The 57,671-nt window shown below is 43.6% G+C and carries 45 protein-coding genes and 1 riboswitch (2 of these 46 cut by a window edge); of the genes, 26 read left to right on the forward strand and 19 right to left on the reverse strand.

Going from position 1 to position 57,671, the window contains the following annotated elements:
• The 4 genes from ACFSUO_RS09230 to ACFSUO_RS09245 form a co-directional block, all read left to right on the forward strand.
• Positions 1–1,372, forward strand: partial view of an AbgT family transporter gene (locus ACFSUO_RS09230; RefSeq protein WP_382393328.1) — the 3' portion only. 152 nt of this gene lie to the left of the window's left edge; 1,372 of the gene's 1,524 nt are visible here — the last part of the coding sequence; its start codon lies off the left edge, out of view; its stop codon occupies positions 1,370–1,372.
• Positions 1,373–1,615: 243 nt separating this feature from the next.
• Entirely contained in the window at positions 1,616–3,091 is a 1,476-nt protein-coding gene (locus ACFSUO_RS09235; RefSeq protein WP_382393330.1) for a Na+/H+ antiporter NhaC family protein, read from the forward strand.
• Between the two features lie 97 nt (positions 3,092–3,188).
• Positions 3,189–3,500, forward strand: a complete 312-nt coding sequence (locus tag ACFSUO_RS09240) for a CHY zinc finger protein (protein WP_382393332.1) — start codon at positions 3,189–3,191, stop codon at positions 3,498–3,500.
• Between the two features lie 73 nt (positions 3,501–3,573).
• Complete coding sequence (locus ACFSUO_RS09245) at positions 3,574–3,813, forward strand: DUF362 domain-containing protein (RefSeq protein WP_382393334.1); 240 nt, start codon at positions 3,574–3,576, stop codon at positions 3,811–3,813.
• A gap of 108 nt (positions 3,814–3,921) precedes the next feature.
• On the opposite strand, the gene ACFSUO_RS09250 is transcribed toward ACFSUO_RS09245, so the two are convergent.
• From ACFSUO_RS09250 to ACFSUO_RS09260, 3 genes are all read right to left on the reverse strand, one after another.
• Positions 3,922–4,074 carry a hypothetical protein gene (locus ACFSUO_RS09250; protein ID WP_382393336.1) on the reverse strand — a complete coding sequence of 51 codons (153 nt, stop codon included), beginning with the start codon at positions 4,072–4,074 and terminating at the stop codon, positions 3,922–3,924.
• Entirely contained in the window at positions 4,067–4,399 is a 333-nt protein-coding gene (locus ACFSUO_RS09255) for a hypothetical protein (protein WP_382393338.1), read from the reverse strand. Before ACFSUO_RS09255 ends, ACFSUO_RS09250 begins: the two co-directional genes overlap by 8 nt.
• A 146-nt stretch (positions 4,400–4,545) precedes the next feature.
• A complete protein-coding gene (locus ACFSUO_RS09260; protein WP_382393340.1) occupies positions 4,546–6,600 on the reverse strand; it encodes a thioredoxin domain-containing protein in 2,055 nt (684 codons plus the stop codon).
• Between the two features lie 150 nt (positions 6,601–6,750).
• Positions 6,751–6,851: riboswitch (purine riboswitch) on the forward strand.
• Positions 6,852–7,198: 347 nt separating this feature from the next.
• Here ACFSUO_RS09260 and ACFSUO_RS09265 point away from each other — a divergent pair.
• Positions 7,199–8,494, forward strand: coding sequence for an NCS2 family permease (locus ACFSUO_RS09265; RefSeq protein WP_382393342.1), 1,296 nt, complete (start codon positions 7,199–7,201; stop codon positions 8,492–8,494).
• A 2-nt stretch (positions 8,495–8,496) separates the two neighbouring features.
• Here ACFSUO_RS09265 and ACFSUO_RS09270 read toward each other — a convergent pair whose 3' ends face one another.
• Entirely contained in the window at positions 8,497–9,489 is a 993-nt protein-coding gene (locus ACFSUO_RS09270; RefSeq protein WP_382393344.1) for a DNA-methyltransferase, read from the reverse strand.
• Positions 9,490–9,821: 332 nt separating this feature from the next.
• Between ACFSUO_RS09270 and ACFSUO_RS09275 the strand changes: the two genes are divergently transcribed.
• The 5 genes from ACFSUO_RS09275 (at position 9,822) to ACFSUO_RS09295 (ending at position 16,025) form a co-directional block, all read left to right on the forward strand.
• Positions 9,822–10,364: a helix-turn-helix domain-containing protein gene (locus tag ACFSUO_RS09275; protein ID WP_382393346.1), complete on the forward strand. Its 543-nt coding sequence runs from the start codon at positions 9,822–9,824 to the stop codon at positions 10,362–10,364.
• A gap of 31 nt (positions 10,365–10,395) precedes the next feature.
• Entirely contained in the window at positions 10,396–12,441 is a 2,046-nt protein-coding gene (locus ACFSUO_RS09280; protein ID WP_382393348.1) for a hydantoinase/oxoprolinase family protein, read from the forward strand.
• A complete protein-coding gene (locus ACFSUO_RS09285) occupies positions 12,442–14,175 on the forward strand; it encodes a hydantoinase B/oxoprolinase family protein (RefSeq protein ID WP_382393351.1) in 1,734 nt (577 codons plus the stop codon).
• 19 nt (positions 14,176–14,194) lie between these two features.
• A complete protein-coding gene (locus ACFSUO_RS09290; protein ID WP_382393353.1) occupies positions 14,195–14,512 on the forward strand; it encodes a cupin domain-containing protein in 318 nt (105 codons plus the stop codon).
• Positions 14,513–14,684: 172 nt separating this feature from the next.
• Positions 14,685–16,025 (forward strand): purine-cytosine permease family protein, encoded by a 1,341-nt coding sequence (locus ACFSUO_RS09295; protein ID WP_382393355.1) that lies wholly within the window; start codon positions 14,685–14,687, stop codon positions 16,023–16,025.
• Positions 16,026–16,307: 282 nt separating this feature from the next.
• On the opposite strand, the gene ACFSUO_RS09300 is transcribed toward ACFSUO_RS09295, so the two are convergent.
• Positions 16,308–17,417: a M24 family metallopeptidase gene (locus ACFSUO_RS09300; protein WP_382393357.1), complete on the reverse strand. Its 1,110-nt coding sequence runs from the start codon at positions 17,415–17,417 to the stop codon at positions 16,308–16,310.
• A 131-nt stretch (positions 17,418–17,548) separates the two neighbouring features.
• Here ACFSUO_RS09300 and ACFSUO_RS09305 point away from each other — a divergent pair, with 131 nt between their 5' ends.
• The 4 genes from ACFSUO_RS09305 (at position 17,549) to ACFSUO_RS09320 (ending at position 22,863) form a co-directional block, all read left to right on the forward strand.
• Positions 17,549–18,550: a proline racemase family protein gene (locus ACFSUO_RS09305; protein ID WP_382393561.1), complete on the forward strand. Its 1,002-nt coding sequence runs from the start codon at positions 17,549–17,551 to the stop codon at positions 18,548–18,550.
• 270 nt (positions 18,551–18,820) lie between these two features.
• Complete coding sequence (locus ACFSUO_RS09310) at positions 18,821–19,996, forward strand: metal-dependent hydrolase family protein (RefSeq protein ID WP_382393359.1); 1,176 nt, start codon at positions 18,821–18,823, stop codon at positions 19,994–19,996.
• A gap of 229 nt (positions 19,997–20,225) precedes the next feature.
• The gene (locus tag ACFSUO_RS09315; protein WP_382393361.1) at positions 20,226–21,596 is read left to right on the forward strand and encodes a sodium:solute symporter family protein; all 1,371 of its coding nucleotides are present in this window, start codon (positions 20,226–20,228) and stop codon (positions 21,594–21,596) included.
• Between the two features lie 130 nt (positions 21,597–21,726).
• The gene (locus tag ACFSUO_RS09320) at positions 21,727–22,863 is read left to right on the forward strand and encodes a M24 family metallopeptidase (protein ID WP_382393363.1); all 1,137 of its coding nucleotides are present in this window, start codon (positions 21,727–21,729) and stop codon (positions 22,861–22,863) included.
• Positions 22,864–23,146: 283 nt separating this feature from the next.
• On the opposite strand, the gene ACFSUO_RS09325 is transcribed toward ACFSUO_RS09320, so the two are convergent.
• The 4 genes from ACFSUO_RS09325 to ACFSUO_RS09340 all read right to left on the reverse strand — a co-directional run bounded on the left by ACFSUO_RS09325 (position 23,147) and on the right by ACFSUO_RS09340 (position 26,801).
• Positions 23,147–24,373: an NAD(P)/FAD-dependent oxidoreductase gene (locus ACFSUO_RS09325; protein WP_382393365.1), complete on the reverse strand. Its 1,227-nt coding sequence runs from the start codon at positions 24,371–24,373 to the stop codon at positions 23,147–23,149.
• Positions 24,366–24,704, reverse strand: a complete 339-nt coding sequence (locus tag ACFSUO_RS09330; protein ID WP_382393367.1) for a (2Fe-2S)-binding protein — start codon at positions 24,702–24,704, stop codon at positions 24,366–24,368. The genes ACFSUO_RS09325 and ACFSUO_RS09330 overlap by 8 nt, the downstream gene beginning before the upstream one ends.
• The gene (locus ACFSUO_RS09335) at positions 24,697–24,972 is read right to left on the reverse strand and encodes a (2Fe-2S)-binding protein (RefSeq protein ID WP_382393563.1); all 276 of its coding nucleotides are present in this window, start codon (positions 24,970–24,972) and stop codon (positions 24,697–24,699) included. The genes ACFSUO_RS09330 and ACFSUO_RS09335 overlap by 8 nt, the downstream gene beginning before the upstream one ends.
• A 116-nt stretch (positions 24,973–25,088) precedes the next feature.
• The gene (locus ACFSUO_RS09340; protein WP_449280320.1) at positions 25,089–26,801 is read right to left on the reverse strand and encodes a sigma-54 interaction domain-containing protein; all 1,713 of its coding nucleotides are present in this window, start codon (positions 26,799–26,801) and stop codon (positions 25,089–25,091) included.
• A gap of 162 nt (positions 26,802–26,963) precedes the next feature.
• Here ACFSUO_RS09340 and ACFSUO_RS09345 point away from each other — a divergent pair, with 162 nt between their 5' ends.
• The 6 genes from ACFSUO_RS09345 to ACFSUO_RS09370 all read left to right on the forward strand — a co-directional run bounded on the left by ACFSUO_RS09345 (position 26,964) and on the right by ACFSUO_RS09370 (position 34,150).
• Positions 26,964–28,145: an NAD(P)/FAD-dependent oxidoreductase gene (locus ACFSUO_RS09345; protein ID WP_382393567.1), complete on the forward strand. Its 1,182-nt coding sequence runs from the start codon at positions 26,964–26,966 to the stop codon at positions 28,143–28,145.
• Entirely contained in the window at positions 28,146–29,168 is a 1,023-nt protein-coding gene (locus ACFSUO_RS09350; RefSeq protein WP_382393369.1) for a proline racemase family protein, read from the forward strand.
• Positions 29,169–29,183: 15 nt separating this feature from the next.
• Positions 29,184–30,092: a proline racemase family protein gene (locus ACFSUO_RS09355; RefSeq protein ID WP_382393371.1), complete on the forward strand. Its 909-nt coding sequence runs from the start codon at positions 29,184–29,186 to the stop codon at positions 30,090–30,092.
• A gap of 73 nt (positions 30,093–30,165) precedes the next feature.
• Entirely contained in the window at positions 30,166–31,593 is a 1,428-nt protein-coding gene (gene nhaC, locus ACFSUO_RS09360; RefSeq protein WP_382393373.1) for a Na+/H+ antiporter NhaC, read from the forward strand.
• 37 nt (positions 31,594–31,630) lie between these two features.
• Entirely contained in the window at positions 31,631–32,542 is a 912-nt protein-coding gene (dapA, locus tag ACFSUO_RS09365) for a 4-hydroxy-tetrahydrodipicolinate synthase (protein WP_382393375.1), read from the forward strand.
• Between the two features lie 123 nt (positions 32,543–32,665).
• Positions 32,666–34,150 (forward strand): aldehyde dehydrogenase family protein, encoded by a 1,485-nt coding sequence (locus ACFSUO_RS09370; protein ID WP_382393377.1) that lies wholly within the window; start codon positions 32,666–32,668, stop codon positions 34,148–34,150.
• Positions 34,151–34,261: 111 nt separating this feature from the next.
• On the opposite strand, the gene rpoN is transcribed toward ACFSUO_RS09370, so the two are convergent.
• From rpoN to ACFSUO_RS09385, 3 genes are all read right to left on the reverse strand, one after another.
• The gene (rpoN, locus tag ACFSUO_RS09375; protein WP_382393379.1) at positions 34,262–35,590 is read right to left on the reverse strand and encodes an RNA polymerase factor sigma-54; all 1,329 of its coding nucleotides are present in this window, start codon (positions 35,588–35,590) and stop codon (positions 34,262–34,264) included.
• A 176-nt stretch (positions 35,591–35,766) separates the two neighbouring features.
• Positions 35,767–36,345, reverse strand: coding sequence for a Uma2 family endonuclease (locus tag ACFSUO_RS09380; RefSeq protein ID WP_382393381.1), 579 nt, complete (start codon positions 36,343–36,345; stop codon positions 35,767–35,769).
• 87 nt (positions 36,346–36,432) lie between these two features.
• The gene (locus tag ACFSUO_RS09385; RefSeq protein ID WP_382393383.1) at positions 36,433–36,849 is read right to left on the reverse strand and encodes a YmaF family protein; all 417 of its coding nucleotides are present in this window, start codon (positions 36,847–36,849) and stop codon (positions 36,433–36,435) included.
• Between the two features lie 219 nt (positions 36,850–37,068).
• Here ACFSUO_RS09385 and ACFSUO_RS09390 point away from each other — a divergent pair, with 219 nt between their 5' ends.
• Both ACFSUO_RS09390 and ACFSUO_RS09395 read left to right on the forward strand, forming a co-directional pair.
• Positions 37,069–37,947: a DUF7309 domain-containing protein gene (locus ACFSUO_RS09390; protein ID WP_382393385.1), complete on the forward strand. Its 879-nt coding sequence runs from the start codon at positions 37,069–37,071 to the stop codon at positions 37,945–37,947.
• A 152-nt stretch (positions 37,948–38,099) separates the two neighbouring features.
• The gene (locus ACFSUO_RS09395; protein WP_382393387.1) at positions 38,100–38,567 is read left to right on the forward strand and encodes a flavodoxin; all 468 of its coding nucleotides are present in this window, start codon (positions 38,100–38,102) and stop codon (positions 38,565–38,567) included.
• A 270-nt stretch (positions 38,568–38,837) separates the two neighbouring features.
• Here the strand turns inward: ACFSUO_RS09395 and ACFSUO_RS09400 are convergent, their stop codons facing one another.
• The 6 genes from ACFSUO_RS09400 to ACFSUO_RS09425 all read right to left on the reverse strand — a co-directional run bounded on the left by ACFSUO_RS09400 (position 38,838) and on the right by ACFSUO_RS09425 (position 48,203).
• Complete coding sequence (locus tag ACFSUO_RS09400; protein WP_382393389.1) at positions 38,838–40,790, reverse strand: glucose PTS transporter subunit IIA; 1,953 nt, start codon at positions 40,788–40,790, stop codon at positions 38,838–38,840.
• Between the two features lies 1 nt (position 40,791).
• Positions 40,792–41,700 carry an N-acetylmuramic acid 6-phosphate etherase gene (murQ, locus tag ACFSUO_RS09405; RefSeq protein WP_382393391.1) on the reverse strand — a complete coding sequence of 303 codons (909 nt, stop codon included), beginning with the start codon at positions 41,698–41,700 and terminating at the stop codon, positions 40,792–40,794.
• The gene (locus ACFSUO_RS09410; RefSeq protein WP_382393569.1) at positions 41,678–42,559 is read right to left on the reverse strand and encodes a MurR/RpiR family transcriptional regulator; all 882 of its coding nucleotides are present in this window, start codon (positions 42,557–42,559) and stop codon (positions 41,678–41,680) included. Before ACFSUO_RS09410 ends, murQ begins: the two co-directional genes overlap by 23 nt.
• A gap of 345 nt (positions 42,560–42,904) precedes the next feature.
• Positions 42,905–44,185, reverse strand: a complete 1,281-nt coding sequence (locus ACFSUO_RS09415; protein ID WP_382393393.1) for an exo-beta-N-acetylmuramidase NamZ family protein — start codon at positions 44,183–44,185, stop codon at positions 42,905–42,907.
• Positions 44,186–44,393: 208 nt separating this feature from the next.
• The gene (locus ACFSUO_RS09420; RefSeq protein ID WP_382393571.1) at positions 44,394–46,451 is read right to left on the reverse strand and encodes a glycoside hydrolase family 3 protein; all 2,058 of its coding nucleotides are present in this window, start codon (positions 46,449–46,451) and stop codon (positions 44,394–44,396) included.
• Positions 46,452–46,514: 63 nt separating this feature from the next.
• Positions 46,515–48,203: a serine hydrolase gene (locus ACFSUO_RS09425; RefSeq protein WP_382393395.1), complete on the reverse strand. Its 1,689-nt coding sequence runs from the start codon at positions 48,201–48,203 to the stop codon at positions 46,515–46,517.
• Between the two features lie 206 nt (positions 48,204–48,409).
• Here ACFSUO_RS09425 and ACFSUO_RS09430 point away from each other — a divergent pair, with 206 nt between their 5' ends.
• On the forward strand, positions 48,410–49,321 hold the full coding sequence (locus ACFSUO_RS09430; protein ID WP_382393397.1) for a DMT family transporter: 912 nt from the start codon (positions 48,410–48,412) through the stop codon (positions 49,319–49,321).
• 333 nt (positions 49,322–49,654) lie between these two features.
• Here ACFSUO_RS09430 and ACFSUO_RS09435 read toward each other — a convergent pair whose 3' ends face one another.
• Complete coding sequence (locus ACFSUO_RS09435) at positions 49,655–50,983, reverse strand: short-chain fatty acid transporter (RefSeq protein ID WP_382393399.1); 1,329 nt, start codon at positions 50,981–50,983, stop codon at positions 49,655–49,657.
• Between the two features lie 208 nt (positions 50,984–51,191).
• Here ACFSUO_RS09435 and ACFSUO_RS09440 point away from each other — a divergent pair, with 208 nt between their 5' ends.
• The 3 genes in view from ACFSUO_RS09440 to ACFSUO_RS09450 are tightly spaced (each overlapping or abutting the next) and all read left to right on the forward strand, a layout consistent with a single transcriptional unit that may run on beyond the window.
• The gene (locus tag ACFSUO_RS09440; protein ID WP_382393573.1) at positions 51,192–52,688 is read left to right on the forward strand and encodes a TIGR02677 family protein; all 1,497 of its coding nucleotides are present in this window, start codon (positions 51,192–51,194) and stop codon (positions 52,686–52,688) included.
• Positions 52,689–53,861, forward strand: coding sequence for a TIGR02678 family protein (locus tag ACFSUO_RS09445; protein WP_382393401.1), 1,173 nt, complete (start codon positions 52,689–52,691; stop codon positions 53,859–53,861).
• A protein-coding gene (locus ACFSUO_RS09450) for a TIGR02680 family protein (protein ID WP_382393403.1) crosses the window boundary here: on the forward strand, positions 53,845–57,671 show its 5' portion. 322 nt of this gene lie beyond the right edge of the window; only the first 3,827 of its 4,149 coding nucleotides appear in the window; the start codon lies at positions 53,845–53,847; the stop codon falls past the right edge of the window. Before ACFSUO_RS09445 ends, ACFSUO_RS09450 begins: the two co-directional genes overlap by 17 nt.

The raw sequence follows: 57,671 nt of genomic DNA on the forward strand, positions 1-57,671 counted from the left end.
TGATGTGACATTTTCACAGCCAGGAAGCGACGAACAAATGGCTATTAAAAACCTGCTGTCCGGCGAAGGGCTGCAGTTTATGATAACATCGGTTATTGATAATTTTGTCGGGTTCAAGCCACTTGGCATTGTTTTGACCATGATGCTTGGAGTTGGTCTTGCCGATAAAGTAGGACTGTTAGAGACGTTTATTAAAAACACGATTCTCCGGGCGCCGAAAGCTCTTATTACCTATGCCGTTATCTTTACTGGTATTCTTGGAAATCTTGCGGCCGATGCTGCTTTTGTGATTGTACCCCCGCTTGCGGCAATGGTGTTTTATAATGTGGGTCGGCATCCGCTGGCAGGGCTGGCTGCAGGTTTTGCCGGTGTCGGGGCTGGATTCACAGCGAACATCATTGTAGCCAATACGGATGCGGTTTTATCCGGCATATCTGCTGAAGTAATGGGAACGATCGAGGGAGCAGCAACGGTAACACCGGTTGATAACTGGTACTTTATGCTTGTATCAACGCTCTTGCTAACCGCTGCAGGAGGGCTGGTTACGGAACGGATTGTGGAACCGCGGCTTGGCGTTTATGACGGAGAGATGAAGCAAGGGTTTGACGAAACAACCCTTCTGGAGAAAAAAGGACTCCGCAATGCCACCATTGCTGCAGTCGTGTACGTTGGTCTGCTGCTGGTTGCAATCCTTTGGCCCGAATCACCGCTCCGCAATGATGAGGGCGGCATGATTCCGTCGCCATTCATTTCCGGCATTGTACCAGTCATCATGCTATTTTTCATTACCATTGGGGTCACATACGGGGTAACGTTGAAGAAAATCGAAAACTCCAGGTCCATCGCCAAATATATGGGTGAAGCAATGAAGGATTTGTCCGGCTTTATCGTTCTCATCTTTGCCGTATCACAGTTCATTGCCTATTTCAACTGGACAAACATCGGCACATGGCTGGCAGTGACTGGGGCAGAGTTTCTGGAATCCATGAACATGACAGGCATCATTGTCGTTGTCGCTTTTGTCTTTTTGACTGCGCTGCTGAATTTGCTCGTATTTAGCGGGGCGGCACAGTGGGGATTGGAAGCTCCGGTATTTCTGAAAATGTTCTACTTCCTTGATTACCACCCGGCATTTATTCAAGCCGCGTACCGTGTCGCGGACTCATCAACCAACATCGTTACACCTATGAACCCGTATTTTGTCATCGTTCTGGCGTTCATGAAGGAATACGATAAGAAGGCAGGCCTTGGAACATTAATGGCTCTTATGCTCCCGTATAGTCTGATTTTCTTGGTCATCTGGACGATTCTGCTGCTTGGCTTCGCCTTTTTAGGTATTCCATTCGGCCCGGGAATTGGGGTCCATGTATAAAGAATTGGTTTGTAAAAACGCTTGGAGGAAATAGGGATCCAAGCGTTTTTTTTCACCAAGGTATCCAATTTTAGTATACTAGTCATTTAGTATGATGGTTCAGTGGTTCGCATTTTCTCCGCCTGATGAAATATTTTTAAAAATAATGAATTTTTCATCAATTATCATTTTACATTCATACTATTCATAATCTATGATAGACTATACAAAAAGAAAATCCATTCATTTTTGGGAGGGAGAAAAATGTCGAACAATGAAGAATTGGAAAGGGCAACCGGGGACAAAACGATTCAGAGATTAGACTTTCGAACTGGTGCTTTTGGCGCGGCTGTTCCGCTATTATTCTTTGTCGTATGGGCTATTACAATCAGTGTCATGCAGCTGTCATCGGAAGTTGCACTCGTTATGGGGGCGGTTATCGGGCTAACACTTGGTCTGTTGCTGTGCAAAAGTAAATGGGAAGACTATGCCCAAGGGCTGTTTGACGGACTGGCCCAGCCGGTTGGGGTCATTGCGATGGTGGCATGGTTCTATGCCGGTATGTTTGCGCAGGTACTTCAGGTCGGTGGGCTTGTCGAAGGACTCGTCTGGATTGGATCTGTTACAGGTGTGGAAGGCGGTATGTTCGTTGCATTGACATTCTTGCTGGCAGCAGTATTTTCAACAGCTGTCGGTACGGGCTATGGTACGACTGTTGCATTCTGTACGCTTATGTATCCAGCAGGGATCGCTGTAGGAGCAGACCCAACATTTCTGTTTGCTGGCATCCTGGCAGGCGCTGTGTTCGGGGATAACCTTGCACCGGTATCAGATACGACAATCGTTTCTGCGACCACACAAGATGCGGATGTTCCCGGAGTTGTGCGAAGCCGTTTCAAGTATGCCATTATAGCCGCAGTGCCAACCGTTATTTTATTTGCGGTTTTCGGAGGCGGCGAAAGTGGTGCTGCAGTCGATCAAACAGCGGTTAATAATGTGACTGAGTCTGTCAACCCAAGTGGACTTATCATGCTTATTCCTTTTGCATTGGTACTTATTCTTGCTTTAACTGGACAGCACTTGCTCACATCGCTGACATGGGGAATCATTGCTGCGGTACCGCTGATTGTTATGCTGAATCTGGGTACATTTGGCGACATACTTAGCTTTAACCCGGATTCCGATGTGATTGTGGAAGGTGCTTTAGTTGACGGTATTACTGGCTACTTCAATATGGCCATCCTTATTCTGCTGATTGTTGCTGCGGCTCACTTGCTTCGTCTGGGTGGAACGATGGAAGCTATCACCGGAGCATTGGTCAAATGGATTAAAAACTCTGTACGTAAGGCAGAAGTAGCGATTTGGGGAATTGTAGCACTGTTGAACAGTTCAATTACCATCAATACGGCCGCTGAAATTGCTGCAGCCCCGTTTGTTAAAGAGTTGGGAACGAAATATAAAATCCACCGGTACCGGATGGCGAATATGCTTGATGCGATGACCTCAGCATTAGGCTATATTTTCCCTTGGGGTGCACCAGTACTGCTTGGCTGGTCAACGATTAAGACGATGCAGGGCGAGTATTCGTGGCTGCCAGTCGTTGAGCCGAATTCCGTGTTCCCGTTTGTTTTCCAGGGCTGGTTCTTGGTCGTCATCATGCTGATTGCAGCACTTACCGGACTTGGACTCCGTTTTGAAGGGAAAAACGGTGAAGAATTGAAAGAAAGACCAAAAGATTAATGATTAGAGGGGGTTTCCTGAAAAGGCAGGGGACCCCGCTTTTTTGGAGCGACGAATACTAGCAACTGTACAATATGTTTGGAAAGGATGGAACATAATGGAGGTAACAGGTGCAATTGATCACGAAACGCGCTGCCGGCATTACAGCGGCCGCCTCGATCGGATAGCCATTAAATTTTATTGCTGTGGCGCGTACTTTTCCTGTATTCAATGCCATGAAGAATATGGATGTGGCGCCAGAAAAATATGGCCCCGGGAAGCGTTTGGTGAAAAAGCGATCCTATGCGGAAGCTGTCAGACCGAACTGACCATTCATACGTATCTAACGGGGGAAAACAAGTGCCCCATCTGTGGAGAAGCGTTCAATTCAGGCTGCGTTCTGCATCACCACCTTTATTTCGACGTGTGAGGTCATGTTCTGATTTGTTTACTTTTCCTAGTCGTATCATGTATTATAGCAAGTGTGGAAGGAGGTATAACCAATGGCATTTGTAATATTGGATCCCTGCCGTGGCGAAAAATCCGGTGAGTGTGTGACCGTCTGTCCGGTGGATTGCATTGAGGAAGGACCTGAGCAATTTTACATAGATCCCGATGTTTGCATTGATTGCGGTGCGTGCAAGGCTGTGTGCCCGGTTGATGCTATTGTGGAGGAGTATGATATGACTCCCGACCAGGAAAAATACTTGGAAGAAGCCGAAGAATTCTTTGGAACCGGCTGACACATTCATTATAAATTTGGACAACCCCTGTTCGTATGCTCCGGAAGGCGTCGTACGGGGTTTTTTTATTGGCGGACGGCTGTAGCAATCATAAAAAAAGCGGATGAATCAGTTTGTCTGATCATCCGCTTCTTCTGCCTTTTCGGCAAGTTTACTGGCAATCCAGCGCTCAGCCGTCGTCTCGTCCACTTCATAAACTTTGCCTGCCCGGAGCAAATCGCCGTGGTAAGCAGTCTGAACGTTCATTTTCACCTTAAGCATGGGTAGATGCTCCTTTATGGATAATGATGCTATTATACCACACACCCAGGCCGGTGGTCAGCGTTGGGAATGGGGGGGCGGGGTTCGGGCGCTGCGGACCGGTTGATATCTGGCGTAAATCGGTTGATATTCGCACATGACCGGTTGATATCTGGCGCAAACCCGTTGATATTCGCACATGACCGGTTGATATTGGCGTAAATCGGTTGATATTCGCACATGACCGGTTGATATTGGCGTAAATCGGTTGATATTCGCACATGACCGGTTGATATTGGCGTAAATCGGTTGATATTTCCTCATGATCGGTTGATATTTGACACATACCCGTCGATATTCCCCCGCGACCGGTTGATATCCATCCCTAACGGTTGACGATCATCCCCGAATGGGCTGCCATTCACCATGCCCCTTCACGTCACAATATCTTGCCTATACCTAAACCCGTTCAGCCCCGTGCCCTCGTTTCTATCAGCGATCACTCCAAATGAATGTCCACGCTGTTTCCACATCGGTTGTCGGCTGGTGGCAAGTGAAATTTTCGCAGACGTAAATCGTCGTACGGCCGTCCATCTGCCGGTAGCCGGATGTGAACGGTGCTGCTTTGGCCAGCGTTTCAGGGTCATCCCCCGCCAGCAGGGCCACATCAGGCAAAAATGCTTGCTGAAGATCTGCTGTAAATGCATCCTGTTCGCCTATAATGACGACCTCTTTTGACGGGTTTTCCGAAAGTAGCAGACTTTGTATAAAGTGCGTGCTTGCTGCTGTTCCCTGGCGGACATCGTCATAAAACGTCGCATACATTTCTTCAAGCTTATCAAGGTATGCGGTTTCGCCGGTTAAGTGCCCCAGTTTCGCTAGCATGACGGCTGCCACACTGTTTCCGGATGGGAGCGCGCCATCGAATACTTCTTTTTCCTTTGATAGCAGCTGTTCGCTGTCATGGCCGCTGAAGAAAAAGCCACCTTCTTGATCATCCCAGAACAAATCAATCATGCGGTCAGCCAGCCAGCGCGTCTGTTCCAAATACTTCACGGAAAAAGTCGCTTCAAACAGTTCCGCATAGGCCCAGCTTAAATAGGCATAGTCGTCCAAATAGCCGTTATATCGGACGTCACCATCCCGGTAGCGCGCCATTACCCGGCCATCCCGGATGAGCTTCGTTTCCACAAAGGACATTGCTTCCTCGGCTGTTTTAGTATAGTCCGGTTCAGCAAAAACACGGCCAGCTATTGACAGTGCCGCGACCATCATGGCATTCCATGACGTAAGGATTTTATCATCGACGTGCGGATAGACACGTTTTTCACGAGCGGTGAGCAATCGTTTCCGTGCTTCTTCCAGCTTCTGGTGAAGTTCACCTTTAGTGAGGCCGCTCTCCGATGCCACCGCCTCTAAGTCAGTTTGCAACAGGTTCGGAATATTTTTTCCTTCAAAATTGCCTTCAGGGGTGATACCGTAAACGGACGTGTACAGAGTGCCCAGCTGTTCACCGAGAATTTCCATTACTTCATCATAATCCCAGACGTAATACTTGCCTTCAACCCCTTCTGAGTCCGCATCGATGGCCGAATAAAATCCGCCTTCCGAATCGTGCATCTCCCGCAGTACAAAGGTAATAATCTGTTCGCTGATGGTTTTGTACCGCTCATTTTTCGTAATCTGATAGCATTCCGTATATGCCATCAGAAGCAGGGCATTGTCATAGAGCATTTTTTCAAAGTGAGGAACGAGCCATTTTTCATCTGTCGAGTAACGTGAAAAGCCAAACCCGACATGGTCAAAAATACCGCCATTCGCCATCGCATCAAGCGTCTTCTCGACCATTTTCAGTGCCGCCGTTTTACCGGTGAAATAGTAGTACCGCAGCAAATACAACAATTGATGCGGTGCCGGGAATTTTGGCGCACTGCCGAATCCGCCGTTCGTGGCATCAAACCGATTGCCGAGCTGCTTGAACGCTTTGTCGGTCATATCCTTGGTCAGCCGGTGTTCACTTTTGGCCGTTGCCGTTTTAGCAAGTGCATCGGTAACGCTTTCGGTGACTTCTGCAATGTGTTCGGGATCCTGCTTGTATTTTTCATGGAGCTGGGTGATCACTTCCATGAATCCTGGCATGCCATATTTGCTTTCCCGTGGAAAATACGTTCCGGCATAAAAGGGAACTTTGTCCGGGGTCATGAAAATCGATAACGGCCAGCCACCCTGCCCGGTCATCATTTGGCAAACTTTCATGTAGACAGAGTCAATGTCCGGACGTTCTTCCCGGTCGACTTTGATGGAAACATAATGGTCGTTTAGATAGTTAGCCACTCCGTTATCTTCAAATGACTCATGCGCTAAAACATGACACCAATGACAAGTCGAGTATCCGATCGAAAGGAAAATTGGCTTGTTTTCTTGTTTTGCTTTATGAAATGCTTCATCCCCCCAAGGGTACCAGTAAACTGGATTATGTGCATGCTGGAGTAAGTACGGGGATTTTTCGTCAATTAATTTATTAGATGGTTTATGTTCAGACACCATTGATCATTTCCTCCATTCTTTGCATATGTGTGTATCTTATTATGTTACCCATCTTCATTTTAAAATAAATAAGAAAGGGGGTAAAAGCATCTCTCGAATTGCTGAATATTTTCCATTGACGTCTTGATGTAAACTTGTTATTATTCCTCTATTGTAAAAAATAGTATACCTTGTATAAGTTCAAGAATACGGCTTGGACGTTTCTACCAGCTACCCTAAATAGCTTGTCTACAAGGAATGGAAAATAGATGATATTTTTCATTCCTTTTGCAGATGAAACTTTGGCATGCTTGTAGCCAAAGTTTTTTTAAAACATAAGAAAGTAAAATGGGATGGTTGTGGGAACCTAATTACAGAATTATCCATGGTTATTCCTTAACCTATGCAACGAAGTAATAACTGCTATATACCCTCTGAGCAGCCCGTATACATGAAGACTCCTGCGGGAAGTGCGAGATAGGCAAGACCCCACAGGGCTCTGCCCGAGGAGGCTTGCCACTCGCCCGCGGAAAGCGAAGTGTATACGGGCTGCGGGCTAAATAATAACACTCCATGCGAAAAAAGCGATTAACCTAAGAAAACAGGAGCTACAAACATCATGAAAAACTTTTTTCAACTTAAAGAACGGAATACCTCCTATAAACAGGAAACATTAGCGGGACTGACAACTTTCCTATCTGTGGCTTATATTTTAGTCGTAAACCCACTAATTCTTAGCCAAGCGGGGATGGATAGGGGTGCTGTTTTTACCGCAACTGCTCTTACTGCTATCATCGGTACCCTGCTTATTGGCTTACTTGCTAATTATCCAATAGCTATTGCACCGAGTATGGGATTGAATTCATTTTTTACCTTTTCCGTTTGTATCGGGATGGGCATGAAATGGCAAGTAGCTTTAACCGGTGTCTTTATTGCTGGAATCATTTTCACGTTATTAAGTTTAATGAAAATCAGGGAAAAGATTATTGATGTTATTCCACAGGATTTAAAATATGCCATTGCGTCTGGAATAGGATTTTTCATCGCATTTATCGGGTTAAAAAATGCAGGAATTATTGTTTCCAACCAAGATACTTTTGTTACGATTGGGGACCTAACATCTCCCATGACTGCACTAGCTGTTATTGGCCTCATCATAACAGTATTTATGATAGTGAAGGGGATCAATGGGGGAATTTTTTACGGAATAGCGATTACAACTATTATTGGGATGATCGTCGGGTTGATTAACGTTCCTTCATCCATCGTTGGAAAAATACCAAGTATGGAACCAACGTTTGGCGAGGTGTTCTTACATTTTAATGATATTTTCACCCCTGAATTATTAGCAGTCATCTTCACATTTTTATTTGTAGCCTTCTTTGATACAGCTGGAGCATTAATTGCACTGACCAGTCAAGCGGGGATTATGAAAAACAATAAAATTCCAAACATTGGAAGGGCGCTGCTTGCTGACTCATCAGCCGGTGTTGTTGGAGCAATATTGGGGACATCAACCCCTGCCACCAGTGTTGAATCTTCAGCCGGTGTTGCAGTTGGAGGACGAACAGGATTTACGTCTGTCATTATTGCTGTCTGTTTTGCGATTTCTTTATTGTTTTCACCTGTTCTTGCAGTTATTACTGCCGAGGTTACAGCACCTGCATTAATAATTGTAGGGGCGTTAATGGCGATGGAAATAAGTGAAATAAACTGGAGTAAGTTGGAAATTGTGATCCCATCTTTCATGACGATTATCATGATGCCCCTTACCTCTAGTGTAGCAACAGGTATTGCATTTGGCTTTGTTCTTTACCCACTATCTTTACTGGCACAAAAACGTTTTAAAGAAATTCACCCGATTATGTACGTACTTTGCTTGTTATTCATTCTATACTTTGTTTTTGTAGCCTAGAATCAGGTTATGCTGCCGGATGCTTCATTTTCCAGCGGTTCACTTATCTTTTGCCTAGTTTCCTTTACTAGGTTATCCAATTCGCTCAGTTCTTCCTCATCCATTTTATGTGCATATTTTTCTTTGACAGCGGTGATGAAGGTATCGACGGCATCATCGTGATTCGCCAAAAACCATTGAATGTGATTGTTGATATAGGCTTTTCGCACCTCCTGATCATTCAAATCATTCGGTACGCGTGCTAGCCGAACGTCAATGCTGTCGAACCCGTTAAATTCCTGCTTCAGCCGCTCGCGTGTCAAGTCGATATATTGGCTGTTCACGTCAATGCCAATCCCGTTTCTCCCGGTCTGCTGACAAACCCGAATTGTTGTACCGCTGCCGACAAACGGATCAAGTACGGTATCCCCCTGTTTGGAACTTGCCAAAATCATGCGTTCGAACAGTCCCTCCGGCTTTTGGGTGGGATGAGTCTGCCTGTTTTTGTTGCTGTAATGGATGTGACTGAATTCCCACACATTGCCGGGATTGGCCCCGCGCATGTTGTTTCGGCTTCGGTAATATTTTTGCGGGATACGGATATGGTCCAGGTAAAAATTGAATTGTTTGCTTTTTGTAAACATAAGGATATCATCATGCCGCGGACTGAATCCTTTTGTTTTCCCTATTCCCTGTGTGTAATGCCACGTGATCCACGAATTGAACTCCAGCTCCAGTTCCTGTTCCATGATCATATAAATGTAGGATATGTATCGGACCCCCATAAATACATAGATGGTCCCATTATCTTTCAGGATGCGTTTGCACTCACCGATCCACTTTCTGGAAAAGTCTAGGTACGCATCAAAATCAAGATTGTCCATTGTTTCCCCGTAGTTCTTAGCTAAATTATAGGGCGGGTCCGTCACAATCAGATTAACCGAAGCTGATTCTATTTTTTTTAGTTCCTCAAGAACATCACCGCAAATTGCATCCAGCCGCAATTCTTTATCCATTTATATTTTTCCCCTCCCTATGCCGGACGTTGATTGTCTGTTTCGTGGTACGTGTGGGTTCATTATAACAAAAAGAAGAAGGCTGGAGATAACTTTCCAACCGAAATAGATCAAGTTTTAATTGTTTGCCAGACCTGAAAAATATTTTAATGCATCAGACCTTGACCTGTTTTATCTAGGTTTGTTTCTAGACTATAGTATTCGTAACTTTAAAATATATTAAATTTTTCTTTCATTTATATAAATGTTATGTTAAAATTATAAAAAATTAAATGGAGGTGAAAAAATTCCACTCTAATTAAAATTATGAGAGAAAAAGGGATAAAGGATAAATGGAGGATATTAGTAAAAAGATTAAAAGTTTAAGATTAGAAAAGGAAATGACTCTTAAGGATTTAGGCGAGGAGACGGGACTCTCTGTAAGTTTTCTTTCTCAGATTGAGCGGGGAAACTCATCACTTGCTATAACATCTTTGAAGAAGATTTCAGATGCTTTTAACATTAACATCACTTATTTCTTTAGGGAGATTGAAAATTATAATTTTGCAGTTCGTGAATCGGAACAAAAACCTTTCAAACTAGAGGGTTCCAATGTCCAGCACATCCGTTTGGCTGGAAAGTTTCCGGAGCGAAAAATGGAACCTATGCTAGTTACGGTGCCTCCAAACAAACTGTTTGTTGAAAGGTACAGCCATCCGGGAGAAGAATTTTATCATGTCATAAAAGGAACCATTATATTCAGGGTTGAGGAAAAGGAGTACATTTTAAATAAAGGTGATTCCATTCATTTTCCTTCTGAAAAAGTACATGAGTGGAAAAACCCTATGAATGAAGAGGCAGTATTGTTGAGTGTGTTGACACCAATAATTTTTTGAAAAATTAATTTATATAGGAAGGGTGGAGTATATGAGAGTTGCAACAGATATTGGAGGGACATTTACAGACATGGTATATGTTGACGATGGTGGGCAGATTGAGGTTGCCAAAGGTCCTACGACACCACCAAATTTTGAACAAGGTGTTATTGATATATTGGAAAAAAGCAACGTAAATAAAGAAGCCATGTCTACATTTATCCATGGAACCACTGTGATTATTAATGCTTTAACAGAAAGGAAAGGTGCAAAAACTGGATTAATTACGACAGAAGGGTTTAGGGATGTTCTGGAAATTGCCAGGGGAAACCGTCCAGATTTATTTAATATTCGCTATAAAAAACCTGAACCGTTCGTCGAACGAAGTCTGCGAAGGGAAATAAATGAACGGCTTAATTATAAAGGGGAAGTTCTCACCCCCTTGGACAAAGAACAGGTAAAAGATATAGTAGATTATTTCAAACAGCAAGGTGTGGAAGCAATAGCTGTAGCTTACTTGCACTCCTATGCAAATCCGGATCATGAAAAAAAGACGGTTGAATTAATTAAAGAGTTATGGCCAGAGGTTTCCGTATCTGCCTCACATGACGTTACAAAGGAATGGCGTGAGTATGAACGAACAAATACTGTCGCATTGAATTCCTATGTTCAACCAGCAGCAACCTCATATGTGAATAGGTTAGAAAACAAATTGGCAGATTTAAATACTGGAAGTAAGAATTTTATTATGCAATCAAATGGCGGTACAACCACATTTGAAGAGGCTAAAAAAGTTCCGATTAACATGGTAGAGTCTGGGCCTGTTGCGGGAATTTATGGTGCAGCTGTACTTGGGGACCTTATTGGTGAAGAGAACATGATTGCATTTGATATTGGAGGTACCACGGCAAAATGCTCTCTCATTGAAAAAGGTGAAGTGAAGGTTTCTACTGATTATTATATTGAACGAAATGATCGGAATGCAGGCTATCCGATTAAAACACCAGTAGTTGATATTGTGGAAATTGGCAATGGTGGGGGATCAATAGCTTGGCTGGATGAAGCTGGCGCTCTTAAAGTTGGCCCCGAGTCAGCTGGAGCTGTCCCCGGACCCGTATCGTATGGTCAAGGTGGGACGGAGCCTACAACGACAGATGCTAATCTGATAACTGGCCGCCTTTCAGCTGATAATTTTGACTATGATGTTGATTTAAACTTGGTAAGAGAAGTCATTCAGGACAAAATTGCAGCTCACTTTGATATGACTGCTGAGGAAGCGGCACTTGGTATTATCCGTATCGCTAATTCAAATATGTTGAACGCACTTAAACTTATCTCAATCAGAAAAGGGCATAACCCTCAGGATTTCACATTAGTTGCATTCGGTGGTGGCGGATCAATGCATGCTCCTGCCCTTGCTAAAGAATTGGGAGTCAAGAAAGTCGTTATCCCTGTTGCATCACCAGTATTTTCTGCATGGGGAATGTTGATGAGTGATCTTCGTCATGATTATATAAAAACATTTATTAAGCGATTGAATAGTCTTGAACAAAATGAAATTTTTGAGCAGTGGGAACAGATTGACAATGAAGCATATGAGCAATTTAATAATGAAGGTATTGCTAAAGAAGAGGTTGTGTTCAATCGCTATGCAGATATGCGTTACCTTGGTCAAGAACATACAGTGAAAGTACCTGTACCAGATGGTGATTGGTCGGGCGAACATTTGCAAGAAATAGTCGAGACTTTCCATCAGTTACATGAGCAAAACTATACATTTAGACTTGATGATACGGAAACAGAAATTGTTAATTTGCATGTTACAGCCTTTGGCAAAGTTGAAAAGCCTGAATTTAAGAAAAGGGAAACAAGTACAAGCTTGGAAGACGCCAAAATAGAAACTAGAGAAGTTTACTTTGAGAATCCAAAAGGGTGGGTCCATACAGATGTCTATAACCGAGAATTGCTGCCGGCGAACGAAACGATTCAGGGACCTGCAATTGTTGAAGAAAAAGCAGCAGTTACTGTACTTTATCAAGGCCAAACTTTGAAAGTGGATGGTTATGGAAATTTAATAATCGAAACGGGGGCGAGATAAATGATTGCGAATGAGACAAAAGTTGACCCATTTACACTGGAGATTGTAAAAGATTCTTTACTTGCTACTGGAGATGAAATGTTTATAGCCTTGGCAAAAACTTCAATGAGTCCAATTATTTATGAAGTATTGGACTATGCAAGTGGTTTAACGGATTCAAAAGGTCAATTGTTAACTCAAGGTAACGGAGTTACTGGATTTATTGGAATGCTTTCTTACATGGTTAAGCAAACTTTGAAAAAATACGATGATAAAGGTGAGTTAAAACCAGGGGATATCATTATCATTAATGACCCTTATGGTGGGGGAGGTTCCCACTTATCAGATGTTGGATTAGTTATGCCTATATTCTATGAGAATGAGCTTATCGCTTTTTCCGCGAATAAAGCACACTGGACAGAAGTTGGTGGGAAAGACCCCGGTTCATTTACAAATGATTCGAGGGATATTTTTCAGGAGGGATTACAATTTCCATCTGTTAAATTGTACGATGGGGGCCAATTAAATGAAGGGCTCGTTGAGATCATACGATCGAATGTTCGTTTTCCTGAGTTATCCCTCGGTGATATGTGGGCACAGGTGGCAGCGCTTAAAACAGGTGAAAGAAGGGTTAAGGAAATTTGCGAGAAGCATGGTAAAGATACAGTACTATCAGCAATTGATAGCCAATTAGACCATGGTGAAACAATATCAAGGCAGGAGCTTGCAAAGCTGCCTAAAGGCACGTATACAGCGGAAGGTTTTGTAGAAACGGATGGTATTGGCAATGGCCCATTCCCTATCCAAGTTGAAGTGACAGTAACAGATAACGAATTTGTTTGCGATTTTAGAGGCAGCAGTGCACAAGTTCCCGGCCCTGTCAATTGTTCGTATACAGGACTCGCATCTGCTGTTAGAACCATTTTCTTGGCAATTACAAACCCTGATCAAAATGTAAATGATGGCGTATTTAGACCGTTAAAAATTATTACTGATGAAAAATCAATTATGTCAGCGGAAAGACCTGCTCCTACGTCGAACTATTTTGAAACAATGCTTGGATGCACGGATTTAATATGGAAAGCATTGGCTCCACATATACCACATAGGCTTGCAGCAGCTCATTTGCTATCAGTGTGTTCTGTTACACTAACTGGTTCACACCAAGATACTAAAGAACCTTTCTTGATTGTAGAACCTTCTGTTGGCGGATGGGGAGGAGCTAATGGCCAAGACGGAGCAAGTGGGCAGTTTTGTATTTTAGATGGTGAAACCTACAATGTTCCAGTAGAAGTTGCAGAAACACGATATGGTGTGATGATTGATGAATATAGTTTGAGGATTGATGGTACTGGAGCTGGTGAGTATATCGGTGGCAAGGGTGTTATCAGATCGTATCGGGCTCTCACAGATGGACAGGAAGCTACCATCACCTTTGGACGTAACCAATATCGCTTATGGGGAACAGGAGGCGGATTAGAAGGTTCCGTTAACGAATTTTATGTTAATAAAGCTAATGGGCAAGTAGATGGTCCATACGGTGTTTATCCACGTTATGAGTTGCAAAAAGATGATGTTCTAAAATTAATGACTGCAACTGGCGGTGGATATGGAGATCCGCTGAAACGACCAGCAAAACAAGTTGTAAGTGATGTAAAAAATGAATATTACTCTGTGGATGAAGCAAAGACCTTATTTGGTGTTAGGGTTGATCCAAAAACGTTCGAGTATCAAGAACTGGATATTAGAAAGTAATTTGTAAAGGTGGCTCTAAATGGAGGTAAATAAATACGGTTTTGATAATAATGGTTTATTAACATTGTTTGAAGAAAAATATAACGATATTGATGTGAGGTTTGGCACTGTCACAATTCTTTCTGGGGAAAGAGTGCCAAAGAAAGGTTTATCTAAACATGAAGAAAATGAATACTCTATTATTATTAAAGGGGAAATAGAAGGCGAAAGCGGAGGGACTCCCTTTAGGGTGTCTGAGTCACATGCAACTTTTATTCCTGCCGGGGAACAACATTGGGCTATAAATTCGGGTGAAGAGCCATGTAAAATTGTTTGGGCGCTTGTGAAGGAAAAATGAAGTGAAAACAGGTAGTAGAAAAGTTTAACTTTTCTACTACTATTTACACTTTTTTAATTCAGAAAATTGCCATTATTGTTGGAGTCGGTTCTGTTTATATTAATTCATGGTATGTGAACGAACTCCTAGGATGCACATAAAAGCATACATGTAAAAAGGAGTGTACAATTAAATGAGTGAAAAGAATGCAGGTAATATTAAAAAAGATGAAGCATTGCAGGCCATACCAGATGATAAAAGACAACATTGGATTACTCCCGCTATGATTTTTGGCGGACTAGAATTTACGATTCCTGTTTTGATGGTGGGAGCAACTTTGGCAGGAAGCTATGGCCTTAGCGAGATTTTCTTTATATTAATCATCGCTTTATTTGGTATTCAGTGGATTGGGAATGCATTACAGGGTTATATAGGAGCGAAAACAGGCAGAGCCTCTTCGGTCATTGCACGTACCAGCTTTGGAGCAAAACAAGCACGATTTATTGTTGGTTTAACTATTTTCATTGTTTCACTTGGTTGGTGGGCTGTACAGACGTCGGTTGCTGGAAACGCAATTTCCGCAATGTTAGGTGTTGATTATACATCACAATGGGGAATGTGGGCATTGATTACAACAATAGCAGGATTGCTATTCGCTATCCCATCAATTATTGGTTATAGCTCGATGAAGTGGACGGATTATATTGCGGTTCCTGCAGGTTTGTTATTAGTTGTTGCCGGTATTTATTTTGCTTTAGATAGTAATGGGTTGGAATCAATAACCAGTTGGGATCCGGAACCCACAATTGGAATTCTAGCAGCGATTAGTCTTATTATCGGTGCAAACGTTTCGCAGTGGGTGATAGCGGCTGACTATACCCGCTATGCAAAGCCAACAATTAAGGATAATACACTGATTCCAACAGGTATTGTTCTTGTAGGATTTCCATTATTTATGGTTGGAGCAGTTATGTCTGTAGGGGTAGGGGATGCTGACATCGTTAATGTGATGATGAATTTAGGATTTCCTTTTTGGGGCTTTTTAATTTTATGGTTTGCAACATGGACAAGCCAATTGGTGAACAATTACAGCATGGGACTGGCCCTTTCCAATATGCTTAATGTTAATTCGAATAAAGGAAGAGCACTGCTCACTTTCGGGGGAACTTTACTTGCAATTATTGTAGCGCTTGCAGGGATCCTAGATTACTTTATGGACTTCCTGAATATGACAGCAATCGTATATCCTGCTATTGCAGGTGTAATGATGGTCGACTTCTTTTTTATCCGAAAACAGACTTGGAAAGATAATCACGGATGGAACTGGATGGCAACCATTGCGATGGCAGTGGGGACTTTAGTAGGTTATTTGACGCAGTATGTGACTGTTATCGGAATACCAGCCGTACAATCATTAATTGTTACGGGAGTAGTTTATTATATAGCGATGAAACTGAAAGCGCGGGTAGCTCCGGATCATTTTACTCACTATGTTGATAACGATGATATTGATACCAAATTAGAAGCAAATTAACTCTTGTGTTTAAAGAACGAATAACATTGGACTGCTGGTAATATGTGAATGGATATCCTATGGTGGGATTTTGGTTATACAGACGCACCCTGGACATTTAGGGTGTGTCTTTATGTATTGAACATTCTACGTATGTATAACTACTGTTAGCGCACATATCCTCTGAGTAAGCATGGACAAAGTACGTGGCTGGAAATATTGTTGGTAATCACATTGCTGATACAGCATCTCACAAAAAGAAGAAGGCTGCTCTTAACCTTCTTCTTTGATAGATCAGTTTTTTTATTTCAAGATTTGCATGTCTCTAGGAAAAGTAGTCAATACTTCTGCAGCACCATCCTCATTAATATAGACCTCATCTTCAATACGTACACCACCATAATCAGGTATGTAAATGCCGGGCTCAATTGTAAACAGTAACCCTTTTTCAGCGATTTGATCATTATGTTCATGGATGGACGGTTCTTCGTGCACTTCTATGCCGAGCCCGTGTCCAACACGGTTATTAAAGTAGTCACCATATCCATTTTCTATAATTACCTTTCTTGCTTCAATATCAAATGTTTTAAGTGGAATACCTGCTTTTACAGCATTGATACCTGCTCGATTGGATTGAAGAACGATGTCATAGATATTTCTCTGTTCTTCGGTTGCTTCTCCGATAATAAACGTTCTTGTGATATCCGAACAGTAACCGGATTTTGTTATAACACCGAAGTCGATCAGTAAATAGTCACCTTTCTTAAATGCACGTTTTCCTGGTCTCCCATGTGGTAACGCAGCTTTTTCACCGGCAAGAACAATAGTAGAAAAAGATGGGCCAACAGCACCAAATTTTTTCATAAGATATTCCAATTCAGCAGCCAGCTCCGCTTCCGTCATCCCAACCTTTACTTTCTTAATCCCCTCATTCAAAACGTTTTCAATAATCGTAACTGCTTCTTGCAGATAGACAATCTCTTCCCGGGATTTTTTAAGCCGCTGTTTGTTTATCAAAGGCTGTATATCGGAATAAGAAGCATCTGGAAAGACATTCTTTAATTGGTTATGACGAAACATACTGACTGTTTTCATTTCCAACCCGAAATGCTGAAAGGTTGCTCCAAGTTCATTTTTAAGTTTCGTAAAAGGGTCTTCTTCATCGGAAATGGGAATGATATTTTTTACGAATGATTCGTCGGTAGCAATTTGTTCGTCTAATGCAGGCACAAATAACGATAATCTCTGGTTGCGATTATCTAACACTAATGCCATAAAACGTTCGTGCGGATCAGAATTGAAACCAGTGTAATAGAAAACATTAGCCGGTGCCGTAATTATCGCTACATCGATATTCTGTTCCTTCAAGTCACGTTGAATTGCAGTTAACCTTTTTTGGTAATCAATTGCCATAAGAATTCCTCCATATAGTTTACTTCAAGTATAACATGCAAAGATTGTACCACCAAAACTATTAACAAAATTCAAACTTGGCATAAAAATTGCAAAATAATTTAACAGAAATACATTTGGGGGGAAAGAATTTGGATGTTAACTGTTTCATTTCTACAGTAGATTTACATGTTGCTGGCGAACCATTACGAATTATTACAGGAGGACTACCCGAAATCAAGGGAAAAACACAACCTGAACGACGAGCTTACTGTATGGAACATTTGGATGGGCTTCGAAAAACGTTGATGAATGAACCCCGCGGGCATCATGGAATGTATGGCTGCATCATTACTCCACCCGCAACGGGAAATGCGGATTTTGGTGTATTATTTTTACACAATGAAGGCTGGAGTACGATGTGTGGGCACGGCATTATAGCAGTCGTTACGATGGTTGTAGAAACGGGGCAATTTGAGGTGAAGGATAATCAACGTAAATTTATTATTGACAGTCCGGCAGGGGAAGTTGTTGCCTATGCAATATGTGAAGGGCATAAAGTAACGGATGTAGCGTTCGAAAATGTTCCCTCGTTCATTTATGAAACAGATTATTCTGTAAAGGTAAATGGACAGACAGTTCATGTTGACATCGCATTTGGCGGAGCATTTTACGCAATAGTTGACAGTGTCAAAGTAAATTTACAGTTGAACAGTGATGATCTACCAAAAATGCAATCTCTGGGAATGGAAATAAAACATTATATTGAAACAAACCTTGCTGTACAGCATCCACTCCAAGAAGATTTGACGGATATTTATGGGGTTATTTTTTCAGACAAACCCTCTAATGAAAGCGTTTACCTGAAAAATGTGACAATCTTTGCTGATCACCAAATTGACCGCTCACCATGTGGTACAGGGACAAGTGCCAGAGTTGCAACGTTGTATGCAAGAGGTGAGTTGAGTAAAGGTCAACCGTTTTTACACGAAAGTATTACGGGGGGTGTTTTTCAAAGTGAGGTGCTCAAGGAAACAAAAGTACAAAACTACGATGCAGTTGTTCCCAAAGTTGCGGGTACAGCACAAGTTACTGGTTTTCATCAGTTTGTAATCGATGCTAGAGACGCTATGCCCGAGGGATTTTTGTTATAACACTTAGTCCTATCTATAAAAGCAGTAGTGTCTAAAATTTTACACATTTGGCTTGATGTTTAAAGTGTTACTGAAAGTTAAAAGAGGATTTTAAACGGTAATTTAAAACAGTTTCAATGCATTAGGTATATTTGAACTATTGGTTTCCTATTTGCTAACTAGATAGGAAATAAGGTATTTTGCCTTCCTGATCTAAGAGATTGGCATTCTTCTTGCATTAGATATTTGAAAGTTATGAATACGAGAAACAATTAAAAGGTGGGTTCTTTAGTGGATCGAATTATAACCGATGTGAATGTACTTTATGGCGAAGAGTTAATGAAAAAATCCGATTACGCAGTTTGGATTAAAAATGGGATTGTTCAAAAGGTAGCACCTGAACATGAACTTCCGGAAGATTTACCAACAACTAGTGCCTCTGGTCAATATATGGTTCCTGGTTTGATCGACCTTCATGTTCATTTGATGTGGGATGGTTCACTTAATCCTGTTGAAACTCAAGAAAAAGAGTCCTATGAACAAATGGTCATACGTGCAGCATATAATTGTCAAAAATATCTCCATAAAGGGGTTACAACGGTTCGAGACGTTGGTTCAGTAGGAGATATTTCACTGCATATTGCGGAGGGAATCAAACGGGGAATTTGTAAAGGACCTAATTTAATTGCTTGTGGTAAAACTTTAACTATGACGGGAGGACATGATCCTTTTTGGGCAAGCTTTTTAGATGGCCCTCAGGAGGCTTTAAAGGCAACCCGTCAACAAATTTATAAAGGGGCTAAAGTTATAAAAGTTAGTGCAACAGGAGGTGTTTATGGAAGAACTGAAGGTGAATCAGTTCAAAATTCGGAACTTAATTATGAAGAATTAAAAGTTATATGTGATACTGCACACCAATTTGGACTTAAAGTTGCATCTCACGCTATAGGACGAGAAGGTATTTTAAATTCAATTGAGGCAGGGGTTGATACGATAGAGCATGGACATTTTTTGGATAACGAACTTATTCAAAAAATGAAAGATAAAAACATTGCTTGGATACCAACATTATATACTTATAAGCAAAATGCTTATGTGAGTGGTATTCCAGATTATGCTCAAGCAAAAGCGAGGGAAATAGTTAAAATACATGGCGAAGCATTTAAAAAGTTTTTTAATAAAAATATTTTAGTTGGATGTGGAACCGATGCGGGAGCCCCTCAGGTTAAACATCCAGCTGTTGTCGAAGAACTTCTACAGATGTATGAACTTTATCCCGATAATAAAGAAATTCTAAAGACAGCAACGTCTAATGCGGGGAAAATCTTAGGGCATACAATAGGGCAAATAAAAGAAGGATATGTTGCGGATTTTGCTCTAGTAAAGCAAAACCCATTAAATAATTTAAAGAATCTTAGTAAAATAGAACAAGTTTACAAGAGTGGAGAAATTGTTCATCAGAATTAGAATAAATCAGCATAATGAACTATCCTTTACTAGACTTTAAAATTAAATGCTAAAAATGTTCAATTTCACTGAACGGTCACACATGGCTGGGAGTAGATACTAACAACGTTTTTTATAGTTAATATTTTTGTATCAGAATGATTTTAGATGTAAGGTCTAGCAAAAATAGAAATGAAAGGATTGGTGAATTTTAATGCATGTAATCGTAATTGTGGCGTACGTTCTCGTTATGTTACTTCTAAGTATTTATTTTGCCAAAAGAGAAGTTAAAACGAATGAAGATTTTTTAGTGGCAGGACGTCGTTTACCAGGAGTTGTATTAGCTGGAACCTTGCTAGCGACTTGGGTCGGATCTGGAACAATTCTAGGTGGTGCTAGCTTTGTCTATCAGTATGGTCCATTAGCAGGTATAATTTATTTTGCAGGTGCGCCAATTGGGATTATTATTTTGTACTTTATAGCTGGTAAAGTAAGAGGATTAGAAAAAAACACATTACCAGAAATTTTAGAGACTAAATTTGGGAGTACTACTCGCTTAGTTGCTTCAATCTTCATGTTGCTTGCTTATGCAGGAATTGCATCGTACCAATTCATTGGTGGAGGAAATATTTTAAGCATTATAACAAATCTTTCTGAAGGTTCGGGAACGTTGCTAATAGCGATTTTTGTAATCTTTTTAGCTGTAACAGGGGGTATGTTCTCAGTTGCCTATACGGATTTAATTAGCTCTATATTAATTGTTTTTGGTTTATTATTAGCCCTCCCTTTTATTTTACCCAGTGTTGAAGGGTTTTCAGGATTAGCAAATGAGTTACCTAAACATCAATTAACTTGGTCCGGTGGCTTAACGGTAATACAACTAATCGGCTTTTTTTTACCAACATTATTACTACTTATGGGTGACCAGAATATGTACAATCGTTTCTCATCCGCAAAAAGTGTGAGTACCGCAAGTAAATCAACTATTGGTTTTTTCTTTGGAAATGCCCTCATTTTAATGTCAGTAATTATCATTGCAGCATCAGCTGTTATTTTATACCCATCCCTTGAAAATACTGATATGGCAATTCTCCAAGTTGCAGCAGATGGGGTGCCGGTGCCAATTGGATCCCTGATTTTAGCTGCAGCCGTTGCATTAATTATTACGACATCTAACTCTTTTTTGTTATCAAGTGCAGGAAATATTGTATATGATATCTATGCTCGTTTTAAAGGTGAATTATCTCAAGAGAACTATTTACGTCTAAGCCGTATAGCAGTTGTTGGTCTTGGTGCTTTTGGCTATTTTTTGGGAACATTTTTCCCAAGTGTCTTAGATTTACAAATGTATGCTTATACCATGTATGGAGCAGCGCTTACACCGGTGGTGTTAGCAGCATTCTTTTGGGAGAGAGCAACCGCTACGGGGGCATTATCCTCAATTATAGTTGGAGGCAGTGCAACCATTATTTGGGAACAGGCGCTTAGTAAGCCCTTAGATTGGAATAGTGTGATTGTATCTTTGCCACTATCGGTTTTTACACTTATCGTGGTGTCATTAGCAACAAGTAATAAAAACAAAATATCACAACAAAATAATAACAAATCAATAGTTAAATAGTATTCCTTGCCTTATCCAAAAACATTAGATGAATATTAATCTACAGGCTTTTCAAAAACGGGAGCGATATTCACAGACAACCATGTGGAGCTCTCTATAAATAAATATAAACTAATTGGGAGTGATTTAAATGAAGGTGAACCATCGTTTGGCAGAAATAAGATCTTTTATGGATGAAAGGAACATAGTTGCTACTGTTGTTGCAAATCCTGATCATCAATACTATTTAAGTGGTTTTAAAGCAATTATGTATTCACGTCCAATTATCTATTTAGTAGATAACGATTCAACTAACCTAATTGTTCCAGCTCTAGAGGAAATTCATGCAAGGAATGAAGCTAACATAGATAATGTTTTGGTGTACTATGAGCATCCCGAAATGGCACATGAAGGAACTAGTCCGTTTCAACATCTCAAACTATTACTATCTAAATATGCAGCAGGATCTAAAATTGGAGTGGATATGGATTCTACTCCCGCCCAGCAAGTTGACTTTATTAAAAGTTTAGGTTTCGAGGTTGTAGACTTAGGTGAAAAAATTGTAGAGATGCGTTATGTGAAGGATAACGAGGAGCTTAAACTAATGGAGGAGGCAGGAAGAATATCTAATCTTGCAGTTAGTACATCATTAAATGCTTGTAAAGAAGGAATTACTGAAATTGAAATGGATGCAGTAGGAACAAAGGCGTTGTTTGAGGAAACAGCTAAGAATCACCCTGATTCAACACTTGATTTATTTGTTATGTCGCCTTCTGGAATAAAAAGGACCGTCATGCCACATGTTTTTTCAAATACAAGGAAACTTCAATCAGGTGATATTATTATTCATAGTAGGCAAGTTTCGTTAAATGGCTACCGGGCAGAGCTTGAACGTACTATTATCTTAGGTGAATTAACCGATGATCAAAAAAGAGGCTTTGAAGCGGCCAAAATTGCTCAACAGAAAGCAATGGAATTTATCAAGCCAGGTGTTACGGCTGCTGAAGTGGATGAGGTATCAAGAGACGTTTTAAAAAAGGAAGGTTTTGTAGAGTATGCTAATCATCGAGTTGGTCACGGAATTGGCATATCCGCACATGAAAAACCATATTTAAGATTTGATAACGATTTGGTACTTCAAGAAGGGATGGTATTTACTATAGAGCCAGGAATATTTATACCAGGAATTGGTGGTTTCCGCCATTCAGATACTTTAATCTTAACGAAAAGCGGAAACAAACTTATAACAGAATACCCAAGAGAGCTTAAGGATTTAACATATAACTGATACCGGGAAAGTATATATGAATTCTATAGTCCACTGAACAGGTGTTGTGAAAAACTATCTGTGATCTGTTATTGGCTTCGGTTTTTTAACAATGAAACTTGAAAGTTTAGGTGCAATGTTTAACAAGTTTATAGAATTATACTGACACCAATTGTATTAGCTGTTCCTATAAACACAATAAGGCCCATTAGATAAGCCTAAATGGGCCTTTTGATTTGGCTAGTTTTCTAGGGCTTCACGTCTGTTGAATGCTGCTGCATCACCCAAACACGTACTTTCTTTTTTAATCAACCGGTGTTTTAGTTTTGTTTACTTGGTATTCCTCCCATTTTTCCTTCATAATCTGTTTACCTCGTCTTACATCAGGGTCAAATTGAAATGGGACCCCATCCCTTGTTTGTTCAACCGAATGAATGGCCTGCTCGGTGGCTTCCTCAAGTCCGTTGACACCGTGGTTGGCTGCAATGGTCAATCCTGCCACAGTCCCCTGATCAATAGCGATTTTTGCACTTTCAATCCCGGTGATGTTACCGGCAACGTATAGACCATCTAAAGCTGTCTCCATTTGGTTATTGTGAAGCGGGACATAGCCGCCGAGTTCATCAATGAGATAAAATGGGCAGCCCGCAACAGCTGCAAGTTCCGTCAATGGGTATAAGCCACCAGCAATACAAACAAAATCACAGGAGATGGACTCCTCTGTACCGGGGATAATTTCTCCGTCAGGTCGAACGGCTGCCAGCTTCACACCTTCTACTTGTTTATCACCGTAAATTTCCACAACTGATTTTCGAAGCTGAATCGGAATCCCCCACATTTTAAATCCGCTTTTAGGGTAGAAGTTAATACCTAATTGTTTCATTAAGTCGCTTTTCATCAGTTTGCTTCCTGTCCGTAGTAGAGCAGATGGTGCCATATGCGCAACATGAAGCAGGTTGTTCATCACTTTCTTTGGCTGAGCGGCATCAGTTGTAAGCTGGTTCAACTTCGGCAAGGTTAGTGCTGCTACATCAATCTTTGCCAGCTTCAATTCTGATGCTATAACGGCAGAAAGGGCGTTAATTCCAACGATAACTCCTCTATTTCCTGGCTTCACTCGATGGACATTTGTCATCACTTGCGCTGCGCCGACGGACATGACACCAGGAAGTGTCCAGCCGGGAACAGGCACTGGGGATTCTGCTGCTCCGGTTGCCAGCAGCAAATGATTAGTAGAATATATTCTTTGTTCCGTATAAATAGTCCATTGGTCTTCGTCTCGTTCTAAGTTATGAACAGGTGTATTTAATTGCACGTGCACTCCAAGATCGATTGCTTGCTGATGTAATCGGGCAGACTCTTTTATACCATTCCACCAGGTTCCGTCCGGTTCCTCATAGAGCTGTCCGAGCAAGCGTCCGCCGGGTTTCATATATTCATCGATTAAGAGTACCTGTAACCCTTGGCGCGCGCAGGTAATTGCAGCAGATAATCCAGCTGGACCTGCTCCGATAACAATTACATCATTCATGTGATTCCCTCCAATCCCTTACCGGTGAAGGAAGCGGGCCACCGCCTTGAACGGTCATTCCTTCCTGTAATGGAGTAAGACACGCACGGACACCTTGTTTCCCATTGACAGTTATACGACACTCAAAGCAGTGACCTATGTTGCAATAGATGCCTCTTGGGGAGCCGCTATCTTCATGAAGGCGCAATGTGCGTATACCATTGGCTAATAGTGCAGCTGCAATCGACTCGTTCTCTCTGCCTTGTAATGTTTGACCATTAAATGTGAACGATACTTCTTTTTGCTCCTCCAACGGACCAAGGACAGGATGGTTGATGATTCGCTCACTCATTGTGCTCGCCTCCCTTTAAGTCACCGAAGTTGACCGGGCGAACAGGGGGTTGATATTTTAATGTGATCTGGTTTCGGGAATCCTTTCCTAAATCAGATGTCACTTTATCAACAAGTGTTCGGCAAGTTCTGCCGCCACAATAACCCATGCCGGCACGTGTGCGAAGCTTTAATTCTCTCGCTGAGCAATTATATTTTTCCGCGGTTTCACTGAGATCTTTAAAGGTAACCTCTTCACAGCGGCATACCATTAATTCATGATTGGTCAATTGGATCACCTCTGAAAATAATAAATAGTTATATGAGATTACATGCAAGAATGATGCCAATAATTTTGTATTCTGAATAAACGAGCAGTAAGGGCTAACACTGATAGGAATTTCACCTAAGTTATCCCGAGTTTTTTGAATCTGTTGTACAGTGTAGCACGGGTGATATTCAGGTTTTTCGCACATTGAAGTTTGTTTCCATTCGCTTTTTCCAATTCATTTAAAAGGATGTTTTTCTCAACATCTTGAAGTCTATCACTCAGCGAGCGGTTGTCGTTGTGATTGATTTCGAATTGACTAGTGTTGGAAGAAGTCCTGGTTGTATCGAATTCAAATGGAAGTTCATCCAGTTTTATTTCTCCATCCTCTGAGAATACTACCAATCGTTCAATGACATTTTTTAGTTCCCTCGTATTCCCAGGCCAGTAATGCCGGAGTAATGCTTGCATGATATCCTGAGAGATACCATCAACCGGCCTGTTATATTTAATGGATATTTCATGTAGAAAATAATGGGTTAGTTCAATGATATCTGCTGGTCGCTTACGTAGTGGAGGTATTTCCATGCTGACGACATTCAAGCGATAGTATAGATCGGCCCTGAACTTATTTTCCTTCACGAGTTCCTGTAAATCTTTATTGGTGGCTGCAATGACACGGAAATCAACTTCAATTTCTTTTGTTCCACCAACAGGATAAAATTTTTTCTCCTGCAGTAGGCGCAGCATTTTCACTTGCATTTCCAGTGGCATTTCACCAATTTCATCTAAAAATAATGTTCCACCTTTGGCAAGCTGTGCTTTGCCTTTTTTACCTTTCTGATCTGCTCCGGAAAAGGCCCCTTTTTCATAGCCAAATATCTCACTTTCAAATAAAGGGGAGGGGATGGCGCCGCAATTAATAGCAACGAATGGTGCTTCCTTGTCTTCACGGACGTTGTGAGCTGCCTTTGCAAAAAGTTCTTTGCCAACACCGCTTTCACCATGGATTAGAATACTAGCATCTGTAGAGGCTGCTTTTTTAATCTTGTCAATTGTCTTGTTAAGTACTGGACTGTTACCCCGTATGTTTTGAAAAGGATCTTCGCTTGCTGTTAGCTTTGTTACTTCTTTTTCCAGATTAAACAGTTTTTCACTAGCATTATACAGTTCTTTATTAAGTCTTATTTGACTGGTTATATCCGTTTCCGAGACAACGGCGCCAATAATTTCTTTCTTAAAGTAGACTGGATTCGAGTTTATGAGCACAACTTGGTTTTCTTTCGCTTTATGTTGTTGATGGCGCACAGAAGTTCCTTTTTCAAGTGCGCTAAGGATTTCCAATCGGTCCCGGTTGAAAAACTCGGTGATTGGCCTTCCGATTATGTTTTTCTGTTTTACTGAAAATAGCTGTTCCGCACCTTTTGTCCAAGTAACAACATTTTTGTCCCGGTCGACAACGGTGCATGATTCATCTGTTGTATCAAGTATCGTATCAATAAAAGCATTTAACTGCAGATAGTTATTGTATAGATGTTGACACAATTCGGCAGCACTTATATAGCCGATTATTTCGCGGTGCTTGTCCAAAACGACTAGGCACTCGCTTTCGGTCAACCGGACGTATACCTTATCGATGTCATCATCAAATGAAATCGTAGCGCAAAGTAGGTAGGCAGGATTATTATCTGAAAGTCGGACGTCATAAAAGTTATTTTCTTTTTGTAGGAGTACTTTTTTCGAATAAGATGCTTCAACTTGTCTCTGTAATTCATGTGTAGCAGTTTCTTCGTGGTCAACCACAACAAAATAATTATTTACAAAGGATTGAATGGATTGAAGCATTCGCATTGCTCCAAACTCCTTTCTTTTGTATAAATATTTAAACACTTTCCAATTATTTTTACACGTTTTCGTTATAAAATCAATAGCAATCCAAGCAATGACGGAATTATTTATTTTGGCATGGAAATTGCATTAAGATATGTGAAGGTAAATGGAGAGGAAGATTTTATGGGGAACTTTCATCATCAAGATATTGTTGTCATTGGTGGCGGCATTATGGGTGCAGCAATTGCGTACTATTGCTCGAAAGCGGGTTTGGATATAACAGTTCTCGAAAAAAAGGAGTTGGCGAGTGGCACTTCTTCAAGGTGTGACGGAAATATCCTAGCCATCGATAAAGATCCCGGATTTGACAGTCAGATGTCCTTGAAAAGTCAGCAGCTTGTGCATGAATTGAATAACGATTTAGAGATTTCATTTGAATATCGTAATCCGGGAAGTATTCTGGTTTGCGAGAATGACCAGGAACTTGAAGCGGCTCAAAAATGGGTTAATCAGCAGCAGGAGGCGGGACTGGAATTTAAAATGCTTGACCGGGAAGATTTGCGGAATGAATCCAGGTATTTTGCTGATGATCTGTATGGAGGACTGGAATGCAAAACGGATTCCACGGTTAATCCATATATGCTGACGTATTCCATGTTTCAAAGTGCTCAAAAGAATGGGGCTAAGATACATACCCATACTGAAGTGAAAAATGTAACGAAAAACAGTTCTGGTCAATTTGTCATTGAAACGAATCAAGAAACATTTTCAGCGAATCAAGTGGTCAATGCTTGTGGTGTTTGGGCGCCGTATATTGGTGACATGCTTGGTGTCGATATTCCAATCGAACCCAGGAAAGGGCAACTCATTGTCGCTTCAAGGGAACAACCTGTCGGGCTTAGAAAAGTGATGGAGTTCGGCTATCTTATCTCAAAATTTGGCGGTGAACGGGTGGTTGATCCCATAACTGATAAATATGGGGTAGCTCTCGTATTTGAGCCAACAGAAAGCCAAAATTTCTTGATTGGTAGCAGTAGAGAATTTAACGGATTTGACCTAAAGGTAAATCACGAAGTAACGAAATATATCGCTAAACGAGCTGTACGATTTTATCCCAAAATGGCGGATATGATGATGATTCGAACATATGCCGGATTACGACCATGGACAGAGGACCATCTGCCAATTGTTTCACACGTCGATGAAGTCCCTGGTTTTTATATTGCTGCAGGTCATGAAGGGGATGGGATTAGCTTGGCAGCAATTACAGGGAAAGTAATCCAAGAAATGGTTTCTGGAAAAGAGACATCAATACCATTAGAGCCGTTGCGGTATGACCGTTTTAAAGAGAGGGTGACAAATTAGATGGACTATCAGCGGTTATTTAACACTATCGATACACATACTGGCGGAAATCCAACTCGGACCGTTTTAAGCGGCTTACCGGAATTAGAGGGGGAAACAATGTCGGAGAAAATGCTTTACATGAAAGAACATTATGATTGGATAAGAAAGTTTTTGATGAACGAGCCGAGAGGGCATGATGTAATGTCCGGGGCTTTGATGGTTCCTCCTTGTCACCCAGATGCTGATGTAGGTGTTATATATGTGGAAACGGGTGGTTATTTACCGATGTGCGGGCATGACACCATTGGATTTTGTACCGCTTTAATAGAAACAGGGATGGTAGAAGTAAATGAGCCATATACCAACCTAAATGTGGATACACCAGCTGGACTGGTCAAAACAAAGATTAAAGTACAAAATGGAAAAGCGAAAGAAGTGACGTTTGCCAATGTGCCTTCGTTTCTATTAAAATCCATTGAAATAGATGTAGAAGGGGTTGGCCGTGTGGAATGTGATATTGCTTACGGTGGAAACTTTTATGGAATTATCGATGCACGAAAAATGGGGTTGGAACTAACAACTGAAAATGCCTCGGCTATCATTGATCAGGCTATTACGATCAGAAATGCAATCAATCAGTCTGAGCAAATTGTTCATCCAGAATTTCCATTTATAAAGGGACTAACCCATATTGAATTTTTCACGGATCCCGTTCATCCAGAAGCAAATTTGAAAAATACCGTTGTTGTACCACCGGGCGGAATTGATCGATCACCATGTGGAACAGGAACCTCGGCCAAACTCGCTGTATTGCATACACAGTCAGAACTTGATGTAAATGACCTGTTCGTTTATGAAAGTATTGTGGGTACTTTATTTAAGGCACGAATTCTCGAGGTGTCAAATGTTGAAGACTATCAAGCAGTTCTTCCGGAAGTAACTGGCTCCGCATGGGTTATGGGAATGCATCGTTTTTTCTATAATGTAAGCGATTCCCTAAGGGAAGGTTTTCTATTAATCCCGCCAATGGAAGAACATTAGAAAGGGGGCGTCTAGATGAACTTTAGTCAAATGTTTACGACCATCGATGCACATGTAGCAGGAGAGGCGTTTCGGATAATCATTCACTCACCAATACAGTTTCACACACATGATATAACTACAAACCAAATGAAAGTTGAACAGCATTACGCACATGAAAAAGCACTCTTATTAAATGAACCCCGCGGTCACCGGGGCATTAACGGGTGTATTGTTACTCCATCTATGAAGGCGGATTATGCTGTGTTGTTTGTGGATCATAAAAACGAAAATCGGTTCAGCTATAGCGGGTTAATGGCAACGCTGACAGCATTGCTGGAAACAGGAAATGTAGCCAGGAAAAAAAATGGTGCATACGAGGTAGAAACAGTTGATGGTATTTATACTGTCAATGCACATGTAGACAAACAAATAGTTGATAAAGCTGAGATTAAAAGTGGCGACTGTTCCCTAATTAAGTCAAATGGGGCTTTTCAATTAGCGGAAGTTGATGGGTTAAGGCGTTATGCATTACATTCACTTCCTGAATCCATACCAGCTATTGAAATGAAATATTTATCTTCCATTATGGAATGGGGAAAGCAAAATATTGCTGGAATGGAGGGAGAAAACATTGATGGCATGATCCTAATGGAATCTATTTCCCCAGAGGAAGTACGGTCTGTCACATTTGAAATGGATGGGGCTATTTTGCGGTCGCCTGGAGTTGACAGTACGTTTGCCATTTATACTGCACTATTAGAAAAAGGTGAACAGATATTACAAATTGTAAATCATAGCATTTTTGGAAGTCAGTTGAGTGCCATCCAAGATGGGGAATCAGCACACCGCTTTTCTATTGAAACACAAGCATTTGTTACCGGTGAACACCAGTTTCTATACGATCAAGAGGACCCATTAGAGTATGGCTTTCTGCTTAAGTAACAGAAATGCATCGTTCACCACACGAGTCTGGAAGTAAAGGAAGATCCTTTTTAGAATACAAAGGGGTGGAATGATGAGTACCGATAAGCGATTGCCTACATTGCCAGAGGTCTTGTTTGTGTTAATTTCATTTATTTTGATTATGTTTTTGTTTGTAGTGGAATTTGGTATACCAATTCAGCTGGCTCTATTAACGACTTGGTTTATGATTATGCTGGTAGGTTGGAGGATTGGCTATTCTTATAAAGAAATGCAGGATGGGTTATTAAAAGGAATCTATGATGGGTCAGAAGCCGTACTGGTTCTTATTTCTGTAGGAGCATTAATTGGTACATGGATTGCAGGTGGTATTGTTCCTAGTATTATCTATTATGGTTTAACTATTATTCATCCCAGTATTTTCCTTCTAGCTGCATTCATTATTTGTGCCATTACTTCGATTGCTACAGGGACATCCTTTGGATCCGCGGGAACAGCTGGGATAGCAATGATGGGAATTGGGGCTAGTTTTGGTTTGCCGGTACCCCTAGTAGCTGGTGCCGTGATTTCCGGTTGTTATGTTGGGGATAAACTTTCCCCTTTATCAGATACAACGGTAATGTCGGCGTCACTATCCAAGGTTAATTTAATTGATCATATTAAATCGATGTTGTATGTCAGTGGCCCGGCATTCCTGATAGCAGGAATATTATTTGTGATAACTGGGTATTTCTTTATCAGTAACAGTGGTGATTTGTCGCAAGCTGAAGCAACCATGGCTTCACTAAAAGAATACTTTAACATTGGCTGGCATATGCTGATACCTGCTGCTATCGTCATAATACTGCTGACACTAAAAATGCCTTCCATACCCGTTATTTTATTCGGAGCATTATTAGGATCTATTTGGGCCTTTATGTTTCAGGGAGTAGGGATTCTGGAGTCTATTAACATTCTGTATGAAGGTAGTGAGATTAACTCAGGGGTGGAGTTCATTGACAATCTATTAAATCGTGGTGGTATTGCCTTTATGCTCGACGTTATTGCTTTAATCTTGTTTGCCCTAGGTGTTGGGGGGGTGATGGAGAAAACAGGAATATTGCGTGTGATTTGCTTGAAAATGCTTGCATGGGCAGACAATGCGGGGAAAACAACTTTAACAACAATACTTTCTGGTTTTTTTGGAAACTTTTTTGGTGGTGCAGCCTACGTTTCAATTATTACAGCTAGTAAAATTACGGAAGAAAATTATGATCGTTTACAAATTGACCGTCGAATACTTTCCAGAAACACCGAAGCAGGAGGAACCGTCACAACCCCAATGGTACCGTGGTCTGATGGTGGTGTATTCATGGCTACTACTTTAGGTGTGTCAACAATGTCTTATTTACCTTTTCTATGGTTTAATTTTTTGGTTATTATTCTATCCGTCCTATACGGTTTTACGAATAAGTTTATATGGTATACGAAATCAGACGATGCGGATTATAACCAGCGTACAACCAAGATAGTTAACTCATAAACAAGTAATGTAAATTAATGAAGGAGGAGTAGTGAAAATGAAAGAATTAAAGGGAGCTTTTCCAGTACTCGTTACACCGATGCATGAAGATGAAGAGGTTAATTATGAAGGATTAAAGGAGAATATTGAATACTTTATTTCGCAGGGCGTTGCAGGAATTGCAGTTAATGGAAGCACCGGTGAGTTTGTCAGTTTGACGAAAGAAGAAAAATTAAAAACTGCTGAGTTGGCGGTGGAACAAGTCAATGGGCGGATTCCATTGATTATCGGTACCGCTGCGGAAACAACAAAAGATGCTATCATGTACACAAAGCATGCCGAGGAAGCAGGGGCAGATGCAGCATTGCTGATCAACTCCTATTATGCACACCCAAAGGATGAGGAAATTTACGAACATTTCAAGGCAGTAGCAGAATCGGTACGTTTTCCGGTCATGATTTACAATAACCCATTTACATCTGGTGTGGATATCGGGACGGAGACAATTTTAAACGTTGCCCGTGATGTCAGCAATATCACCCATATTAAGGAGTCCAGTGGGGATATAGGCAAAGCACGTGATATTTCAAGACAAGGGAAAGGTTTTATAGAGACATTTTGTGGATCCGACGACTTGGCTCTTGAATCACTTTTAGTGGGAGCCACGGGCTGGATCTCCGTTGCTGGAAATATAGCACCACGATTAGTAACAGACTTGTTTACTAGTGTACAGGAAAACAAAATGGAACTGGCGTGGGAACTGTATGATAAAGTACTTCCACTTTGCAACTTTATCGAAGGATCCGGAAAATATGTACAAATCGTTAAACGGGCGATGGATCTGCAAGGATTGGCTGGTGGACCTTCCAGAAAACCAAGGCTGGGATTAACAGAGGATGAGGATAAAACGCTAAAAGAATTGTTAGCTGCACTTGATTCAGCAGCGATTGATGGTTTACCAACATCATGAGCCAGCTTTAACGGAACAGTCCCTCTGCTTAGCATTTGAGGGTCAATGGCTAGCGGAGAGGTTGAATCCCCGTGAAAGTTGGCGTTTCACTATACATTCATAATTTTGAAGGAGGATGTTCGCATGATTACATCACAAGTAGAATTAAAGCCAAAAGTAAAAGCTTTTTTGGAAGGGGAAAAGGAGCTCTTTATTAATGGAGCATATACACCCGCAGAGGGCGGTGAAAAATTCAAAGTGTATAATCCAGCTACGGAAGAAGTTTTGGCTGAAGTCAGTGAAGCACGGGAAGATGATGTTGATAAAGCCGTCAATGCTGCAAGAGAAGCATTTGAAAATAGTGAATGGGCAACTATGACTACAGCGGAACGATCTCATCTAATTTACAAGTTTGCAGATTTGCTCGAACAGAATAGAGAGGAGCTTGCGCAGTTAGAATCACTGGATAATGGCAAGCCGTACACCATTGCCTTAGAAGATGATATTGATGGTACTGTGGAACATTTCCGGTATTATGCAGGATGGGCTACAAAAGTCCTTGGACAAACAACACCAATTTCTCCTGATTATTTAAACTATACCGAGCATGAGCCGGTTGGTGTGGTGGGACAGATTATTCCGTGGAATTTTCCATTATCCATGGCTTCATGGAAACTAGGTGCTGCACTAGCAACAGGCTGTACGTCTGTCTTGAAGCCTGCAGAGCAGACACCGCTCTCGTTGCTGTATGCAGCGGGCCTGTTAAAAGAAGCTGGTTTCCCAGATGGTGTTGTTAATATTGTTCCAGGGTATGGCGAAACAACTGGTGAGGCCATTGTAAATCATAAAGATATTGATAAGCTCGCGTTTACTGGTTCAACGGATGTAGGCAAATCGATTATGCGAAAAGCTGCAGACCAGGTTAAGGATGTAACCCTTGAACTTGGAGGTAAATCACCGAATCTTATTTTGGAGGATGCAGATGTCGAAAAGGCAATTGATGCAGCTTTTTCGGGAATTATGGATAATCACGGACAAAACTGCAGCGCGACTTCACGGGTCTATGTTCACCGCAAGCACTATGAACGTGTGGTAGAGGAGTTAGCTAAGCGTGCCAAAGCTACGAAGTTAGGTAACGGGATGGATACGGACACCGAAATGGGACCACTCGTTTCCAAAGAGCAATTTGACCGCGTGCTGAACTATATCCAAATTGGCAAAGAAGAAGGTGCCAGGCTCGCAGCTGGTGGTGACAAAGTATTTGATAAAGGATATTTCGTACAGCCAACCGTTTTTGCCGATGTGGAAGATGATATGCGTATTGCCAGAGAAGAAATCTTCGGCCCTGTTGTGGCGGTTTTTCCGTTTGATACAACGGAGGAAGCAATCCGCCGGGCAAACGACAGTGACTATGGATTGGCCGCTGCAGTCTGGACGGAAAATATCCGAACAGGTCACCGGGTGGCGCGTCGTCTGAAGGCAGGAACGGTCTGGATCAATGATACCAACCAGGAAAATCCTGCAGCAGCATTCGGTGGGTATAAGCAGTCTGGAATCGGCCGTGAAATGGGTAACTATGCTTTAGATAATTATACGGAAGTAAAAAGTGTTTGGGTAAATCTGCAATGATAAAAAGGCCGTCCTGTTATAGGGCGGCCTTTTCAATATGTTAATGTTATTCAATACCAAACATTTCGAATTAGGATTGAAATTGTATGCTTTTCGAATTTTTCTTTAATCTTATACAATTATCTTCCGTTTAGATGACGAAAGTATGTTAAGTTCTTCTCGGTATTTTGCAACTGTTCGACGGGAAATGGTTATGCCGTTTTCATTATCAATGTACTCGGCTAGTTTTTGATCAGAAAGGGGTTTTTTTCTGTCTTCACCTTCAATCAATTGTTTCAATAATTGTTTAACTTGGGCAGAAGAGACATTACTACCATTATTCTTTTCGAGTTTTGATGTGAACAACCGATGCATTTCATAAGAGCCATTTGGCGTCCGTACAACTTTATTCTTCGTAGCTCTGCTGACCGTAGATTCATGCATCTCAATTGATTCGGCTACTTCTTTTAATGTCATTGGTTGAAGATGAGAATAGCCGTGCTCCAAAAAACCATGCTGCTTCTTAACAATAGTATCTGTGATTTTTAATATCGTGGATCTGCGCTGTTCAAGGCTTTTAATCAGCCATAGGTATTGCCGATAATTTTCTTTAATATAATTTGACGTGCTTGGATTACTGTCTTTTAAATTCATATAGTTTTGATTAAGGAAGATCTTGGGCAAATAACGATCGTTCAAGGCTATCGAGTAATCCTTACTTTCTGTTTTTTCAATCGTAATGTCTGGGTACGAATAGTTTAGGCTTGAGGCAGAAAGTCCGGAACATGGTCTTGGGTTAAGTGCTACAATATTATCGGAAATCTGCTTTACATCACTTAAAGGAATATCCAGTTGTTTTGATAGTTCCTTCCATTTTTTATTCGCCAGTGCTTCAATATAATTCTTTATAACAGTGTGCATCAGCGGATGATTTGGATAATAGTAATTTGCTTGCAAGAGCAGGCATTCGCTTACATTTCTGGCGCCGACACCGACCGGCTCCAGTCGCTGCAGAATCCCAATGCAATTTTCAACGGTTTTTCTATTTACCTCTAGCTGATCCGCAACCTCAGCAGCTGTTAAAGGTAAATAGCCGTTGTCATCCAAGTTGAGGATTAAGTATCGTAAAATAGTTCGTTCTTTAACATCAATATTAAGATATTGTGCCTGTTCCAACAAATCGTCGGTGAAATTCTGTTGATCTTGCGCTGCAATTAAATCTAACGGACTGACATCATTATCGTTATGGCCCGGGCTTTGCTTCTTTGGAAAGGATAGTCCATCTTCAACGCGGGACTCTATGGATTGTTCTTCCAGCTCTATTAAAGGGTTTTCAACAGCTTGTTCTTGTATGAACTGGGATAAACTAATCGTGTTGTATTGTAGCAAAGAAATCGCCTGTCTGAGTTCAGTTGTCATCACAAGGTTCATCGTTTGCTTTTGAAACAACCCGATTTCCATTCAAGTTCCTCCTGACATTCGAATGCGCTTACATATGGTTTAATGAATATTATGAATATGAGGTAATCATTATTCTATCGGAATTTTCTTGATTTGTATAGACGTTTTTTGTGCTTCCTGAAATTAAGAAAATATATTTTGAAAAAGCTGGTTTTGCATCACCTGTCTGACTCCTATTAAAGCTTCAATCCATCTTTCACAATAAAAGACACACATGGCAAGCGCTCAGATGTGACGGTGTCATCGGCTTCAAACACTTCCATTAGTTTATATTGCCGGCTTTCCGAATCGAGCACATATTGTTCGATTGCCTCGTTCTTGTAGTCGACAATCCAATATTCGGGTATATTAAACTGGGCATAGCTTTGTTTTTTCATCATCCGGTCCCGGCTTGCGCTGTTGGGAGAGAGGATTTCAATCACTAAATCAGGCGGGCCGACAATAGCATGTTCTTCAATGATATGCTCTCGGCTGCGGTGGATCATGAGAATATCCGGCTGGCGTGTTTCTGTATTGGAAAGAATAACGTCAATTGGCGAGTGCAGGATGATGTAGTCGTTTTCGCATGGGTCAGTTAGTGTTCTTTCCAAGCGGTGGCTGATGCGTTGATGTGTTGTAGTTGGTGATGGTTTGAGGTCAAGTATGCCATTGACAATTTCATACTGGTTGCCATCTTCCGGCAGCTGATAGTAGTCATCGACCGTCCAGCCTGGTTCGTTAATGACAGGTTTTTTATGACGCTTTTTACCATACATGCGGGTTCGCTCCTTTCTATGTAATCTATTATCACATTCTTTGCAAAAATATGCCATAGAAAAGAGCGGGGGTTTTATAATTCCCGCTCACCTTTTTGATGCCGCTGTATAGCCTTTAATCACATGAGTATGCCCGTCATTTTCTGTTGTTGTGATTTCGGCATAATGTGTGTGGTAACCATTCCCCAAAGAAATTGGCGGACTTGTGTATGCCTCATAATAATGGATATGCCCGTCATCGAATGTTGTGTTGCCGTAAATTATGTGAACATGGCCTTCATCCGTTTCAATCGGTGTGCTGGTTACGCCTGGATGCAGATGGTTATGCTTGTCGTCACAGGTTGTTGAGCCGTAATGGGCATGTGTGTGCCCGGTTTTAGCTTTCTGTTTGGATTGCTCGTGCCGCGGTGCTTCATCCGGATAGAAACTGTATGGGTACGGCATACTGTTGGGATTGGTAGCCGGATTCCAGGCATAAGGGTACTGGCTAAAGTCATAATACATCAAACATACCTCCTTGATTTCATCGATAATAGGGTATGTAATGGGCGCTTGTACGGTGTTGGAAAGTCGTTGTGATTGGGTGCCGGTTTATCTTTTTCCCAACACACGCCAAAGACCAAAAATATGCTACACTATAATAAAAAGTAGGTGATGAAATGATTTATGAGATGAAAGTAACATTAAAGCATGTTGGTATGCCGGTCTGGCGTAAAATTCAAATTGACAGCAACTCCACCTTTTATGATGTTTGGACTGGCCGTTTACATAGGGGATGATGGATATGCCTCATTAATGGATTCATTGACCGAGAGGGAAGTCGATTTTGAATATGTTGTGAATCAGCGCAGCTTGCTGCTCAGTTATGAGGATCGGGACGACCTGGAAAAAGAAGATTACAAGCTCATTAAATCATATGATGTCCCGTTTCGCGGACGGAAAAGCTGGCCGTCGTTCAGAAGCTATAAACCTGGGTTTTATCCATGGCTTATGGATGACGAGGAAGCAAGGCTGATGCTTCTAGGGATGGAACAGTCAATGGAGGTTTATCAGGAAATCACGGATGGATTGGACATGCCGGATATGCTGTTTGATGAAGAGGTCCTTGTAAAAGTTCCCCACGAAGAAAAGGGGCCCGTTGTGTTTCAAAATCAAGTTGTTGAGCTGGAAGATATTGCAGAAGAGGCCCCGGAAGTTCCACTTGCTGTGTCTGAGCTTGCATTGAAAAGGGTGAAAAAGCTGGCTAAACTGCCTGCAGCCATCGAGTTTACCATGGAGTATATGGATATGCCTGTTCAAAATGAGCCGGATGAACGACCGGTTTTTCCGTTATTAGTCCTGGCGGTTGATCAAACGCAGGGGCTGATAATGTATCAGAACCTGGTATCCAATGACTTAAGTCCCGCTATTTTGCAAGGTGAATTTTTAAAGATGTTGGAGTCGATAAAAGGCATCCCGGAAACTATCATGATCGATGAAAAAACGGCCCATTTTTTAGCACCACTTATGGACAAATTAAATCTGCGGTTTGAAGTAAAGGATTCTTTACCGCTAATCCGGCAAGTGATCGACATGCTGCATGAGGGTATGCCATCTTATTAGTATGACATGGATGAAATGCTATGTTGCAACGATCACATTTCTGTCACAATCGCCGAAAAAACATCTTTCTATTTCTCTTGAATAATTGAAAGTCATTATCAATGACATTACAATAAGACTAGAAAATGTCATTGAACTTCGGAGGATGTGTGATGGGGAAAGTATTGCTGTTATACGCAAGCATGACTGGCAACACAGAACAAATGGCTGACATCATAACAGAAGCGGTGCAGCGTCGCGGGCATGAAGTTGTTACGAAGACGTTTGAACTTGATCCGATAGATGTGGAGGAACTGGCTGCATATGATGGTGTTCTCGTCGGCACGTATTCGTGGGATGACGGGGAACTCCCGTACGAGGCGGAAGATTTTTATGATGAACTGGATGACGTCGACATTACCGGCATGGTTGCGGGTGTGTTCGGTTCTGGCGATTCCTTTTACGATACATTCGGCGGAGCTGCCAACTCTATGGGTGACCGCTTTGTAGAAAAACAGGTAAAACTGGTATCGGAGCGGCTGATCGTGGATTTGGAGCCGGATGAGGATGATAGGAAAAGATGCGAGGCGTTTGCCGATGCATTTTGTGATTTAGTGGAAGGAACGGAGGAAGAGGCCTGAGCGAATTTCCTAGGCTAGGGAATGCACGAGCTGGTATCCGTCGTCAACTCCCGGAAAACAAAAAGAAAAAGGCTTGTCACCACCTTATGATGGGACAAGCCTTTTTCTATTTCGAAAGGGGGGTCATTAAAGGGCATTACATGTATGATTATTCCCATTGGTTGGGATTTTAAACGTGGTTGAATTTATTGTAAAGAAACCGTCGTGTACGGATACACGACGGTGTGAAAGAAATCGGGGGATTAGTCACCTTCCCCTACGCGACGTTAATTAGTCCCCTTTGATTGGTTCTAATTCGTTGTTGTCGACTGTTAATAATATATTGCCTGCTTCGATGTGCTGCTGGTTGATTGGATTAATATTTTCATAGTCACCGGAATTGGTGATGACAATCGGTGAGGCTATGTCGTATCCCTTTTGTTTAATCGAATCAATATCGAATGTGCATAAGAGCTGGCCTTTCTCAACTGTCTCATCTTTTGCAATCTGTAATTCAAATAACTTTTCTTTAATCTCGACCGTATCTAAGCCGATGTGCATCAATATTTCTATACCGCTGTCAGACGTTATGCCGATAGCATGCCCAGTTGGATAAACGGTTGTGACGGTACCGCTGACGGGCGCGTATAAGTTACCTTCGCTTGGATAAATGGCAATCCCTTTGCCGATCGCTTCGGTGGCAAAGACCTGATCATTCAGTTCACTCAGCGGGCGAACATCGCCGGAAAGCGGGCTACTGATATGCGTTGTTTCTTGCTGAGCTGATTGGCTGGGTGTTCCTTTCTTCGGCTGCGGTTTTGGGGTATCCCCATAAAGTTTTTGTACCATTTCTTCCTTGTAGCCAAATAGATAAGTCAAGATAAATCCGCCAACATATGAGATAAGAAGTCCGATGAAATATAATAGATACTTATTGTCAGCAATTAGTGGGATCAGTACGAGACCGGATGGCCCGACAGTAATAGCTCCAACACTGCTGAGGGATAAGAATGCGCCCCCGAAGCCAGCACCCAGACAGGCCGTAATAAATGGCCGGCCGAGCGGTAAACTGACACCATAAATGAGCGGTTCCCCGATACCTAAAATCCCAACAGGAAGTGAGCTGGCAATTGTATTTCTTAGCCGCTTGTCTTTTGCTTTGAGATAAATGGCAAAAGCAGCCCCAACTTGACCGCCGCCTGCCATGGCAAGAATCGGCAGTAATGTTGTTGATCCGAATTGATCAATAAGTTCTAAGTGTACAGGAATCAACCCTTGATGCATTCCGACAGTAACGAGTGGAAGGAAAGTTGCGGCTAGGACATATCCGCCTAATATGCCACCAGCTTCCAGCATGACATCAACCAGGAACCATGTAATTCCGTCCATCAGCAGGCCTGCGATTGGCTGAATGATCACAATCGTGGCAATAGAACCTGCCAGTAACGTAATAAGTGGTGTCAAGACAAGATCCAAACTGTCAGCTACCCGCTTGCGAACGAATTTTTCTATTTGTGCAAACAGATAGGCTGCGACAATTACACCGAGCAAACCGCCAAGTCCAGTACTGACTTGCAAGTTAAGCCCGAATAAATTTAGCGAGCTGATGTCATCTAAAACAGGGGCATTAATCAATAGACCTGCGATACCGCCAAGGACCATTGTCCCGCCAAATTCTCTTGCGGTATTAATCCCGACAAATACACCAAGTGCGCCAAACAACAGATTGCCAATGGCCTGAAGCAGCTGATACCAGCTTGAATCAAGAATCGCCGGGTCAAGTATCCCTGCGTCTGGGTTGGCTAGGTTCATAATCAGATTCGCAATTCCCAGCATTAAACCGGAAGCAACTAATCCCGGAATGATGGGGACAAAGATATTCCCGATATGCCGGAATAGCTTCTGGAACCGTGATGTTTGTTTCGCTTTATAAGCGGCTTTCGTATCATCGGCGATATCAAACTCACTATCGTCACCTGTGTCATCAACACCAACATCAATCGTCGTATTCTCATGAATAGCGTTGGCAACTTTAGTCACTTTGCCGGGTCCCAGTACAATTTGAATGGTTTCGTTGTCAATGACACTTAAAACACCATCCAATTGTTTGATAGACTCTAAATCAACATTGTTACGGGATTTAAGATTGATCCGGATACGTGTGATACAGTTAGTCAGACTGGCAATATTGTTTTCACCACCAAGACTTTTAACAATCGATTGTGCCAGTTCTTGATTATTCATTTCATTCACCATCCTTGTTTGCTAGTTTGATAGCTTCACGTACAAACCCGTCAGTTTCAGCCAAATTTTGTTTGGCTTTTTCATAGCTGCACCGAAGCTTAATCATGACAATCGCAAGTTTCGGGTTCTGATGTGCGCGTTCCAAGAAGGATGCAGCGGTATCATAATCGACTTGTGCAGCGAGTGAAATGATGTTTTTTGCCCGTTCGATAAGCTTTTTGTTTGTTAATTGCACATCAACCATCAGGTTTTTATAGACTTTGCCAATGCCAATCATTGAGCTTGTCGAAATCATATTGACCACAAGCTTTTGCGCCGTTCCTGCTTTCAGGCGGGTTGAGCCGGTTAAAATTTCCGGCCCGACGTCGACTTCGATTGAAATATCTGCATGATGGCTGCTTTTAGCATTTTTATTACAGCTGACTGACACGGTATGCGCCCCGGTGGCTTTACTGTAATCCAAACCACCGATGACATAAGGGGTACGTCCACTGGCAGCTAATCCGATGACAGTATCTTTTTCGCTTAAATGGAGGGCTTTTAAATCAGCCGCAGCACGTTCAGGGTCATCTTCAGCCCCCTCGACAGCCTGCATAATGGCGTTCTCCCCTCCGGCAATAAGGCCTTGGACTTGTTCTGGATCAGTGCCAAATGTCGGGGGACACTCGACGGCATCAAGGATTCCCAGACGCCCGCTTGTACCGGCGCCGATGTAAATTAGGCGCCCGCCTTTTTTAAATGAGTCAATCACGGCTGAAACAGCTTTTTCAATGTCCTTTATTTCGTTATTGACAGCATCCGGAACGGTTTTATCCTCCTGGTTCATCACATGTAATATGTCATGCGTACTCATTTCATCCAGGTTCATTGTTTTTTCATTGCGTGTTTCAGTTGTGATGGTTTCTGCCATGTTTTGTTTCCTCCCTTTTGCTTTGCTGTACAATCTCATAAGTTTGATTCAAGTGGGATAGGGAATTTTCATAGTTTTCGTATGCGTACGCCGTATAAAGCATATCAATCACATTTAATGATGCAATTCGTGATGACATGGCGGCACTTCGGAATTCATCTTCTTGTGCGGCCACAAATAAAACAGCATCTGCAATGTCACTCAAACGGGAATCCGCATATTTGGTGATGGCTATGACCTTTGCGCCCTTGGATTGAGCGATTTTAACACAATCAATGACTTGCTGTGTTTCACCTGAGTATGATATCGCCACGGCTGCGTCATGCTCATTCAGATTGATGGCTGAAACTTTTTGCATATGGAAATCACTATAAGTTGTACAAGCTTTATTAATCCGCATGAACTTTTGCATGCCATCATAAGCAATCAAAAAACTAGAGCCAACACCATAGAAGTCAATTTTGTTTGCTTGTATTAAATACTGATATGCCGCTGTTAGTTGGTCTTGTTGAATTAATTGCAATGAACTGTATAAGGATTGAATGTTCGTATTGGTAATAACAGACATCATCTTGTCAATGGAATCCCCAGGTGATAATGTTTCTTGTTCCAGGTCATGCAAATTGATAACCGTCAAATCACCGGATAATTTTAATTTAAACTCTTTAAATCCCTTATAGCCAAGCGTCTGACAATAGCGCATGACAGCAGAGGAACTAGCATAACTGGCATTTGCAAGCTGAATAACAGACATAGCAACCGTATTTTCAGGATTTTTTAAAATATATTCTGCAACAGCCCGTTCTGATGGTTTAACATAGTCAAGCGATTCTCGAACTTTATAAAGAATACCTTCCAGTCATAACACCTCCATACGGAATAAGATAACGCTTACATCCAAACCTTATCCTGAATGAAATAAAAAATCAATAAAAATAATAAAACTGGTATAAAGTTTCAAAAGATGAAATAACAAAGAACAGGGGGCAGGGATAGATATTTAAGCTAGAAGGAAAAGACACTGATGTACCTAATGAGATAGAAGGTGGATTAGTAGTGGTGACTTCTACTCGATTAGCTCGTTTGAATGATGAACTTTAGCGGGGAAATTGTGAACTTCAGCGAAAACATTGTGAACTTCAGCCGAAATTGTGACAACTTCAGCGAAATTATGGTGAACTTCAGCATTTCCCCGCATAAGTACCTAATAAAGCAAGTATTCCTCACGCAGTTTTTTAAATTCATTCAGCTCATCTTGCCATTGTTTTTCCATCCACTCAACGGATTTGCCGCTTTCAATGGCTTCGCGGACCCAGCCGTTGCCGATCAGGTTATCAAAGAATGATACACCCTGACTGTTTTCGGCGCGAAATGCAAATTCTTCCGGATACAGGTCGTGCAGTGTTTTGACCATGTGCAGTCCTGTTTTCACCGGGTGAAAGGATTGCTTGTGTGTTACGTGAATCTGCACGCCGTGACTTAATTCCCCGCTGTGCTTGGAAAAGGCCGGTGTAAATGATGCGGATCTGAAACCAATGCCAGGCAGGTTCAAATCATTCAATGCGGCAGCAAGTTCGGTACTATCGACATATGGTGCGCCAAGGAGTTCGAATGGCTTGGTTGTACCGCGTCCTTCCGATGCATTCGTTCCTTCTATTAATGCTGAACCAGGGTAAACCATTGCTGTTTCCGGTGTTGGCATGTTTGGTGATGGCATGACAAATTCCAGTGGTGTATCTTCGTAGTACATGTTTCGTTTCCAGCCTTCCATTTCCGCGACGGTCAAATCCGCACCAATACCGAATTCATTATTGAATAGTTTTGCCAGCTCGCCGACGGTCATGCCGTGCCGGAGCGGAATAGGGTAGTTTCCGACGAACGATTTATATTCCGGATCAAGCACCGGTCCTTGTACTTTGATCCCGCTGAGTGGATTCGGGCGGTCGAGGACGATAAATGGAATGTCATTTTCCTGTGCCGCTTCCATCGCATAGGCCATGGTGTAAATATAGGTGTAGAAGCGGGTACCCACGTCCTGAATGTCAAACAGCAGTACATCAATATCCTCAAGCATTTCCGGTGTTGGCTTGCGTGTTTTTCCATACAAACTGTACACCGGCAGTCCGGTTGCTTCGTCTATATAATAGTCAACATATTCGCCTGCCTGGGCACTGCCGCGTACACCGTGTTCGGGACCATAAAGTGCCGTCAGATCAACGTCCGGATCATTGTGGAGGACATCGACAATGCTGTTCAGCTCTTTATCGACACCGGTTGGGTTGGTAATCAGGCCGACACGCTTTCCTTCAATCAGCTCCTTTTGTTCATCCAGCAAAACGTCGACACCGAGCTTGAATTTTTTCTGTTTTCCTTTTGCTTTCCCATTTCCGTTATTACTATTGTTCCAGCTGCTGTCTGCAAAAACGGCCGTCAGTGATCCAAGCACAAGCAAAAGGGTGAAACAAGCAATCAGGTATTTGCGCACGAAAAATCCTCTCCCTTTGGAAAATTTGGTTGCGGGGGCTCCCCTCCCGGCTTGGATGGCCGGACCCCCCTGTTTACTCGGATAGAAATGTGAACTTCAGCGGAATAGTTGTGAACTTCGGTGAAAAGTTTGTGAACATCGGCGAAAACATTGTGAACATCGGGGAAAACCATGTGAACTTCAGCAAATCAAATCCCGCCGCTTCCGCTTAATAAGAAAGTCCATGCCCATATTCGTACAATACATGGCCATCCGCATCTGGTATGGTTACCGGCAATAGGCCTGTTGGGTTATTTTCACCGAATAGGCTAGCCGCTGCTGCTCGGAAGCTGGCATTCCGGAAGCCGTATTGTGCCAAATAGGCATCAGCTTTTGGATAAGCCATGATGTCGTATGGATTGCGGATGCCTACACCGATGAATGGGGCTGACACCTCATCAATCAGCTGGTTCATCATCTGCATTTGTGCACTATCCTTGGAGCGTCCGCTGACATTGGACGTGTAGGTTCCGGCGATAACCGCTGACGTCTTTTCCAGTTGGGCCAGCTGTTCATCATTCAAGGGTCCGGAGGCGCGGATGAGTTCGGTGCTGGCATGGCGCTCCTTGACAGATTCATATAAGCGGTCGATATAGGTGCTGCCCACTACAACGACTTTTTCTTCATCGGAAACGTCAAGCGGCAGCGTGTCATTATTTTTCACCAATGTGATGGATTGGTTGGCTGCTTCTTGCTCAACTTGTTTATGATCTTCAGAGCCAACGACTTCCTTGGCATTTTTTACGATATCATCGACTGGTGCTGGGGTTTCGGGTTTAATAATTTTCCGTTTAACTTTCAAAGCCAAAATCCGCTCAACAGATGCTTCCACGCGTTTTTCGGAAATCTCACCGGACTTCACAGCATCCAGCAAACCGTCAGCGACTTCCTTAAGCCCAACAGGCATCAAGACAATATCTGTTCCTGCTTTGACAGCACGGATAGCTGCATCAACAGAACCGAAATGATCGCTGATGGCATTCATGTTCAGTGCATCCGTGATGATAAGCCCGTCATAGCCCATTTCCTCGCGCATCAGACCAGTCAGCACTTTTCGCGACAGGGTGGCCGGCAGCGAAATTTTTGTTCCATCTTTTTTGGACGTGACTTTTTTATCATCGATTTTTGGAAACGTGACGTGTGCGGTCATGATGGCATCGATATTTTCGTTCATCGCCTGCTGGAATGGGTACAGCTCTACTTTCTTCAGACGTTCTTTATCATGTGGAACTTCCGGCAGCCCGAGATGGGAGTCAACTGCTGTGTCGCCGTGCCCTGGAAAATGCTTAGCAGTTGCAGCCACACCGGCGTTTTGCAGGCCTTTCGTATAAGCGATGCCCATGTCAGCCACCAGTTCGGGTGAACCCCCAAATGAACGTACGCCGATCACTGGGTTGTCCGGATTATTATTAACATCCATGACGGGAGCGAGATTCATGTTGATGCCGAGTGCGTTCAGTTCCTCACCGATTGCGTGACCGACATCATATGTCAGGTCCGTCGATCGGGCTGCACCAAGCGCCATATTGCCGGGCATGTCGGTTCCGGACTGCAGCCGTGTGATAACGCCGCCCTCCTGGTCAATGGTCACAAGCATCCCGTATTTTTCCGAAGCCCGCTGATAGGTTGCGGCGAGTTTTGCCGTCTGCTCTGTTGTCACCACATTTTCCCGAAACAGAATGACACCGCCAAGATGATACTCCTTTATAAGTTGTTCGATTTCCGGCATCAATTCGGTAACATCCTTCCCATTCCATGTCCGGAAATCCGGCATGAGCATCTGGCCGATTTTTTCCTTGAGGGACATGCTGGCGACCGCCTTGTCGATTAGGTGATAGCGGTCACTATTCTGTTTAATAACTTTGCCAGTAAACGAAGGCTTGCCTTTCTGACTAGGATTGTCCGGTTTCATATGGACTGCGATGCGGTCCTCGAAAGTGCTGTCGGAAACGGTGATAAAAGAGCGGCCGGGCTGTCCCGTCAAAGTTACAGTGCCGTCATCATCAACTTTTGCCACATTCGTGTTGGAAGACTGCCATGTCAGGTTATCAGCGGTTAATTTGAAATGGCCTTCTTCATAAACGTGAAGTGCGCTTAAATCGATTTGATTGTCCTCTATCTGTACAGAGGCTTCCGGGACATTTTCCAAAAGAATCAAATCCTTTATCGATGCATCCTCAGCTGCTTTGACGGTTCCCATGCCGGCTATCGGAAACGGGCTGATCATCAGTGCCAAAATCGTAATTACAATAAATGAAAATTTTAATTGTGTTCTCAAAAATTCTCCCCCTTAATACGTTCGTTTTACCCAATCGTTACTTTTGAAATCTACCGACTCACCATCTAACTTAACATTTGAGATATACCACCCTCTCCCGTTGGTATAGGTATCTGTCTGATAGTTGAACCGGATGAATTTGGTCCCTTTGGGTATCTGCACGTGCTCTGCTTCCCAGCCGGAATTGCTGCCAGTATAAGCTGCTCCGGCATTCGTCCAATTTTTTCCGTCTGTTGAAACTTCAATGGTACCAGTATCATAGCCTTCCTCCATCCGGTACCATGTATGAAACGATAAGGCTGTCTGTTCTGTGACATCGACTGCAGCCGTCAGTGTTCGATTCGCGTCATCTTCATATCCTGAAAACCACGCTGCATCACTTTTGGCCGGAATGGTGACCGGAATAGCATCAGCGACCTGGCGCGCAAACTTACGGCGTGCCGGATTGGTGGAAACAGTATCACGTGACGGGTGCACGCGGTTAGTCAGTAAAATAGCTATAGTATTATTATTTTGGTTTACTACCATTGATGTTCCGGTATAACCAGTATGCCCAATGGCGGAGGGGTCTGCCAGTGCATCCATGTACCAGCCTTCCGAAATCTCCCAGCCAAGCCCATGCGCATCCCCTGGCATATTGGGAATCTGGTTGGATGTCATCATTTCCACGGTTTCTGGCTTGAGAATTTGCTGCCCGCGATAGTTGCCATCATTGATGATCATATGCCCCAGTTTTGCGAGATCCTTTGCCGTGGAAAAAACACCGGCGTGCCCGGCAACGCCATCAAGAGCCCAGGCGTTTTCGTCGTGCACCTCACCCCGGATAACGCCGCGGTCTGTCCATGGCTGATATTCGGTGGCGGCGATTCGCTCTGTTAGGCCCGGAGGCGGATTGTACATGGTATCCGTCATGTTGAATGGTTTGGTAATATGTTTTCGGACAAATTCATCCAGCTGTATACCGGAAATACGTTCAACAAGCGCACCTAATGTTATCATGTTCAAATCACTGTACGTGTATGTCGTTCCGGGTGCGTTCTCCAGTGGATACTGAAGGACATACTGCAGCCGGTCTTCCCTTGATTCTCCCATTTTGTATAGCTGGAGAGACGGTTGGAACCCTGATGTATGTGTCATGAGCTGTTCTACGGTGACGTGCTGTTTACCGTTTAGAGCAAATTCCGGAATATAGTCTGCCACCGGGGCGTCCAGTTTCAGTTTTCCGGATTCATACAGTTTCATCGCCGCGATGGTGGTAAAAATTTTGCTGAGCGAGGCAATGTCAAATATGGTGTCTTCGCTCATCTGGACAGGGTCATCTACTTGTTTGCCTTCTTTGTCATACTTAAGGGCATGTCCATATGCTTCGTGCTGCACAATGTGTCCGCTTCTGGCGACAAGGGTGACAGCACCGGGCATGACGTCCTCATCCATCATCGTCCTCATAACCGAATCGATGGCGTTCAATGGCTGTTCGATCATCCCGGCTCCTTTTGCTGTTCCGGGGTGGAGCACAGGTGCAGCAGGCTTTGGTGCGCCCCAGCTGAAATTTGGTTGTGCTTGTTTCTGTTTGGCGGTCATGTGTGTTTTTTCGGATGAGGGGTTCTGAAGGCTGTTGGCATCTGCAGGCATGCTGGGTGATGCAAGGAATCCAGCTGCGACAATAATGGGAAGTGCAATGTACGTTACGTGCCTCCGCATGTTTCTCCTCCTTTTGAAAAGGTTTACATACAGCGTAGAATCTCGTGTGACGCGCGTCCATACGACGGAAGTATCATAAAAGTTGGGAAAGTTAATCTACATGCATCAAACGTATTAGGGAAAAGGACTGCTATTCGGCTGTTGTCAGCAGGTATTGAAAACTCTATACTTGTGTTAGCAGCTTACATAAAAGAGGGTTGTCGATAATGGGGAGTTCTATACTTACGAACAAAGGCATTGTATGGGTGCTGATTCTGCTCATCACTGTCATCTGGGGATATGCATGGGTTTTCATGAAGGCGGCACTTGATTTTATGGGGCCATTTACTTTTTCGGCGTTCCGGTTTGGGACAGGGGCTGTGACACTGCTCCTGTTTGTGTGGATCCTGAGGGCCGGGAAGCCGCCCCGACACATGTGGAAGCATTTGGTTGTCGTCGGGATGCTGCAGACAGCCATCGTCTTCACATTTGTCATGTACGGCATGCAGTTTGTCAATGCCGGAAAGTCATCCGTTCTATTGTATTCCATGCCGCTCTGGAGCAGCATCTTCGCGGTAAAGCTGCTCGGGGAAAAAATCACGCCGGGAAAAGTGGCTGGACTGGCAATGGGCATGCTTGGCTTAGTGACCATCCTCGGCTGGGATATCTTTTTTGTAAAGGATCTGTCGGTTATATTCGGTGAGGTGCTGATTGTGGCAGCGGCGTTTTCGTGGGCCGCGTCCAACACCTATTACCGGCTGAAGCTGGAAGGCATGACACAGCTGCAGGTATCTGCGTATCAGATGCTGTTCGGCACCATTGGAATACTGGCAGCCACGATAGTTGCCGAGTGGGGCGAGCCAATACAGCTGACCGGTGCAAGCATTTTTTACATATTATTTACTGGTGTGCTGGCATCAGCATTGTGTTTCACCGTCTGGTTTGTGCTCCTGAGCATGATTGATATGGTGACCGCTACCTTGTCTACACTGCTTGTCCCGGTATTCGGCCTGTTCTTTGGCTGGTGGATCCTCGGGGAAGAACTGACTGGCAGCATTTTAGCCGGGTCTGCACTCGTGATTGCCGGAATCGTCGTCGCGCAGATTTTTGGGAGAGAGAAGTCGGAGAGCGGCGGCTGACGTTGGTGGAATCGCTGCAGATGCGGGCAGAATCGCTGTAGTTTGGCAGGAAATCGCTGTAGAGCGAGCGCGGGGTCGTTGCAGTAAATCACGAAAAAGCCAAAGTTCACCGTAAAGGCACTAAAGTTCACTGCAAAAATGCTAGAGTTCCGCACAAAAACGCTAAAGTTCACAGGTAAAATGCTAAAGTTCACAAAAAAAGCAACAGCCATGAGCGCTTTCTCAGCCAGACAAAAACCACTGCCGCTCTCATCCGAAGCGGCAGTGGTTTCCTTTAATCAATCCTTGCTCCGATCGTACAGGCCAGGGCGCCCGCAACCCAGCTAAAACGCATTACACGAACAACAGGCCAATTGCTATCGGGATAAAGCTATAAAATAAAATCAGGACGCAAAAGCCCATGATGTCACGCACTTTCAAGCCGGCGATGGCCAATAGTGGCAATGCCCAGAATGGCTGGATCATGTTCGTCCACGCATCGCCCCAGGCAACAGCCATGGCCGTTTTCGCTGTGTCAGCACCGATCTCCAGAGCGGCCGGGATCATGATCGGCCCTTGGACCGCCCACTGTCCGCCGCCGGATGGGACGAAAAAGTTGACAATGCCGGCGCTCAGAAACGTGAATAACGGCAGGGTGACGTCATTGGAGATGCTGACAAACCATTCCGACATTGCCTGTGACAGGCCGGATGCGACCATCATGCCCATAATTCCTGCATAGAACGGAAACTGAATAATAATGCCGCCGACGTTCTTTACTGCATCGGTCACACTGTCCAAAAAGCGGCGTGGTGTCCGGTGGAACAGAATGCCAAGAAACAGAAAAATAAAATTGACAATATTAATGTTCAGATCAAACCCGTTTTGCACAAAATGATAAACAATGAATACAAGCCCCAGAATGCCAATAAGCATCGAAAGGATCTGGCTATTTTCCAGCCGTTCAGCCGGGGTCATGCTTTCCGCCGTGACGGCTTCCTCGGTGCCGTCATAAGCTTCCGTATTCCATGCCGTTGCATCTGTGTTCGTGAGCGGATCACGCGTTCTCATCATGTACCAGTTCAATAGTGGCATTGTGAGTAATAAAAACAGCACAATGAACAGGTTAAACCCGCTGAAAATGGTCTCGGTAACCGGAATCGCCCCGATGGTATCCATCAGGAAATGATCATCGGTTGCAATCAATAATGGAATCGAGGCGGAAAAACCTCCATGCCAAAGCAGAAATCCACTGTACGCACTTGCCATCAATAGCCTGTAATCCACTGACGGGACGCGTTTGGCAACATGAATGGCCAGAAGCGCCCCGGCTACAAGTCCGAATCCGTAGTTAATCAGGCAGGCGACACCGGCAACGAATGTCACCAGCAGAATGGCCTGCCCGGGCGTATTCGCTAATGTGCTGATTTTTTGCAAAATATTCCGAACGAACGGTGTGCTTGCCAAAATATATCCCGTCACCACAATCAGCGACATCTGCATCGCAAACGCCAGCAAGTCCCAGAATCCCGTCCCCCAATACTCTACCATTTCGACTGGTGTGCTGCCCGTGACACCAATTCCCAACAAGAAAACAATGATGGTCAGGATGATGGCAAACAGGAAGGCGTCAGGCAAATAACGCTGCACCATCCGGTCGAAAAATGACGTTAATGCTTTCAATCGTATTTCCCCCTTTGTCTTTGTAAACGCTTTACAATTGCTTTATTAAACTAGCAGAAATTTCTACCTCCCGTCAACTTGAACCCATAAACGCCATGCTGCCGCAAATGCTCTCCAGCGCAAAATTCTATGTCCCTATGTTTTTCCATAGACAACATAAAGCGCCGGACATACAATAGAAGAAAGTCGAAATATGCGGGTGATGATGATGCAGGCACCATCGTTTAAAAAAGTGCAGGAAGCAGCCTATCTGACTGCGGACAAAGCTTGGAGCTATCGGGCAATCCTCCGTTATTTTTACGTGCAGCACGAGCGGATGCGGGAGTTTCTGTTTCCGGAAGAAATTTTTGCGCATCTGACGGATCTGGACGGGTTCCAGGATTATACAGAAGAGCAGCTGCAGCAGGACCTGGACCAGCTCGTCAAATGGAATAACCTGGTAGCAAGGCAGGAAGTGAGCCGTGCCAGCACGATTGAGGAATTTAAGAAAAAACGCTACCGCTACCAGTGCACGCCGTATACGGTGGAATTTGAACGGATGCTGCAGCAAATGGAAAAAGGCGGTGACGTGTTTGGCGGGTCACTGGAAAAGAAAGAATTTGAACGGCTGTATCAGGAACTCCTGAAAGTCGAAGAAATCATTAAAAAGGCAGAAGTTCCGCCTCCAGACGAGTGCGCACAGCTGTGGAATGACATTGTAGCCTATTTCCGCTCCATCAACCAGAACACATCTGATTACATGGCCCACATTAACAGCGAGGCAGCGGAGGAGCGCATGCAGACGGAAGCGTTTCTCGCCTACAAGGATCAGTTCACCACGTACTTGCGTGATTTTATTATTGGACTGCAGCAAACCGCACTGAAAATCCAGCAGCTTTTGGAAACGATTAGCATCCGGCAATTAACCCCGCTGCTAAAAAATGTTGTCCTTCACCAGCAGCAGGTGCCCCGGTTCGAGGATATCGGACAGGATGAACAGGCGCTGATGTACGACCAGCAGGAAAAGTGGCGCAGTTTATGTGAGTGGTTTCTCGGTAACGCACACGGCGAAAGCAATCTCGATATGCTGCAGACACGGACAAATGAACAAATCCGCCGCATCACCCGTGTTGTTCAGCGGCTCGGCGAACGGCATCACTATTTCCGCAGCCGCAAGAAGGATTACTTGCACCTGGCACAGTGGTTCGGTTCGATGGAAGATATCCGGGACGCCCATCAACTGTCCGCCGTCGTTTTCGGAGTGTTCCATACCAGGCACTTGTACAGTGACCACGTCCCGACCGATGACATTTATACGGACGTGTGGGATGAGGCCCCGATGGAACACGAAACGAAACCGCGCATCCGCAGCTACCGGGAAAAAACCCGCCCCGGCGCGATTATTAGCCAAAAAGAGCGGAAGGAAGCCGCACGACAGGAACATTTGCAGACCAAGCGGCTTGAACAGGAAACATTAGAAAACTACATGACCGGCAACGAAATCCGGCTGAATGAACTGCCGACAATTGAACCGTATGTAAGGAAGATGCTGTTAAGCTGGATCGGCAAGGCCATGGCCAGAAAAGATCAAACATTTAAAACGGAATATGGCCGGCACGTACAAGTGATTATGGAAGATAAAGCGCGTGTAACCGTCCATGCAGAAGACGGGGCGATCGAAATGCCTGCAGTAACATTCCGATTTTTAGATGAGGTGAGCAATTAAATGGAAACAAATCAATTTGATGAAAAAGCCGAAAAAGCACTTGGCATATTATTGGAGCGATTTTGGGTGCTGCGCCTCAAGGAACCGGAATTGTACCAAATGATCCGCGAAAGGGAAAAAGTGCTGAAACGCTATGTGGACGACAAGCTGGGGTTTGAGCTGATTGTCCATCAGCATTTCATCAAACTGGAAAAAATCCCGGTGGAAGCTAAAAGCTGGATGGGGATGCAGCAATTTCAGGAACCGCGTGACTATGCGATGTTTTGCTGTGCGCTCGCATTTACTGAAAACCGGTCCGTCGATGAGCAGTTCTTGCTGTCCGATATTTGCGAGGAAATAAAAGACTTGTATCCAGGCGAATTCCCGCTTGACTGGACGAACTATAATCACCGCCGGTCGCTCGTTCGGGTTATTAAGCAATTGGAGCACTTGTCGATTTTTCAGTCGGTAGAGGGAGAAGTGGACCATTTTGCCATGAACCAGGAACAGGAAGTGCTCTATGAAACGACCGTGTACGCCAGGTATTTCATGCGGTCGTATCCAAAAGACTTGTTCGAGTATGAATCAGCGGACACTATATTGGCGAGTGAGTGGGAGCGGCATGAAGCAGACGAGCGGCGCAAACGGGTATATCGGAAGCTGTTTGTGTCGCCGGTTGTGCACCGGGAAAACGAGGATGATGCGGATTTTGCCTATATCCGGAATTTCCGGAACCGGCTGCGCGGGGATATCGAGGAACACAGTCAATTCCGGCTGGAAGTGTTCAAGAATGCCGCCATGCTGGTCGCCGAAGAAAGAAAACAGGAGCTCACGCTTTTCCCTGACCAGAAGGCGATTATGGACGTGGCCCTTCACGTTGCCAGCGTCTTAAGAAACGAGGAATCGCATGAACCGGACGAGCTGGGTACCATCCGGCTATCGCGACTGGCGCTTGAAGCAATTATTACGAAGAGCCGAGAGCTGTACGGCAAAGGGTGGAGCAAACATTTCCGCGAGTCGTCTATTTCAGCGATTACCGATGAACTGACGGCACTGTTGTTTGACTGGGAAATGCTTGATGTGGAACCGGTCACTAATGCGTATATGTTTAAACCGCTATTCGGACGGGTCATCGGACATTATCCGAAAGATTTTCGAGACAGTGAGGGTGAGGCACATGAACAAACATCATAAATGGAAAATGAACCGGGCCGGACTTTTGAATTTCTGGTATTATGACGACGAAATTTTTGATTTTGCGGACGGTAAACTGTTGCTTCGGGGCTCAAATGGTTCGGGGAAGTCAGTGACCATGCAAAGCATCCTACCAGTGTTATTGGACGGCAAAAAATCACCTGACCGGCTCGATCCATTCGGGTCAAGAGCGCGTAAAATGGAAGACTATCTTTTAGGGGAAAAAGACGTCGTCGACCGGGATGAACGGACCGGTTACCTGTTTCTAGAGTATAAGCGGGAGGATACGAACCAATACATCACGACCGGCATTGGACTGCAGGCGCGCCGGCATAAGACGATGAATTTCTGGGGCTTTGTCATTACGGATAATCGCCGTATCGGGAACGATTTTGCCCTGTATGAAATGGAATACAATGGTGGTGAAAAACAGCGGATTCCGTTATCACGGGTACAGCTGGAAAACCGCATCGGCACAGGCGGGCAAGTCGTCCGAACCCAGGGCGAGTATATGAAACTCGTGAACAAGCATATTTTCGGGTTTGCCGACATGGAAGCGTATGACGACTTGATTAAACTGCTGATCCAGTTACGCAGTCCGAAGCTGTCCAAAGAATTCCGTCCGACCGCCATTTACGAGATTTTGGAAGCATCCTTGCCACCGCTAACCGATGATGATTTGCGCCATCTGTCCGACACGATTGAACATATGGACCAGACGAAACAGCAAATTGAGCAGCTGGAACGGGAACAGACCGCTCTGGAAAAACTGCTGCAACGGTATGACGCCTATAACCAATACAAGTTGGCCGATAAAGCGGATCATTACGTGGACGCCAACAAGCGATACCACAAGGAAACAACCACATTAACGGAAAAACAGGAAAAAGCGCACGAGCTGACCAACGACATCAACGACCTGGTAGAACGGAAACGGACGCTCGGGCAGACCCATGAAGTGCTGGAGCAGAAACGCACTCGCTTGCAAAGCCATAAAGTGTGGAACCTGGAGGAAGAACGAAAAGACGAAATCGCTAAATTGAAAGAAATCAAAGAGGACCACGTCAAAAAAGACAGCACCCTTACCGGGAAGAAACAGCAGGAACTTACGATGAAAGAAAAACAGCAAAAGCTGGACGCGTCCCTTGATGAACTCGGCCGTGAGCTGGGGGACATGCTTGAGGATTTGGATCAGGACGCCGACGATACTTCGTTTCCGCAGCACGAAATCAATAAAGATGACTTCCGGCGGCATATGGAGTCTGAGCATGACTTTACCATTTGGAAGAAGGAAGCGGGCCAGCATTACCAGAAGCTCGAATCGCTTACCGGTGAATTGCGCGAACTAGAACAAAAGAAAAGCCGCATTTCCGAGCTCGATCAGCAAATGGCGGCGACCAGACAGGAACTGGACACACAGAAACAGGAAGAACAGGACTGGCTGGGCATTTTTGAGAAAGACAAACAGGATAAGCTGGCAGAAATCCATACATGGGCCGAGCGCCATGAATTTTTGCCGATCAGTGATGACGTACTGCAGCAGACGGCGCGCGACATGTACCAATTATATGAGCCCGTCAGCTATGAGCGTATCCGCAGCCCTTATGGGGAAGCCGTCCGCGATTATCAATTAACCATCAATGAAAAAATCGCGCTGCAGAAAAGCCGGGTCACAACACTTGATGAAAACATCCACACAAAAGAAACGGAACTGTCCGAGTTAAGAGCAAAGCGGGATCCTGAGCCGCCAAACCAGCGGGAGGAGACACGGGATGCCAGGAAAAAACTGACCGAAGCGGGATATGCTTTTGCGCCTTTCTATGAAGCGGTTGAATTTCAGGAACATGTGGCGGATGAGGTGCGCGTGCAGATGGAAGCGGCGCTGGTGGATGCCGGTCTGCTTGATGCTTTATTAACGAACGAAGAGGTGCCACTGAAGCATGACCGCATTTTGCACGCCAACCCGAACATGATGGCCCATACGCTCGCAGATTATTTGCAGCCGGATTTGGATGAGGATGCGAAACTTAGTTCAGTAAAGGTCGATGAAGTGCTCCGCAGTATTTTGGTCGACGGCGGGTCGGACGAAGACAGTGCGGCGATTAACGCGGATGGCACGTATCAAATTGGTTTGCTCCGCGGGCATGCGGTACCGGTTGAGCGGGTACGGTTTATCGGCCGCAATGCCCGCCGACGATACCGGCAGGAGCAAATCGAACAGCTGACAGCCGAAATAGATGCATTGCAGTCAGAAAAACAAACGGTAACGCGTGATGTGGAAGCACTGCAAGAAAACATTCAAGCCGCGAAAGATGCGCTTGAAGCGTTTCCGTCCGATGACGACTTGTCCGAAAGTTTTTCCCACATTAAAGAAAAGAGGTTTGCCATCAGTCAATACGAGAAAACGTTGCGTGATTTGGACGAGCAAATGAGCAGGCTGACACAGGCGTACCGGGAAATGAAAAGTAAGCTCGACGCGGAAACACGCGAGTATAATCTCGCCTTTTCCTTTGCGGCGTACCAGGAAGCTGCCAAGATTATGCGGGAGTATGAAATTAGCTTGCACGGACTGATTACCAAGCATACGACGTACCGCCATACCGCCCAGCAAATCGAGCAGGCCAACGAACGGCTGGAGGAATTGGCCGCCGAAGTCGATGAACTGCAGGGCGAATTGAATGACCTTGCTGACAAACAGTCCCAGAAAGAACAGAACATCGCTGAAATCGAAAAGCAGCTTGAATTAGAAGGGGTCGCAGCTATCCGTAAGCAAATCCGGGAAGTGCAGGACGAGCTTGCCGAGACGAACCAAGAGCTTGATCAGATTAAATCGGATTTACCGGCCAAAGAATCCAACAAAAACGTGCTGGCTGAAGAAATTGTGGCGATTCAGCAAAAAATCCAGTTTTGGGAAAATATGACGGCCGCGTGGAAAGCATCGTTTCAACAGGAAGTCAGTCTTGGCTTTGTCGAAATACCGGAGCAAACGGAAGACACGGATGAACTCGCGCGTACTATTGCCAAACAGTATAAAGCCTTTTTGCAGGAAAAAGACCCGTCCAAACTGGAAAGCCAGCTGACGAGTGTGTATTTTGAGCAGCACGCCAGTCTGATGGAATACCGGATGACTGATACGGAAATCCCGGCGGCCGATGAGACTTGGATGCATGATGACTGGACTGACGAGCAGCGCATGCACATCACCAACTGGCAGCAGAAAACAAAGCGGCGCAAGATTGAACTCGATTTTCAAGGGAAACGCGTGAGCCCGTACTACATCAGGAAAACAATCGCCAGTGACCGGGAACGCCAGCAAACAATGCTTGATGACCAGGATCGCCGGCTTTATGAAGAAATTCTGTTTGATTCGGTTGGCAAAAAACTGCGCAGCCGCATTGCCCGGGCACAAAAATGGACAGAACAAATGAATCAACTGATGGCGGGTAGTGATTCGTCATCAGGCCTGTCTTTCTCCATTAAATGGAAACCGCGCACAGCAGAAACCGAAGCCGAGCTGGACACGAAAGAACTCGTCGACTTGCTGCGGCGTGATGCCCGTTTATTGAAAGAAGAGGACATCAATCAAGTTATCGAGCACTTCCGCTCCAAAATTGAACGGGCAAAAGAGCTTGTTGACGTAAAAGGGGAAGGCAACACCTTGCTGCAAGTGCTGAAAGACGTGCTGGATTACCGGAACTGGTTCTCATTTGTCCTATCCTACCAGCGAGCGGGCGAACCGAAACGCGAACTGACGAACCACGCGTTTTACAAGTTCAGTGGCGGCGAAAAGGCGATGGCTATGTACATTCC

This window comes from Lentibacillus juripiscarius (assembly GCF_042685205.1).
Classification (GTDB): domain Bacteria; phylum Bacillota; class Bacilli; order Bacillales; family Amphibacillaceae; genus Lentibacillus; species Lentibacillus juripiscarius.

Excerpts from the sequence above, each read along its gene's own strand:
- ACFSUO_RS09245 (WP_382393334.1), top strand. The coding sequence starts at position 3,574 with ATGGCATTTGTAATATTGGATCCCTGCCGTGGCGAAAAATCCGGTGAG.
- ACFSUO_RS09380 (WP_382393381.1), bottom strand. The coding sequence starts at position 36,345 with ATGTATGGTAAAAAGCGTCATAAAAAACCTGTCATTAACGAACCAGGC.
- ACFSUO_RS09240 (WP_382393332.1), top strand. The coding sequence starts at position 3,189 with ATGGAGGTAACAGGTGCAATTGATCACGAAACGCGCTGCCGGCATTAC.
- murQ (WP_382393391.1), bottom strand. The coding sequence starts at position 41,700 with ATGGCAGAAACCATCACAACTGAAACACGCAATGAAAAAACAATGAAC.
- ACFSUO_RS09340 (WP_449280320.1), bottom strand. The coding sequence starts at position 26,801 with ATGCGAATGCTTCAATCCATTCAATCCTTTGTAAATAATTATTTTGTT.
- ACFSUO_RS09325 (WP_382393365.1), bottom strand. The coding sequence starts at position 24,373 with ATGAATGATGTAATTGTTATCGGAGCAGGTCCAGCTGGATTATCTGCT.
- rpoN (WP_382393379.1), bottom strand. The coding sequence starts at position 35,590 with ATGGAAATCGGGTTGTTTCAAAAGCAAACGATGAACCTTGTGATGACA.
- ACFSUO_RS09400 (WP_382393389.1), bottom strand. The coding sequence starts at position 40,790 with ATGAATAATCAAGAACTGGCACAATCGATTGTTAAAAGTCTTGGTGGT.
- ACFSUO_RS09330 (WP_382393367.1), bottom strand. The coding sequence starts at position 24,704 with ATGAGTGAGCGAATCATCAACCATCCTGTCCTTGGTCCGTTGGAGGAG.
- ACFSUO_RS09265 (WP_382393342.1), top strand. The coding sequence starts at position 7,199 with ATGAAAAACTTTTTTCAACTTAAAGAACGGAATACCTCCTATAAACAG.
- ACFSUO_RS09345 (WP_382393567.1), top strand. The coding sequence starts at position 26,964 with ATGGGGAACTTTCATCATCAAGATATTGTTGTCATTGGTGGCGGCATT.
- ACFSUO_RS09315 (WP_382393361.1), top strand. The coding sequence starts at position 20,226 with ATGTTACTTCTAAGTATTTATTTTGCCAAAAGAGAAGTTAAAACGAAT.
- ACFSUO_RS09235 (WP_382393330.1), top strand. The coding sequence starts at position 1,616 with ATGTCGAACAATGAAGAATTGGAAAGGGCAACCGGGGACAAAACGATT.
- ACFSUO_RS09295 (WP_382393355.1), top strand. The coding sequence starts at position 14,685 with ATGAGTGAAAAGAATGCAGGTAATATTAAAAAAGATGAAGCATTGCAG.
- ACFSUO_RS09350 (WP_382393369.1), top strand. The coding sequence starts at position 28,146 with ATGGACTATCAGCGGTTATTTAACACTATCGATACACATACTGGCGGA.
- ACFSUO_RS09275 (WP_382393346.1), top strand. The coding sequence starts at position 9,822 with ATGGAGGATATTAGTAAAAAGATTAAAAGTTTAAGATTAGAAAAGGAA.
- ACFSUO_RS09385 (WP_382393383.1), bottom strand. The coding sequence starts at position 36,849 with ATGTATTATGACTTTAGCCAGTACCCTTATGCCTGGAATCCGGCTACC.
- ACFSUO_RS09270 (WP_382393344.1), bottom strand. The coding sequence starts at position 9,489 with ATGGATAAAGAATTGCGGCTGGATGCAATTTGCGGTGATGTTCTTGAG.
- ACFSUO_RS09260 (WP_382393340.1), bottom strand. The coding sequence starts at position 6,600 with ATGGTGTCTGAACATAAACCATCTAATAAATTAATTGACGAAAAATCC.
- ACFSUO_RS09445 (WP_382393401.1), top strand. The coding sequence starts at position 52,689 with ATGGAAACAAATCAATTTGATGAAAAAGCCGAAAAAGCACTTGGCATA.
- ACFSUO_RS09290 (WP_382393353.1), top strand. The coding sequence starts at position 14,195 with ATGGAGGTAAATAAATACGGTTTTGATAATAATGGTTTATTAACATTG.
- ACFSUO_RS09250 (WP_382393336.1), bottom strand. The coding sequence starts at position 4,074 with ATGCTTAAGGTGAAAATGAACGTTCAGACTGCTTACCACGGCGATTTG.
- ACFSUO_RS09420 (WP_382393571.1), bottom strand. The coding sequence starts at position 46,451 with ATGATCAGCCCGTTTCCGATAGCCGGCATGGGAACCGTCAAAGCAGCT.
- ACFSUO_RS09280 (WP_382393348.1), top strand. The coding sequence starts at position 10,396 with ATGAGAGTTGCAACAGATATTGGAGGGACATTTACAGACATGGTATAT.
- ACFSUO_RS09300 (WP_382393357.1), bottom strand. The coding sequence starts at position 17,417 with ATGGCAATTGATTACCAAAAAAGGTTAACTGCAATTCAACGTGACTTG.
- ACFSUO_RS09370 (WP_382393377.1), top strand. The coding sequence starts at position 32,666 with ATGATTACATCACAAGTAGAATTAAAGCCAAAAGTAAAAGCTTTTTTG.
- ACFSUO_RS09285 (WP_382393351.1), top strand. The coding sequence starts at position 12,442 with ATGATTGCGAATGAGACAAAAGTTGACCCATTTACACTGGAGATTGTA.
- ACFSUO_RS09395 (WP_382393387.1), top strand. The coding sequence starts at position 38,100 with ATGGGGAAAGTATTGCTGTTATACGCAAGCATGACTGGCAACACAGAA.
- ACFSUO_RS09430 (WP_382393397.1), top strand. The coding sequence starts at position 48,410 with ATGGGGAGTTCTATACTTACGAACAAAGGCATTGTATGGGTGCTGATT.
- nhaC (WP_382393373.1), top strand. The coding sequence starts at position 30,166 with ATGAGTACCGATAAGCGATTGCCTACATTGCCAGAGGTCTTGTTTGTG.
- dapA (WP_382393375.1), top strand. The coding sequence starts at position 31,631 with ATGAAAGAATTAAAGGGAGCTTTTCCAGTACTCGTTACACCGATGCAT.
- ACFSUO_RS09440 (WP_382393573.1), top strand. The coding sequence starts at position 51,192 with ATGCAGGCACCATCGTTTAAAAAAGTGCAGGAAGCAGCCTATCTGACT.
- ACFSUO_RS09425 (WP_382393395.1), bottom strand. The coding sequence starts at position 48,203 with ATGCGGAGGCACGTAACGTACATTGCACTTCCCATTATTGTCGCAGCT.
- ACFSUO_RS09320 (WP_382393363.1), top strand. The coding sequence starts at position 21,727 with ATGAAGGTGAACCATCGTTTGGCAGAAATAAGATCTTTTATGGATGAA.
- ACFSUO_RS09255 (WP_382393338.1), bottom strand. The coding sequence starts at position 4,399 with ATGTGTCAAATATCAACCGATCATGAGGAAATATCAACCGATTTACGC.
- ACFSUO_RS09355 (WP_382393371.1), top strand. The coding sequence starts at position 29,184 with ATGAACTTTAGTCAAATGTTTACGACCATCGATGCACATGTAGCAGGA.